The following is a 57671-nucleotide window of genomic DNA, read 5'->3' as shown; positions in this document are numbered from 1 at the left end:
GTGCCCGGCCAGGCTGGAGATCGAGGTCGACGACCAGCACCCCGGCCGGACCATCTCCGGCACCCCGCCCCCCGCCACCGACGAGGACGGGCAGCCGGCCACCTCCGGCCGCGGGCTGGCGCTGGCCCAGCTGCTCGCCGACGCCTGGGGCGTGACGTACACGAGGACGGCCAAGCGCGTCTGGGTGCGGCTGGAGATCGGCGAGCAGCAGGAGATCCCGGCGGGCACGGTCGCCGCCCCGGTCGTGGCGCCGCTGGAGACCCTGCACGTCGGCGTGGTGGTCTGCGACCTCGACGGGGTGGTGGAGTCGTGGAACACCGAGGCGTCCCAGTTGCTCGGCTGGGCGCCTGAGCAGGTGGTCGGCCGATCGCTGAAGGAGCTGGTGGCCTGGCGCGGCGCGGGCCCGTACGCGCTGTCGCTGGCCGACACGCTCGGGCTCGGCCGCTGGCGGGGCGAGACGCGGATGCGGCACCGCGACGGCAGGCTCGTCCCCGTCTACGTCTCCCACCTGCGCATCCGCGGGCACGCCGGGGAGCGCAGGACGATCTGGATGATCGTGCCCGGCGACCACCGCCACGTCCTGACGCCGCCGCCCCAGCCGCTGCGCAGGGAGGCGGGCCGGCGGATCAAGGACCTGATCGACCACGACATGCCGCTCGCCGACCTGCTCACCACGATCGCCCAGATCGTGCAGGTGTCCAGCGCGGGCGACGCCTCCTACGTGCTGCTGGCCGCCGACACCGACGGCCAGTTCGGCGTGGCCGCGGGCGCGGGCGACACGGCCGGGATGGTCGGGGTGCTGGCCAAGGGCGTGTTCTGCGCCGAACGCAAGGCGCCCGCGCTGATCGACGACCTGCTCGCCGCGGACGTGGAGCTGGCCGAGCAGCTGCGCGCCAGGTCGCTGGCGTGCGCGCCGCTGCTGGTGTCCGGCGAGGTGATCGGCTATCTCGTGGTCACGGCCGCGCGGCCGGCGCGCTTCGACCAGGAGCTGACGGTCAGCCTGCAGCACATCGCCGACCAGGTGGCGGTGCCGGTGCAGCGCGAGCGGCTGGCCGAGCGGGACCGGGCGCACCGGGGGCGGCTGTCGTTCCTGGCCGAGGCGGGCGAGCTGCTGGCCGGCGTGCACGACGAGGAGCTGATCGCGGCGCTGACGGCGCAGCTCGTCGTGCCGAAGATCGCGACGTGGGCGGCGGTCTACCTGACCGATCTGGCGGGCATGACCAGGCTCGCCCACGTCTGGCACAGCGAGGAGAGCCGCAACTCCGCGCTGCGCAAGTCGCTGCCCGCCCTGCCCCGCACCACGCTGCACGAGGTGGCCTGGCCGATAGGTCCCGAGACGGTGCTGGCCTTCCCGCTGCTGACGCAGGGCAGGTCGCACGGCGCGCTGGTGATCGGCCGCAAGGAGCCGACGCTGCCGCTTGAGCTGGCCGACCTGCTGGCCGATCTGTGCCGCCTGGTGGCGCTCAACCTGCACACGGCCATGCTGTACGCCAGGCAGGCGACGACTTCCCGCGTGCTGCAGCGCAGCCTGCTGCCGATGCGGGTGGCCCCCATGCCGGGCCTGGAGTCGGCGGTGGTCTACGAGCCGGCCGAGGAGGGCGCCGATGTCGGGGGCGACTTCTACGACCTGTTCACGGTGGCCGACCACTGGTGCTTCGCGCTCGGCGACGTGTGCGGCAGCGGCCCCGAGGCGGCCGCGGTCACCGGCCTGGCCAGGCACGCCGTACGCCTGCTGGCCAAGGAGCACTACACGGTGGCCGACATCTTCGACCGGCTCAACCAGGCGCTGCTCGACGAGGGGGACGAGGGCAGGTTCCTCAGCCTGCTGTGCGGCGAGCTGACCCCGCTGCCGCAGGGCGGGGCGCTGTGCACGATCGCCTCGGCCGGCCACCCGCCGCCCCTGCTGCTGCGGCCCAGCGGCGAGGTCCAGGCCATGGCGACCCCGCAACTGCTGCTCGGCATCGAGTCCGGCGCCAGGTTCTACGTGGAGAGGTTCGAGCTGGCGCCGGAGGAGGTGCTGCTGTGCGTCACCGACGGCGTGACCGAGCGGCGCGACGGCGACCGGCTGCTCGACGACGGCGACGGGCTGGCCGCGCTGCTGTCGGGCTGCACGGGCCTCAGCGCCCACGCCGTGGCCGAACGGGTGCGCCACGCCGTCGAGACCTTCGCCGCCGAGCCGGCCCAGGACGACATGGCGCTGCTGGTGATCAAGGCGTCCGGCGCCCTGCGGCCGGTCAGATGAACCGGTACGTCGTGGTCGAGGTGCGCCGCTCGCCGGGACGCAGCACGGTGGACGGGAACTGCGGCTGGTTGGGCGCGTCGGGGAAGTGCTGCGTCTCCAGGCACAGCCCCGCGAACGGCCCGTACGGCGTCTGCACCCCGTCGAGCATGCCGCCGGCGTAGAACTGCACGCCCGGCTCGGTCGTGGTGACCTCCATGGTCAGCCCGCCGCCCTTGACCTCGATGCCGCCGCCGTCGAGCACGAAGCAGTGGTCGTAGCCGCCGTCGTAGCGCTCGCCCACCGCGTGCGGCTCGGTGAAGTCGAACGGCGTGCCCTTGACCGGCGCCGGCTCCCCCGTCGGGATCTTGTCGTCGTCCACCGGCAGGTAGTGGGCGGCGTCCATCCTGATCACGTGGTCGAGGACGTCGCCCTCGCCCTTGAGGTTGAAGTAGGAGTGGTTGGTCAGGTTGACCACGGTGGGCGCGTCGCTCTCGGCCGCGTAGTCGATCCGCAGCGCGTCGCCGTCCAGCGTGTAGGTCACCGAGGCCGTCAGCGTGCCGGGGAAGCCCTGGTCGCCGTCGGGGCTGGTCAGCGTCAGGGTCACCGACGTGTCGCTCTGGGCGGCGATCGTCCACACCCTGCTGTCGAAGCCCTCGGTGCCGCCGTGCAGGCAGTTGGGGCCGTTGTTGGCGGGCAGCCGGTATTCGGTCCCGTCGAGGGTGAAGCGGGCGTGGGCGATGCGGTTGCCGTAACGGCCGACGACCGCGCCGAAGTAGCGGCTGCGGGTCAGGTAGTCGTCGATCGTGTCCAGCCCGAGCACGACGTTGACCCCGTCGACCTCCAGCCTGCGGATGACGGCGCCGTAGGTCAGCACGTCGGCGCGCAGCCGTCCCGACGCCAGCTCCACCTGCTCGACCTGCCGGCCCGACGGCAGCGTTCCGAAGTTCATGACGGCGCTCATTTATGGGGCCCTTCCCGTGGACTCGCGGACGATGAGGTCGGTGTCGAGGGTCACGGTCGCGCCCTCTCCCCCCGACTGCAGCAGCAGATCGACGGCCATCCTTCCCGCCGCCGCGGCCGGCATGGCCACCGTGGTCAGCTTGGGCCGGTTGAGCCGTCCCGGAAGGATGTCGTCGAACCCGATCACACTTATCTGGTCTGGTACCCCTATCTCCATCGCCGACAGCCCCTCGATGAGTCCGAGTGCGAGGAGGTCGTTGTAGGCCAGCACCGCGCTCGCCCCGCAGGCGGCCACCTCGGGGGCCACCGCCAGGCCGCCGCCCTCCGTGGGCTGGTTGGGGCCGAAGAAGACCAGGTCGAGCCCGACCGCCTCGGCGGCCGCGCCCTGCATCTCGTTGCTGGTCCACGAGCCGATCGGGCCGGACACGAGCGCGATCCTGTGGTGGCCGAGCGCGGCCAGGTGGTCGAGGGCGAGCTTGGTGCCCTGGGCGACGTTCATGAGCACGGCGGGCATGCCCTTGATGCGCCGGTTGACCACCACGAACGGCACGTCCTCGGCCAGCCGCTCGATCATCTTGTTCGACAGCCGGGGGCTGCACAGCAGGACGCCGTCCACCTGCTTGGCGAAGGTCCTGATCAGCTCTTCCTCGACCCGCGGGTCCTCGTCGGTGTCGGCCACGAAGACGTGGTAGTCACGGCCTCTGGCCTGCGCCTGGGCGGCCTTGATGAGCGGCGGGAAGAACGGGTTGGCGATGTCGGCCACGATCAGGCCCATGTTGTACGTGCGCCCCGTGGTGAGCGCCCTGGCGGCGCGGTTGGGCCGGTAGCCGAGGTCGTCGGCGGCGGCCAGCACGCGGGTCCTGGTGGCCGGATTGACCAGGTGCGGCGCGGAGAAGGTCCGGGACACCGTGGAGACGTGGACACCGCAGGCGCGGGCCACGTCCTTGATCGTCGCCGCCATGGCCGTCCTCCCATGCAAACGGTTGCCAGATCAAACCTTGGCGTTCGCAGCTTGCGCCGTCAAGGTTCTTGCAACCGGTTGCCACGGCAGGCGGGTCAGCTCACCACTTCCCGCCGAGCTCGTTCAGCGTGAAGACGCCGCCCGCGCGGTGGTGCAGCGGCTCGGACAGGTCGGGCTCGCCCTGCGCCTCGATGAGGGCGGCGGCGAAGGGCTCGGAGCTGTCCTTCGACTCGAACCCGATGGCCTTGGCCTCCTCCAGCGACCACCAGCGGCGCGGGCTGTCGGAGACGCCCCAGACCACGTGGTAGCCGGTCGCGCCCAGCCCGGCCTCGATCAGGCGGGTCAGGTCGTCGGGCGAGATCCAGGTGGCCAGCCCGCGCGTGTCGGCGGGGGCTTCGCTGCAGGTGCCGAGACGGACCACGGTGACGTTCATGCCGAACCGGTCGTGGTAGAGGCTGCCGAGGGCCTCCATGACGACCTTGCTCACGCCGTAGAAGGTGTCCGGCCTGGGGAAGGCGTAGTCGGGCAGGTCCGCGCCCGACTCGGGACGGGTCTGGTAGCCGGCGGCGTGGTGGCTGCCCATGAGCAGGACGTGCTCGACCCCCTCCTTCCGCGCCGCCTCCAGCAGCACCTGGGTCCCGTTGATGTTGGCCTGCACGATGTCGGCCCAGGGGTGCTCCCTGCTCTGGCCGCCCAGGTGCAGCACGGCGTCCACGCCTTTCATGGCCTCGGCCACGGCGGCCTGGTCGGCCAGGTCGGCCGTCACCCATTCCTCGCCGGGCCCGGGCTCGACCGGCTGGATGTCGGAAAGGCGCAGCGTACGGCCCTCACGCGCGAGTCGCGGCCGGAGCAGCGTCCCGACCTTTCCCGAGGCCCCTGTCATGAGAATGCGCATGCCTCAATGATGTACACGAATCTGACTGAAATTCACATCCTTGAATATTGACCGTGAGCCATGCCACTAGTTACGTTCACAGGCACACATCCAAGTCCACGACTCATGTCCACATATGTGAACAGGAGGCGGTCTGATGTCACATCGTCTGCTGGGAGCCGCGATGACCGCGGCTCTGGCCTTAGGAGTGACAGCCTGCGGGTCCGGGGGATCATCGTCTAGTTCCGACAACGCCTTGGAGATCTGGATCAGGCAACCACCCGATTCCGACTCCGCCAAGACCGCCGTGAAGCTGGCCGACGCTTTTACCAAGACCAGTGGCGTACAGACGAAAGTCGTCGCCCTTTTCGACGACTTCGAGACCAAACTGAACCAGCAGGCGGCGCAGAAAGACCTGCCCGACATCGTCATCAACGACACCGCGCAACTCGGCAACATGGTCACCCAGGGCTGGCTGGCGCCGGTCGACAAGGCCGCGCTCAAGGGCGGAGACCAGATCGCGGAGACCGCATGGACGGCCGCCACCGCGGCCGACGGCAAGTTCTACGCGGCCCCGTTCTCGGCCCAGTCGTTCGCGCTGATCGTGCGCAAGGACTGGCGCGAGAAGGTGGGCATGGAGCCGCCCGAGACCTGGGAGGACCTGGCCAAGCTGGCCGTCGCCTTCACCGAGAAGGACCCCGACGGCAACGGCCAGAAGGACACCGCCGGCTTCGTGGCCCCCGCGGGCACCAAGCGCGGCTACGCCTCCTGGTACGCCTCCTCGCTCATCTACGCCAACGGCGGCGACTTCATCAAGGCCACCGGCGGCGGCAAGTACGCCGCCACGGTGAACGACCCCAAGACCGTGGAGGCCGTGCAGTTCCTCCAGGACCAGTTCTGCAAGACCAAGACCGTCAACCCGGGCGCCGTCAGCAACGACACCACCGTCACGCACGAGGTGTTCGAGAAGGGCCAGGGCGGCATCTACCTGGTCGGGCCGTACGTGCTGGCCAGGTTCGTCAACAGCGTCGGCACCGACAAGATCGAGGTCCTGCCGGTGCCCAAGGGCCCGTCCGGCGGCCCCGGCACGCTCGGCGAGGGCGAGAACGTCTACATGATGGCCGGGTCCCCCAGCCCGGACAACCAGAAGAAGTTCGCCGAATTCGCCATCTCGCCCGAGGGCCAGAAGATCGGCATGAACAAGGACGCCAACGGCGCCATCGTCCGCCTGCCGGTCAACACCACGGTCGACATGGCCGCCGAGCGGCAGGACCCGCGCTGGAAGGTGTTCCAGGAGTCGTACGCGAACGCCGTCTACGCCCCGCCGGTGCCCAACTGGGCGCCGATCCGCCAGACCTCCGCCGACACCATCAACGCGGTCTGGGCCGACTGCTCCGCCAACGTCAAGACGGCGATGGATGAGCTCAACACGAAACTCACCCAGGAACTGCAGAGCCAGAAAGCGTCATGACCTCCACACTCGCCCCGGCGTCCGGCCGGACGGCGACTCCCGGCCACCCGCCGAAATCGGCGCGGTGGCGGGGACCGCTGATCGCCTGGCTGTTCCTGGCGCCCGCGCTGCTGCTCTTCCTGTATTTCAAGTTCATCCCGATGTTCGTGGGCCTGTGGAAGAGCCTGTTCAAGGTCCAGACGTTTCTCGGTGACGAGTGGGTCGGCTTTCAGAACTACCAGACGATCATCACCGACGACGAGTTCGGCGCGGCGATCTGGCACAGCGTCGTGCTGGCCCTCGGCACCACGCTCGGCTCGATCGTGCTGGGCCTCGGGCTGGCGCTGCTCATCGAGGGGCCGGCGCGTTACCTGTGGTTCGTCAGGACCGCGGCCTTCCTGCCGGTCGTCACCACGATGGCGGCCGTGGCCGAGGTGTGGCGCATCATGTTCCACCCGGCCGACAGCGGGATGCTCAACATCGTGATCGGCTGGGTCGGCGTCGATCCGCAGCCGTGGCTGGCCAGCGAGGACTCCTCGCTGATGTCGATCATGCTGATGAGCATCTGGCGCGGCACCCCGTACGACATGATGATCTTCCTGGCCGGTCTGGTCGGCGTGGACCGCAGCCTCTACGAGGCCGCGGCCGTGGACGGCGCCTCCACCTGGCGGCGGCTGCGGCACATCACGCTCCCCGCGCTGCGGCCGGTGTTCTGGATCCTGTTCACCCTGGCGGCCATCCGCGGCCTGCGGGTCTTCGTCGAGGTGTACGTGCTCACGAACGGCGGCCCGAACGGCTCCTCCGAAGTGCTGATGACCTTGATCTACAAGCTCGGGTTCCAGAAGAACGAGTTGGGGGTCGCCTCGGCGGGCGGGATCGTGCTGTTCCTGGCCACGCTGGCGCTCACCGTGATCGTGCAGATGTTGCGCAGGAGGCAGGCGACATGAGGTTCGACAGCGCGCTGGGCCTGGAGTCACGGCGGGGCCCACTGGCCACCACCGGAAAGTTCCTGATTTATGGGGCTATGGTGGTCGTTTTCACCGGGCCGCTGGTCGGGCTGCTCATCAGCGCCTTCAACAAGACCCTCGACCCCACCTCCTTCTCCCTGTGGCCGGACGAGTTCACCCTGGAGAACTTCATCAAGGCCCAGGAGAAGAACGTCTACCTGTACCTGCTCAACTCCTTCATCGTCGTGGGCTTCGGGCTGCTGCTGCAGGTGCTGGTGAGCGTCTTCGCGGCGTACTCGCTGGCCCGCAAGAAGTTTCGCGGCATGACGTTCGTGATGCTGCTCATGCTCGCCACGATGATGCTCCCCGAGGAGATCATCGCGATCCCCCTCTCCCTCGTCCTGGCCGACATGCCGCTGCTGCACGTCAACCTCATCGGCACGTACGCCGGCATGATCCTTCCCGTCGGGGCCTGGGGGTTCTCCATCCTCGTCATGACCGAGTTCATGAAGGAGGTGCCGGTCGAACTGGAGGAGGCCGCGCGCATCGACGGCGCGGGAGAGCTGCGCATCTTCGCCACGATCATCCTGCCGCTGTGCCGCCCGGCGCTCGGCGTCATCGGCGTCTTCGGCTTCACGATGATCTGGGACCAGTACCTGCTCCCCCTGATCGTCGCGCCGGAATCGGACATGTGGACGCTGCCCATCGCGCTGCGCTCCCTGCGCTCCGACGAGGAGGTCGGGATCGGCGTGCTGCTGGCGGCCTCGCTGCTGGCGCTGCTGCCGTCGATCATCGCGTTCCTGGCGTTCCAGCGGCAGTTCATGCGCGGTCTGACAAGCGGCGCGGTCAAGGGCTGAGTGTCCATGTATCTGGACGGCATCCCATATCCTGGATGCCCGAGCCCGCCGATGGATACGAGATGGGATGAGCATGGAGCCCCAGCTGGTCAAGTCCGCCGAGCGGACCGTCCGCATCCTGGAAACTCTCGCAGATTCACACGACCACCTGACGTTGTCCGAGCTCCAGCAGCGCACCGGATTCCCGCGCAGCAGCCTGCACGCTCTCATGCGCACCCTGGTCGAGCTCAACTGGGTCGAGACCGACGCGGCCAGATCGGCGTTCGGGATCGGATCCCACGCGCTGCTGACCGGCACGGCCTACCTCGACAAGGACCCCGCACTGCCGTTCGCCCAGGAGAGCCTGGAGGACCTGCGCGACGAGATCGGGCAGACCGTGCACTTCGCCCGCCGCGACGGAGCCCACGTGCTCTACCTCGCGACCCGCGACTCCCGCGAGGCCGACCACATCATCCCCCGCGTCGGCCGGCGCCTGCCCGCCCACGTCACCGCGCTCGGCCAGGTGCTGCTCGCCCAGCTCACCGATGACGAGGTCGGGGCGCTGCTGCCCCAGCCGCTGACCGGGCTGACCGACCACACGATCACCGACCTGACCAAGCTCACGGGCGAGCTCGACCAGGTCCGCACGCGCGGCTGGTCCTACGAACGCGAGCAGGGCACGCCCGGGGTGGCCTGCGTGGCCGTGGCCGTCGACTACCGCATCCCGGCCACGGACGCGATCAGCTGCTCGATGCCGGCCGGGCTTCCGCCTGCCGACGTGGAGCGGATCATCGAAGCGGTGATCAGACATACGCGGAAGCTGGCGGCCACTCTCCGCAGGGAGGGCATCCGCTAGCAACGTTCTGCTCTTCCTGGCCCCCTCGATCGGAGGCGTTGATGCGGCTCGACGGCGTTCTGTTCTTTCCGGTCACCCCGTTCGGCCCCGACGGCCGCCTCGCCGAACCCGTCCTCGCCCGGCACGTGTCCGACGGGGTCGCGGCCGGGGCCGGCGGCGTGTTCACCGCGTGCGGCACCGGCGAGTTCAACGCCCTCGACCTCGACGAGTACACCCGCGTCGTGGCCACCGCGGTCGACGCCACCGCCGGCCGCGTGCCCGTTCTCGCCGGCGCCGGCGGTCCGCTCCCGTCCGCGCGCGCCCTCGCCCGCGCCGCCGCCGACCAGGGCGCCGACGGCCTGCTGCTCATGCCGCCGTACCTGGTCACCGGCCCCGCCGCCGGCCTCATGCGCTACGTCCGCGACGTGGTGGACGCCGCCGGCCTGCCGTGCGTCATCTACCAGCGCGGCAACGCCCGCTTCACCCCCGCCGCCGTCGCCGAACTGGCCCGCCACCCCGGCGTGATCGGCTTCAAGGACGGCCTGGGCGACTTCGACCTGCTGCAACGCATCATCCTGACCGTCCGCGCGAGCGCCGGCGAGGACTTCACGTTCTTCAACGGCCTCCCGACCGCCGAGCTGACCGTGCCCGCCTATCGGGGGATCGGCGTCAACCTCTACTCCAGCGCCGTCTTCGCCTTCGCCCCCGAGATCGCCCTCGCCTTCAACGAAGCCGTCACCGGAGGCGACGAGGTCATGGTCCGGCGCCTGCTCACCGACTTCTATCTGCCGCTGGTGGAGCTGCGCGATCTCGTGCCCGGGTACGCGGTGTCGCTGGTCAAGGCGGGGGTGCGGCTGCGGGGGCTGGAGGTGGGCGGGGTACGGGCGCCGCTGGCGGACCCGGCTACCGACCACCTGCGCGCCCTGGAGCGCCTCATCGCCACCGGCCTGGGGCTCGTGGACGCCTGAGGGGTGTCGTACGTACGCGCTGGACCCCTCGTGCCCCACGATCAGCCGACAGCACTGACGGCTGAGACAGGACCCCGTGACCACGGGTCATAAGGCCGCGGTCCCCATCACTGCGGATCACGAGCCCTGTCGCCACAGGTCACGGGGCTGTCCGCCACGGGGCTGGTGGCCCCGTCACCACACGCCGCTCAGGGAGGACCCAGGGACGGACGGGAGAACTCAGGCCCGCCCTGGCCCTGCACATGTATGCCTGCCTAGCCCTGCATACGTCCATCCACCCTGCGCGGGACGGACAGCGGGTTGGCCTCCTTGAGCTCGTCCGGCAGCAGCGCCTCCGGCCAGTCCTGGTAGGCCGTGGGCGCGAGCCAGCGCTCGATCGCCGTGGCCCCCACGGACGTGGAGGTGGTCGTCGCGGCGGGCCAGGGCCCACCGTGGTGCATGGCCCAGCACACGGCGACCCCGGTCGGCCAGCCGTTCCAGATGAGCCGCCCGGCCTTGCGGCCCAGCACGCCGGCGACCTCCGCGGCCTCCTCGGCCTCGGTGCCGTGCACGGTCGCGGTCAGCGACCCTTCGAGCCGCTCCAGCACCGGCGGCAGGTCGGAGACGTTCCGGTACGTCACCACGATCGACGCGGGCCCGAAGCACTCCTCGCCGATGTTCGGCAGCTTGCCGGCGAACGTGTCGAGGTCGGCCGTGAAGACCTTGGGCGTGACGGCCAGGCTGCCCTCCCCGGGCTTGCCCTCGGCCAGCAGCCGCAGCTCACCCAGGCGCTCGACGCCGCCGAGGTAGCCGTCCCTGATCCGCTCGGCCAGCATGGGGCCGCCGCTGGTGCCCTCGACGGCCTCGACGATCGCCTGGCGCAGCTCGTCGTTCTCGGGCACGAAGAGCAGCCCGGGGTTCGTGCAGAACTGCCCCACTCCGAGCGTCAGCGACCCGGCGAACCCCGTGGCCACCTCCTTGGCGGGCGCGGAAGGCAGCACGACCACCGGGTTGACGCTGCCGAGCTCGCCGAAGAACGGGATCGGCACCTCCCGGTCGTCGATCAGCTTCTGGATGGCCTTGCCCCCGGCCACGGAACCGGTGAACCCGGCCGCGACCACGCCGGGGTGCTGGACGAGGTCGGCGCCCGCCTGCATGCCCTGGACCAGTCCGAGCAGGTCCGGGTTCGGCAGCGCCTCACGTACGATCTTGGCCACTCGCTCGGAGGTGTTGGGGTGCCCGGGATGCGCCTTGACGACCACGGGGCAGCCGGCGGCCAGGGCGGAGGCGGTGTCGCCACCGGCCACCGAGAACGCGAAGGGGAAGTTGCTGGCCGCGAACACGGCCACGACGCCCTGCAGCGCGTTCTTCATCCGCCGCACGTCCGGCCTGGGCGGCGCGAGCGAAGGGTCGGCGTGATCGATGATGGCCTCCAGATAACCGCCATCCCTGATCACCTGCGCGAAGAGCCTGAACTGCCCCGCCGTCCGCGCCACCTCGCCGCGCAGCCGCGCCTCGCCGAGCGCGGTCTCCTGGTCGGCGAGCTGCCACAGTTCGTCCACGTGGGCGGTGAGCGCGTCGGCGACGGCCTCCAGCGCGACCGCCCGCTCGGCCGCCGGGGTCGCGCGCCAGGCCGCGCCCGCCGCCGCCGCGGCAGAGACGATCAAGTCGACCCCGGCGCTGTCGGTCTCGGGCAGGGCGGCGCCCACGGTCTCGCCGGTCCTGGGGTCGTGTCCGTAGATCATCGAATGGCCCTTCGGAGTCTTGACACTTATTCAGCCCAATTCTTACAGTTGCGACAACTTGTCCACAAATCTGGCTATTGTTCACATATATGGACGGCGTTGCGAATGATCATTAGGCAGATCCACGTCACCCCCGTCGCCTTCCGGGATCCGCCTCTGCTCAACGCCGCAGGAGTCCACGAGCCGTGGGCCCTCCGTACCATTGTCGAGGTCGTCACCGATCAAGGTCTGACCGGGTTGGGCGAGACCTACGGAGACCTCGACCATCTCGGCAAGGTACGCATGTGCGCGCAGGCCCTGATCGGCCTCGACGTCCACGCCACGAACACCATGTACGCCCGCATCTCCGCACTCCTCGGCGCCCCCGAACCCGGCACCACCGCGACCGAAACCGGCACCACCACACCTGGCCCTTTCACTGTCGCCACCAACCCCGAGGAGGAGACCAAAGAGAGGACCGGGGAGAGTCCCGGAGAGAGGACCAAGGAGAGAACCGTCGACCGGGTCTTCTCCCCCTTCGAGGTCGCCTGCCTCGACATTCGCGGCAAAGCAGCCGGCGTCCCGGTCTCGGACCTGCTCGGCGGCAGGGTCAGGGACGCCGTGCCGTACAGCGCGTACCTCTTCTACAAGTGGGCCGGTCACCCGGACGAGCAGCAGCCCGACAGATTCGGCGCCGCACTGGACCCGGCCGGCATCGTCGAGCAGGCAGGGCTCCTCATCGACGAATACGGCTTCGAGTCCATCAAGCTCAAGGGCGGTGTCCATCCTCCCGACGAGGAGATCGCCGCGATTCGCGCCTTGCACGAGGCGTTTCCCGGCGTACCGCTCCGCCTCGACCCGAACGCGGCCTGGACCGTGGAGACCTCGATCCGCGTGGGCCGCGAGCTCGACGGCGTCCTCCAGTACCTGGAGGACCCCACGGCCGGTATCCCCGGCATGGCCGAAGTCGCCGCCGCCGTCCCCATGCCCCTGGCCACCAACATGTGCGTGGTCACCCCGGAACACTTCCCGCCCGCGATGGCCGCCACCCGAGCCATCGGCGTCCTCCTCTTGGACCACCACTATTGGGGCGGACTCGTACGTTCCGCACACATCGCCGCCATGTGCGACGCCTTCGGCCTGTCCATGTCCATGCACTCCAACTCCCACCTCGGCATCAGCCTGGCCGCCATGACCCATCTGGCCGCCGCCACGCCGAACCTCACCTTCGCCTGCGACACGCACACTCCCTGGCAGGACGGCCAGGACGTGATCCAACCCGGCGCCCTCCACTTCACGAACGGCGCCGTCCCCGTACCCACCGCCCCGGGCCTGGGCGTGGACCTCGACCGGGACGCGTTGGCGGTCATGAACGAGCAGTACGAGAAGTGCGGCATCGTCGCCCGCGACGACACCTCGTACATGCAACGCTTCACCCCCACCTTCACCGCAAAGCGCCCCCGCTGGTGACCACCCCCACCCAGCCGTCAACCACCCACACCCTTGCCCACCACCGCCCTGCCGTCAGCAAACGGCAGCACCACCTTGCCCTCGGCCACCCACACCACAGCCCCACCAGCCCTCGCCCCCACCCAGCCGCATTCACCAGTCCCGCCCAACCCTCAACCCCCGCCCCACCCGATCACGCTCACTGGACCCCAACCCGCCGTCAATCCCTCCAAACCCAGCCGCCAACCGCCACGCCACCGCACCCCACCTAACCTCAGCTCTAGGCACTACCCAACTGCCTGAAGCTCCGACCACCCACACCCACCACCACCGACAAGAAGACCCGCCGATCATCGGCGGCAAGGAGATGCCCTGATGAACCTCGCCTACCTCTACCCATGGGACGTGGTCGGGGACCCGTCGGCTCCAGGCCGCCTGGCGGACCTCGGCGTACAAGCGGTCGCCCTGGCGGCCAGCTATCACTCGACGAGGGCGGCCACGCCGTACCACCCCGCCCACCGGGTGCTCGACGTACCGCACTCCGCCTTCTACCTCCCGATCCGCCCGTCGTCCTGGGCTCGCCTCGTCCCTGCCGCCCCGACGTGGACCCCCGCCGACGCCTACCTCCAGGCCAGAGACGCCTTGAAGGCCGCCGGCCTCCAGGTGCACGCCTGGACCGTCCTCACCCACAACTCACACCTGGGCACGGCCAACCCCGACCTCGTCGTACGCAACGCCTTCGGCGACCCGTACCCCTATGCCCTGTGCCCGGCCCACGAGGACGTCATCGAGTACTGCGAGCGGATGGTCCAGGAGATTCTCGAGGTAGGCGAGCCCGACGGCCTGATCCTGGAGGCCTGCGGCCCGATGGGTTTCGGCCATCAGAGCGTCCACGAGAAAACGTCCGGCGCGGACTGGACCCCAGTAGACGCCGACCTCCTTTCGCTCTGTTTCTGCACGAGTTGCGCCCCCCGCTACCCCGAACCCACCGCGGCAGCCGTACGCGCCGCCATAGACCGCACCCCGCAGGCGAACCCCACCACAGAAGGCGTCACAGCCTCTTCACCCACCCCCGGAACCATCGAGTCGGCCCTCGGCAACCTGACCGACGAAGTACGCGAGATCCGCGTCGCCCTCTCCACCACCCTCCGCCAGCGCCTGGTCACCCTCACCCGCACGATCGCCCAAAACATCCCCATAACCCTGCACGCCAACCCAGACCCCTGGGCCACCGGCGCCTTCGCCCCTCTCCCCACAGGCGAACCGAACGCCGACGTCCTCGTCGCCAACTGCTGGGGCGACCCCGCCACCGACGCCGTCCGCCTGGCCCGCCTGAAGGAACTCACCACCCCAGGCCAGCGAGTAGGCGCCTACGTCCTGGCCCTCCCACCCCGCCCCGCCGACCCGAACGTCCTGCTCGACCAGCTCAGGACGTACGCCAAAGCAGGAGCCTCGGAGTTCCACCTGTACCACGCGGGCCTGGCCTCCCCCCAACGCCTGACCACCCTCGCCCAAGCCCTACGCCTCCACACCTAGCCCCATCACAAAGCACACGAGGGAGCACTTCACCGCTGCCGACCAACACCGCACTGCCAATCACCGCAGCCAGCCACACCCAGCGGCATGCGCCCCCTCATTCGCGTCCGCTCACACACCAGTCATCGGAACGACCCGCTCAGCAAAGCTCAGGCCGGGAAACCACCCCCCTCCGACCCGCCCGCCGCAACCGTGTCGCCGGCGGGCGGACGTACGATCTCGTCGCACATCACCAACCAGGGCGAGTGGGGGGTTACCGGCGAGTGAGGCGGAGCGGGTGGAAAAGCGCACCGCTCCACAGGGCATAACCCACTTCCTCGTTGAGATCACCCGCAGCATCGCTGACCGCAGCAACCAACCCTTTACTCCTCAACGAACGGCTCGTCGCTCCAACGGAACCACGCCTCACCGTCCCGAACGTGAAGCAGGAACTCCGCCACCGGCCCATGAGGCGCCACCAGCCGCACCGCCCGCGCGATCTCGCCATAGATCGCTTCCCACCGCTCATAGTCCTCGTCAAGGGTGTCGAGCAGCTCCAGCTCCTGTCGAAACAACGGCTCCAGGTCCGGGTACGCAGGCCCGGCAACCAACCGACCACTGAACCACGGCATATCCACGTCCGCGATCGTGATCTCACCGACCAGATCGTCCCCACGCATCAACCGCCACACTTCACCACACGAACTCACCAAAACTCCCGCCCTTCCCTGCTGCGAAATCCTGCAATTCCACACCTATTGGCCCGGGCCCCACCACAGGCCGAAAACCCCGCCCCATCACGTGCCCGGGGAAGGTGCCGACCAGCCCAGCACCGTCGATCACGCCACTGGCCGCGGCCGTGGACGCGCCGGCCAACGCCGGAAAGCGCCAACCCCCACCGCGGACGCGCTGGCCTCCGCGACGAACGCTCTGGCATTGGATGTGCTGGCCTCCGCCGAAGACTCCCCAGCCGATGTAGGTGACACGTCGGCCTCCGCGAGGATGCGCCAGCCTCCGCCGAGCATGAACCAGCCTCCGCGAGGATGCGCCAGCCTCCGCCGAGCATGAACCAGCCTCCGCGAGGATGCACCGGCCTCCGCCGGGAACGCAGCCGATCAGCTCCGACCGCCTCGCCCAACCCGCGCGCCTACAAGCACTAACCTCGGCGCAGCGATGCCTCCGCCCCCACCTCGACATCGAACGCAGCTGAACTCACCAAGACCCCCAACTCATCGCCGGCTGGCTCGGCACCCGCCCCAAAACACCCCGCCGGCTCGCTGCCCAGCTGCATCAGCCATTCCACCCACGGGTCGCCGGACGGCCTCCGCACCGCCCTGAACCACTTTCGCCTCCTTCCTCATCGACAAGCGACAGCACCAACGCCAACGGCAACGGCAACGGCAACGAGGACAACGAGCACCTCTTCAAACCGCCCAGGCCAGAATGAAGCCCATGAGCTTCACGACAGCCCGGACCGGGCAGATTCTCCTCCTCAACGGGACGTCCAGCTCAGGCAAGTCGAGCATCGCCGAGCAACTCCTGCTAGTCCTGGATCGCCCCTTCTTCCACATGCCCGTCGACGCCATCAACGCAATGCGCGCCCGCCGACGCACATTGGAACTGGACCGCGACGAACAGGCCGCCGCACTGGCCCGAACCCGGGCCGGCTTCCACCGCGCAGTCGCAGGCATGGCCCAAGCAGGCAACGACCTCGTCGTCGATTACGTCCTCAGCGAGCAGTGGCGCCTGCTGGACTGCCTCACCGTCTTCAGCGGCCTGGACGTCGTCTTCATCGGCGTCCGCTGCTCGGAACAGGAACTGGCACGCCGGGAAAAGGCACGCGGCGACCGGCACCCCGGACAGGCAGCCGCCCAACTCCAGCAGGTCCACTCCTACGGCGCTTATGACATCGAATGCGACACGACCACAACCAACCCCCGCGACTGTGCCTTGACCATCGAGAAGTCCCTTGACCAACTCCCGACCCCTCGCGCCTTCGACCGCCTAAGAACCGAACTCCTGCGCTCCAGGAATTGAAGCGTCGGGATAGCTCCCGAGCTGCTCGTCTACCTGCAGAAACATGACCCAAAGGCGTACCCCGTGCCTTTGATCCTCTGCAGCGTCTACTACGCCCCGAAGCCCTGAACCCACCGGACCCAAGAACCCGGTCAACTCCCGCGCACCCGAGACCTCACCCGCCATACGCGCTCAACACACACGAGCAACTGCGGCCAGCTCTCAGGAACGAAGCCACTCCACCACGCGGCCTGACCCACTCCCCCCGGAACCTGACCCCACACACCAGCGGAACATCGACCTCCACCTCCGCTCCGGAGGACACGAACCCGCGCGCCACAAGAACCGCGCGTCAGCGGAACATCACTTTCACCCTCACCAGGTCCAGAGCCCTGTCTGACCTGGCCGTAGTCGCACGGCGTGGTAACAGCGATCTCGAGGTATTCAACATCCATCACTGATCACCAAGCCGCCCAACGTCTCGTGATGAGTTGTCGCGCCCACAACCGTCACACCTATGACAGGACACACGAGGCGGAAGGACGACGTGATGAGCGCGGACACACGACCGAGGAAGCCGAACGTAAGCGGTCTGAGCTCGAAAGGTGCGAGCGAAAGCAGCCTGGGCGCAAGGAGCCTGGCCGAGGTCGACGAACCGACGTTCTCCGGGCTGGCGAAGCGACACCGGCGAGAGCTCCACGTCCACTGCTACCGGATGCTCGGGTCGTTCGAGGACGCCGAGGACACCGTACAGGAGACGTTCCTGCGTGCCTGGCGGCGCCGGGAGACCTTCGAGGGGCGGTCGACGTTCCGGGCCTGGCTGTACCGGATCGCCACCAACGCCTGCCTGGACCTGCTCGCCAAGTGCCGTCCTGAGCCTGCGACCGGCGGCGAGGTGCTGTGGCTGCAGCCCTACCCGGACCGGCTGCTCGACGAGCTGCCCGCCGGCGACGCGGACGAACCGGAAACCGTCGCCCTCGCGCGGGAGACGATCGAGCTGGCGTACCTGGTCGCGGTCCAGCACCTCGCACCGCGCCCGCGGGCCGTGCTGATCCTGCGGGACGTACTCGGCTGGCCGGCGAAGGACGTAGCCGAACTCCTCGGGGACTCCGTCAACTCGGTCAACAGCGCGCTGCAACGAGCCCGCGCCGGCATGCGCGAGCACCTGCCCGCCGAACGACAGGACTGGACCGGCGGCGAGGACGACGCCGGAACACGCGAACTGGTGCGTCGCTACACGGACGCCAGCGTGGCAACAGACATCGACAAGCTCGCCGCGCTGCTGCGCGACGACGTCCGCTGCTCGATGCCACCCACTCCGGGCCTGTACGTCGGCCGCGACGCGGTGGTGAACGACTGGATCGAGAGCGGCTTCGAGCACCTGACCCACCTGCGCACCATCCCTACCTCTGTGAACCGCCAGCCCGCCATCGCCTTCTACGAATGGCGCCAGGGAGAAAGCGCCTACCTGCCCCTGACCATCGACGTCCTGCGCATCACCGGCGGAGCCATCACCGAGATCATCACGTTCCACGACGACCAGTTTCCGCACCTCGGACTGCCACAGCGCCTCCCAGCGAACGACCCGAAGTAGTGGATCAGTCCGGGTTTCGTGGAGGCCCTGGTGTGCCCCGACAAAGGACCGGGGTGGGGAGCAAGGGCCAGTTATAACCATCACGAACCGCGCCTGAGCAGCAGTCATGAGACTCGGTCGGCTATCAGTGACCACGCCGGTAGCCGTGGCCGATAGCCGTGGCCGGTAGCCGGTCAGAGTTCCGAAGGACGGCCGCGAAAGATGCGGGCGGCCGTATCCGTCGCCCGAGCGCCCGGCACCACGCTCATCGAGCCACCACCCAGCAGAACCACATCTGCCGGGTGGTCGGCGGTCCAGGGAGCACGGCTTGTGACGCGGAGGTCGGAACGGCTCCCCCGGCACGGCACCCACCCTGATCTCGCGGCGGGGCACCGTGTGTGAGCCCATGCGGCTGGATAAATTCTCCCTATGACTGATGTGCGAATCGTCTTTCGAAAGTACGGCGGCGCATTGCACTGGAACCACCCCGGTCGTGTGCTCGGCGAGGATGAGTACGGCATCTGGGTGGCAGTCCCAGGTGGAACGGTCGCCCGCAAAGGCGACGGCCCACCTGTCACCTGGGAGACAACCGCGATCATGCTGTTCCCCCGAGACGCCTGGTGGACGGCCTCCTTCAACACCCCGCCCCACAAGTCGGAGGTCTACGTCGACGTCACCACCATCCCCGAGTGGAGAGACGACGAAGTCACCATGCTGGACTTGGACCTGGATGTGATCCGTCTGCGAGACGGCCGGCTGATCCTCGACGACGAAGACGAATTCGCCGAACATCAGCTCTTGCTGAACTACCCGACCGATCTGATCACCCAGGCCGAATCAACTGCTCAGTGGCTGCTCGACGCGGTAGGTGAGCGAAGAGGCCCGTTCGGCGGCGCCCATGTGAACTGGCTGTCAAAAGCTGAATAAATCCAAGAAATCACACTTGTTCGGCGCTCATCCCCATAAACATGTTGCTCTTCGAGAGAACGTCCCTTTTCGCAGTCACCCAGCAGCGGAGACCAGACCGCTTTCGTAGGCTGCGATGACAAGCTGGGCCCGATCTCGGGCCTCCACCTTGGCCAGCAGCCGGGTGATGTGGGTCTTCACCGTGGCCAGACTCACCTGCAGATGAGCAGCGATCTCATTGTTCGACAACCCTCGCGCGATCAGCGTCAGCACTTCACGTTCCCGCTCGGTGACCCCGTCCAAGCCCTTGACCCGAGGCACCGCAGGAGTGCGGGTGAACTCCTCGATCAGCCGCCTCGTCACCTTCGGAGCCAGCAACGCCTCTCCGCTCGCCACCACCCGGATAGCCGCAAGCAGATCCACCGGCGGCGTATCCTTCAACAAAAATCCGCTCGCGCCCGCCCGCAGTGCATCATAAACATAAGAGTCAAGATCGAACATCGTCACTACCAGCACCCGGCAGATATCTCGAATTCGACGAGTGGCCTCGATCCCATCCATTTCTGGCATTCGTACGTCCATAAGGACCACATCCGGACGCTCCTCCATCGCGAGAGCCACGGCCTCACTTCCCGTCGCCGCCTCCCCCACGACCTCCAGGTCAGGCTCCGAATCGACCAGCACCCTGAAACTGCCCCTGAGCAGTGCCTGGTCGTCCGCCACGACCACGCGAATCATGCGACCTCCCGGTAGGGCAGTCTCGCGAACACCCGAAATCCCCGTCCGGCAACCGTTCCGGCCTCGAACGCGCCACCGTACAGCGTGACCCGTTCCCGCATCCCGATCAGGCCGTGACCGGCACCGTCAGAGGGCGGGGTGCGCCTCCCCGGGCCGTCATCCACGACCTCGATCCGGATATCCTCGCCGTCCGCGACCACCGACACACGGCAATGCGTGGGCGCGGCGTGCTTGACGACATTGGTGAGCGCCTCCTGCACGATGCGGTAGACCGACAGCCCCACGCCGTCAGGCAGCCGCTCCCACTCCTCTGCTCCCTGCTGCTGGCCGTCGTTCTCCGACAGGCCCAGCTCGAGATCCACCTCGACCCCGGCCAGCCGCGCCTGCCCCACCAACCCGCGAATGCCTGCCGGACCAGGCGCGGGCACCCGCTCGGGCGCCTCCGTCGATCTCAGCACGCCAAGCAGGTGGCGCATCTCGACCAGCGCGCTCCTGCTGGCAGTCTCGATCACCCGCAGCGCGTCGTGCGCCTCCTCCGGCTTGGTCGCCATGACATGGTTGGCGACTCCCGCCTTGACCGCGATCAGCCCCACGCTGTGCGTGACCACGTCGTGCAGCTCGCGAGCGATCCTCAACCGTTCGTCGGCCACCGCCTGCGCCGCCAGCCGCTCCGCGTCGCGGGCCGCGAAGGACCTGCGCTCCTGCACGGCCCGGCCGACGGTCCACGCCGCTCCAAGGGATCCGATGCCGAGCAGCGGCTGGTCAAGGTGCAGCAGCCAGCCGGGCGCCTGATCGCGCGGCGCGCCGGCCATCACCAAGCCCAGCACCGTGACCAGGCTTATCACCCCGATGGCCGTCGTCGGAATCACCGTGCCACGTCTGTCGGACAGGGCGACGACGTAGAGAGCATACGCCGGCGCCAGGTACGCGAAAGCCATGGCGTCGGCCAGCACGGCGAAGACCGCGAGAGCGAGTGTGAGGCAGAAGACGGTCAGCGGCCACAGCCTGCGCAGGGCCAGAGGCAGCCCCAGAGCGAAAGGAAGGGCGATCCGCATCCACGGGGGAATCGCCGTGGCGTGAACCGTCACCGTCAGGGCAACGAACGCGAAGCACAGCGCCGCCACCGCGTCGAGCGTGATCAGCTCGCGACGGCTCCTGCGTCGGGCGAAGAAGGGATGCGTGTCGTCCACGCGTTGAAACGTAGCCGGTGAAGCGGGGCGCGCACGTCAACCCAGGGTTTGACCTTGAGATTCGAACCGTGGTCCGACGCGCCGGCGACCCGCCGTCCCGCATCCTTTACGGCGTGATCGAACTCCAGCACCTCACCAAGCGCTACGGCGCCACACTCGCCGTGGACGATCTGTCCTTCGCGGTCGAGCCCGGCCATGTGACCGGGTTCCTGGGTCCCAACGGCGCAGGCAAATCCACCACGATGCGTCTGATCCTCGGGCTGGACGCGCCGACCTCCGGCCAGGCCCTGGTCAACGGGCACCGATACACCTCTCTCAGCAAGCCGATGCGCGAGGTCGGCGCCCTCCTCGACGCCGGCGCCGTCCATGGCGGGCGCAGCGCCTACAACCATCTGCTGTGCCTGGCGCGCACCAACGACATCGGTCCGAAGCGGGTGACGGAGGTGCTGGAGCAGGTCGGGCTCGCGGACGTGGCCCGTAAACGGGTGGGTGGGTTCTCCCTCGGCATGAAACAGCGCCTCGGCATCGCGGTCGCGTTACTCGGCGATCCAGGGACGTTGATGTTCGACGAACCGGTCAACGGCCTCGATCCCGACGGCGTGCGCTGGATCCGCGACCTGATGCGCGCGCTGGCCGCCGAGGGCAGGACGATCCTGCTCTCCAGCCATCTCATGAGCGAGATGGCACTCACCGCGGAGCGCATCGTCATCGTCGGCCGCGGCAAACTCATCGTCGAGGCCACGGTCGCCGACCTGACGACGCGCTACCCCTCGCTCGAAGACGCCTACATGGCTTTGACCTCCGGCAGCGTTCAATTCGGGGCGGCCCGATGAAGGCAGTTCTCTCGTCCGAATGGGTCAAGCTCCGCTCGGTGACCTCGACCTTCCACACGGTCGGCGCCGCCGCCGCGATGGTGGTCCTCGGCATCGCCTGGACCGTCTATGTGAGCGCCCTCGCCGACGAAAGGGGAATGCTCCGTGCCGCCGCTCCGGAGGAGGGCTTCCTGCCGCTCGTCCAGCTGAGCCTCGCGGTGCTCGGCGTGCTCACGATCACTTCCGAACACGCCACCGGCATGATCCGCACCAGTCTCGTCACCGTCCCGCGACGCAGCACCCTGTTCCTGGCCAAGACCGGCATCGTCGCTCTGGCCACGTTCGCGACCGCCACATCGATTCTCCTGCTGACCTACGTGACGAGCCGCCTCATCGCCGGCGAACGCCAACTCGGCTTCAACGAGTCCGCCTTCACCGACGACCTGCCCGCCCTCTTCGCCTCCGCCCTGTCGGTGACCGCACTGGCGCTGGTAGGGCTCGGCCTCGGCGCCGCCATGCGATCCACGGCGGGGGCGCTCGTGTCGGTCGTCTCCTTACTGTTCGTGCTGCCCGGAGCGGTCAACTACCTGCCAGCACCGTGGAACACGCGCATCGCCACACTTCTCCTACCGAATCTCGTCCCGCAGATAGCAAGCGAGCGCATGTCGTCCCGTCTCGGCGACGGTTTCCTACCGCCTTGGGCCGCACTGGCTCTGCTCTTCGCCTATCCCCTCGTCACCCTCACCATCGGCTATTACGCACTCAAGCGGAAAGACGCATGACCATCCGCACACTTGCCACCGAACACGGCCGCGAACGCCACGAGCCATCGTTCGCCCACCCCGGCAGCCCTACCGCATCGGCCAGCAGCTCTCGCCTGCTGCGAACAGTCGTCCCCACAGCCTGTACGCAACTCGGACGCGTGCTTCCACCCCGCCTGACGAGTCCGCCAAGCGCCAACTCGGCCAACGACGCAGTCTCCGATACGGGAGCCGTCACACGCCCGTTCACGCCCCGACCGAGCACCGACGCCCAACCGCTCTCCTCAGTCCACCTGAACATCATCCGCAGCGGCACCAACACCTACAGCAACAGCACCGACCGAAGCCCTCACACCGACGCAAGCACCTCCGCCGGCACCGACACCGACACCGACACCGACATTGCCACCGACACCGACATTGCCACCCGAATCGGGATAGCCACCCGAACCGGCACTGGCAATAGCAGCGGCAGCGGCAGCGGCAGCGGCAGCGGCAGCGGCAGCGGCAGCGGCAGCGGCAAATCTAACTTCGACCGGCCCGAGAACACCCCCACCACCAACACGAAGAACCATCACGATTGCCGACGGAGGAGCGTATGAGCGTTCTCGCTTCCGAGTGGGTGAAGATCCGCTCGCTCCGCTCGACCTACCTGGTTCTGGGGCTCGCGCTCAGCGGCATTCTCATAGGTCTGGCACTCGCCGTGATGGCCGCCGGCATGTACGACACGGCGTCCGCCGCCCAGCGATCCCGCGCCAGGATCGCGGACCTGGAAGAGGTGCTCGTCATGGTGCCCCAGCTCTGCATGGGCATCCTGGGCGCACTCACCATCACCTCCGAATACACGACCGGCTTGATCAGGACCAGCCTGACCCTGGTCCCGCGCCGATGGCCGGTCCTCGCCGCCAAGTCCGTCATCGTCGGCGCGCTGGGTCTGATCGTCGGCACTCTGACGGTCTTCGGCACCTACTTCCTGGCTCGGGAGGTGCTGGGCGACCGTTTCGCGGGCGCGTACACCGCTCCCTTCCAAGACCGCCTGCCGCTTCTGCTCGCGCTCAGCCTCACGGTGCCGGTGCTCGCGCTGCTCGGGACGGCCTTCGGTGCCCTGCTTCGCTCAGCCGCAGGTGCGATAGCCCTCTTGGTGGGGCTCGTCTACGTAATCCCCATGATCATCGGCAAGATCCCCGAGCCGTGGAGTGAGCGCCTCGGATCACTGATGATCGGCGCGCTGCCCCGGGAGATCACCGGTGACACCATCACCACCTCGGTGTACGGCTCTCTCCTGTCCCCCATCGCCGCCGCCCTGGTCATGGTCGCGTACGCGATCCTCCCCTTGATCGCCGCCACGTGGCTGGTGCGCCGAAGGGACGCCTGACCATGCAACTCTCCGGGCTCCTGCCCCGCTCCGATCACTCCGGCACGGCGGATCGAGCCCTCACACGCCACAAGCCCGAAGAGTCGGCTTTCATCCGGAAGTGGCACCTCGCCGGACGACGGGGCGACGAGCTCGCCGCACATCGCCGGCCTGGGCGAACCAGGCCGAGCGGGTGGAGAAAGTACGCCGCCCTGTGGAACCTCATCATCCGGACGCCGCCGCATCGCCTGCTCCAGGCACGACCCACAACGGCCGCGGGCCCGCCCGAGCCGGATGACGACCTCGTACGCCCGCAGGTACGGCAGGCAGGGACACCTGCCGTACCCTCACCCGGCTCAGACTTCGAGCACCACGGGGATGATCATGGGCCTGCGGCGATAGGTGTCGCTGACCCAGCGGCCCACCGTGCGACGTACGACCCGGCGGATCTCCTGCATGTCGACCACACCATCCGCGGCCTTCTCCTCGAGGGCCCTTTGGATCTGCGGAATGAACTCGTCGAACTGCATCGGATCGATGCCCGACCCTCGCGCGTGGATCTCAGGGCCGGCGGTGAGCTTGCCCGTGTTGGAGTCCACGACCACGACGACGGAGATGAATCCTTCGTCGCCCAGGATCCGGCGGTCCTTCAGCGAGGTGTCGGTGATCTCACCCACGGACGAGCCGTCCACGTAGACGTATCCGGCGTGAACCGCGCCCACGATCTTGGCGCGTCCGTCGACCAGGTCGACCACGACGCCGTCCTCGGCGATGACGATGTGATCCTCGGGCACGCCGGTGAGGGCCGCCAGCTTGGCGTGGGCGCGCAGATGGCGCCACTCACCGTGCACCGGCATGAAGTTCGACGGACGGGTCAGGTTGAGCACGTACAGGAGCTCGCCCGCGGCCGCGTGGCCGGAGACGTGCACCTTGGCGTTGCCCTTGTGCACCACCCGGGCGCCCCACCTGGTCAGCCCATTGATGACCTTGTTGACCGCCGTCTCGTTCCCGGGCACCAGCGACGACGCCAGCAGCACGGTGTCGCCTTCGGCGATGCGGATCGGATGGTCGCGGTTGGCCATCCTGGACAGCGCTGCCATCGGCTCGCCCTGGGATCCGGTGCAGATGAGCACCACGTCCTTGGGCGGCCACTCCTCGATGTCGCGCGAGTCGACGATCAGGTCCGGCGGCACCTTGAGATAGCCGAGGTCGCGGGCCACGCCCATGTTGCGCACCATCGACCGGCCGACCAGGGCCACCTTGCGGCGGTGCTTGGCGGCGGCGTCCATCACCTGCTGGATGCGGTGTACGTGCGACGCGAAGCTGGCCACGATGACCCGCTGCTCGGACGTCCGGATCACCTCGTCGATGACCGGCCCGATCTCACGCTCGCTGGTGACGAATCCCGGCACCTCGGCGTTGGTGGAGTCGGACATCAACAGGTCGACGCCCTCGGTGCCGAGCCTGGCGAAACCGCCGAGGTCGGTGAGGCGGCCGTCGCTGGGCAACTGGTCCATGCGGAAGTCGCCGGTGTGCAGGACGATGCCTGCGGGGGTCCTGATGGCGACGGCCAGCGCGTCGGGGATCGAATGGTTGACCGCGAGGAACTCGCAGTCGAACGGCCCGAACGTGTGCCGCTCGCCCTCGACGACCTCGACCTTGGTCGGCTGGATCCTGTGTTCGGTCAGCTTGGCCTCGATCAGGGCAAGCGTGAGTCTGGAGCCGATGAGCGGGATATTGCGTCGCTCTCGCAGGAGGTACGGCACCGCCCCGATATGGTCCTCGTGAGCGTGCGTCAGCACCACGGCTTCGACGTCGTCGAGCCGATCCCTGATGTACTCGAAGTCGGGCAGGATCAGATCGACACCCGGCTGGTCGGGCTCGGGGAACAGCACCCCGCAGTCAACGACCAGCAGGCGACCGTCATATTCGAAGACGGCCATGTTTCTGCCGATTTCCCCCAACCCACCGAGCGCAACGATGCGCAAGCCGCCTTCGGGCAGCATCGGCGGGGGGCCAAGCTCAGGATGCGGATGGCTCATGCCTGGCCCCCACGGTCAGATCTTGTTCTCAAAACTCCCGGTTCCTCCCCGTTCCTATGCGTCTGTCAACTTCACCCCGCCGGCTACCAGGCAAGCACGCAGCTCGGCGATTTGCTTCTCTGTCGCGTCCACGAGCGGCAGGCGTACCGGACCGGCCGGTACCCCCACCATGCTCAGTGCCGCCTTTGCCATGATCGCGCCGCCGGCGCGCAGCATGATCCCGTCCACCACGGGCGCCACCTGGCCGTGTATGGCCATCGCCTGCTCGACGTCCCCGTTCTTGTGCAGGTGGATCATGCGCGCCAGTTCGGCGCCCACCACGTGCCCGACGACGCTGACGAACCCGGCCGCGCCGAGGGACAGCCAGGCCAGGTTGAGCAGGTCGTCGCCGGAGTAGAAGGCGAGATCGGTCGAGCTCATCACCTGGCTCGCGGCGAAGAGGTCGCCCTTGGCGTCCTTCACGGCCACGATACGGTCGTGCTGCGCCAGCCGGATCAAGGTCTCGGTCTTGATCGGTACGCCGCTACGACCGGGAATGTCGTACAGCATCGCCGGCAGGTCGGTCGCGTCGGCGACGGCGGTGAAATGCCGGTACAGCCCTTCTTGTGGAGGCTTGTTGTAGTAAGGCGTCACCACCAGCAGACCGTGCGCGCCGGCGCGGGCTGCCTGCTTCGCGAGTTCGACGCTGTGGCGAGTGTCGTTGGTGCCGGCTCCCGCCACCACGGTCGCGCGATCACCTACCGCCTCGAGGACGGCGCCGACGATGCGCTGCTTTTCCTCATCCGAGGTGGTGGGCGACTCACCGGTCGTCCCGTTGACGATCAAGCCGTCGTTGCGCTGCTCATCCACCAGATAAGCGGCAAGACGTCGCACAGCCACATAATCGACCTCGCCGTCGGAGGTGAACGGCGTGACCATCGCGGTCAGCATACGGCCGAAGGGCGCGTCAGTGGTTCCAGTTGGCGATGCCATAGTGCGAACGCTACCTGGATTCAGAAAACCATTGGACGTCGCCACCCCGCTTTGCCTGCCTGGAGCCGCCTTTTGCCCCCTTTCGCCGGACGTTGCCGCCCAGCACCTCAACGGTAAGCGATGAAACCGACTCCCCCGACCGTCGCCGATGAGCCAGGCGACGCGGATTCGGCAGCGTATCGGAGGCGATCGTGAGTCCGGAGAAGAGTGTGCTCGAGGACCAGGGTCGCTTGATCGTCCGCCCACCGTGGCCATCCCCGTCTCGGGGACGCATTCTCGCCGTTCAAGGACAGGGTGCCCTGGAGGCGCGGCACGGATGGCAGCACGCGGGAATCGTCGATCCAGCAGCGGGCCGAGACGCCGTCGACGTTGCCGCCCGAAAGCCATTGACGTCCGCCACCGGCCAAAGTGCCCCCATCTACGAAGTCTCGGCGTCACGAACCGGCACGCCCACCGGGCCGACCGCACCGCTGAAGCACCGACATCTCAGCCCATTACGACCGTGGCATCGCGCTTCGCAAGATCCCAGGCCCGACAACTCATGAGCCGGTAAGTGCCTCGAACCCCCGGCCGGGCACGACGCTCAGCTACGAAAGTGTCACCGCTAGAGGCACGTACCGGAGCCACATCTTGACCGGCCAGGACAGTTTCACGGAGCTCGATGGCCCATGAGCGATTTCCTCCGACAGCCACCGCTTGGCCGCCTACGACGACAGTTCGATCTGATAGCGGATGAAACCCCGGTTCTCGGCGACCTTGTCGTACAAGTGCCGTGCCGTGCTGTTCGACTCGTGCGTGTTCCAGTACACCCGCGAGCAGCCGCGGCCCCGAGCCCAATCCGCCACGGCCTCGATCAGGGCGCGGCCCACACCCTTGCCGCGGGCATCTGGAGCGGTGAACAGGTCTTGCAGGTAGCAGACTTCCGTACCGGGTGCCGAGGTGTTCCCATGGGTCAGGAAGTGTGTGATGCCGACCAACCGCCCGTCGATCCTCGCCCCGAGCGCGTGCAGCGTGGCATCGGCCCGGAACTCATGCCACGCCCGGTCGTACATCTCATCCGGCTCGACCCGCCCGTAGAAGGCGATGTACGAACGGAACAAGCCTTCCCACACGTTCCGGTCAGACGGGAGAAGCCTGCCGATGTCGAGCATGATGCACCTCTCGGGTGTTTGACGTCGTTGGAGCACGGTCGCACGCGAACCCTGCGGGAGGGAGCTTCACAGGTAGGCCGGAAACGCCTTCGAGCTCGCAACTTAGGAGGAATGCCGCCTCTCGTGTACGGCCACTCAACGGCGGTACCCGAGGACCACTTGTGCTCCATGCCCAGCGACCCACCTCAGACGGCAGGCGGCTCAGCGCACCCGGCCTTTCACGAGCTCACGAGACGCAGACCGAGCGCTCCGCGTTCACGAAGCGTGAGGACCGCGACTGAAGATGGCAGCGATCTGCCCGAGCGACAACCAATTGCGCAGACTGGACGGGATCCGGTCCGCGGGGGCCTGGACCGGCATGGGGTGGCGAGGCCGCCGAACCGGCGTTCGCGCGCCTCGTTCCCGAGCCTCGAAAAGCTGGACCGACCAGGGGTTCTGCACCCGGCAGGTAGAACCACGTCCCGAGGCGGACATGGAAGAGGTCGCCGATATGTGCTCGGGGGTACACACATCGACGACCTCTATCGGAGAATCGGCACCCCTTACATCGGCGTTACAGGGTTTCTCCGATAATTTTCCACCATCGCAAAGTTGGGGCTCCAGCAGTCATCGATGACGGTCGGTTACCTGTCGAATACGGCAACATGGGGCAACGCCTCACACGAACCCCCAGGGATGCACTAGTGGCCACCTCAGATCCGGTCTACCTGCGTGTCGTCGAAGACATCCGGCGACAGATCACCGACGGCACCCTTCCCCCCGGCGCGCCTATTCCTTCGCGGGCGCAGCTGACCCGTAAATACCAGGTCGGCGAGACCGCCGCCCGTCACGCGCTACGTGTGCTCGCGGGCGAAGGCCTCATCATCGGCCGAGTGGGATCGGGCCATTACGTCAGAGAACGCCCCGATCTCACCCCGCTCTACCGATGGCGTTTTCTTGATCATCCCGCCCCGTTCGCCGCCGACCTGCAGTCCCAGGGCCGGCGCGTGACCTGGGACTGGCACAGCGAGCCGGCCGAAGCGGGCCCCGACATCGCCAGGCGGCTCCGCCTGCCCGAGTCGGCCACGCTGACCAGAACGCACTACGTCTTCCGCGGGGACGGCAAACCACTCCAACTGGCCACGTCCTACGAGCTGCGGGAGTTCGCCGCCCATTCGGACGAGGAGCGGCGGAGCCTGGTCGCGCGGATGTACGGGCACGGGATAAAGATCACCGAGATCGTCGAAAGCGTGCATACCCGCATTCCTCGCCCGGCGGAGAGCGATGCGCTCGATCTGGCGGCGGGCGTGCATGTCTTGCATGTCGAACGTACGCACTGGGCGGGTGACCGTCCGGTGGAGACCAGCGACATCGTGATTCCCGGCGATCGCTTCCGGGTGATGTACAGCATGCCTGTTTAGGGCGGGAAGCTCCGGGCGAGTGGCCCCGTCTCGCCCGGAGCTTCCGTACTGGCGAGGTGTCTGAGCCGGCGGCGGGCCGTACGCTGAACGCCGGGGCGATTCGGCGGGGCTTGCACCGCCTTGGACCTGTGTACGTGTGCGGAGATGTGCGGCCTGGGCGCGACTCGACTGAGGATCAAGAGTTCTGTCGACCGGACCCGATCACGGCAGGGCGGTGGATCAGGCTCGGGACGTGTCACCCGAAGACCGGCCGTACGCCGCTCACTACGAAATTCGTGCGACTGGATCGTCCCTGGGCCAGGCCCGGGCCGGGTGTCCACTCGGTGATCCGGCGGAACCGGTCCTCGGAGCGGCGTCGACACCGTGGCCGGTACGAGCGTCGACCGACGGCCACCACGTCGCGCAGAACGGCTTCCCTCTGACGCTTTCGCTCCCGCGTCTACTCCGTCGGCTGCCCGGGCGCGGAAGTCGGCAGGTGACTTCCCACCGAAAAGAACAATTTCCTGCGTACGTTTCTGTTCAGCCAGGTTACACACGCGAATAACCTTCATTCGCAACTCGGCTGGGCGTCTTCAAATCCGCATTTCCCGTACATTGCGCGAATCAATGATACATGGGACACCAGCCACCTCCGCCCAGCACTCGGAGAAGCGAAAAGCAGTACCCCGCCGCCGGTTACGGATTACTCTTCTTTCGGGCAGGGGCGCCATGCAGAGATCCACCCCCTTCAATTGGCCGCTCCTGCCTCCATTCGTTCACGTGTCCTGAATTCGCTGCCGCCTCTGGTCCTTCAGAGCGGCTATCCGACCACGAGCGTCTGGGCGTTTCCCGCGAACAGCAACCCCGCCACCCACCCGCTTGTCTGGATACTTCCGATATCCACGAGTCGGATGTCGTCCCTCTGAAGCGCGACTCGCTCGAAGCCGTGCAGTGCCCCGACTCAGCCTCGTTCACCCAGGTAAACGGCGCTCAGGAAGATCGTTGACTTCCACTCGGCGAGACGCGGCCACCACTGCCGCCTCCGCCCACTTCATCAGGGGCCGACCACCGCAGGCCGGACCGCGGCCACGTAGCCGCAGGCCGAGGCCACGGCCGCGCCGACGCACGCCGGGCCATGACATGCGGCCACGCGCCGGACCGTGACCTTGTCGCCACCTACCGGCCCCCACCGCGCCGCCATACACCCGGCCATGACCGTATCGACGCCGGACAGCACCACCGGGCCGCCTGTCGGTCGCGCGGCGCATACCGCCCAGCTAGTTCCGCACCTAGATGAGAGCCGCGACCCACGCACCCACCCCCTCCCAACAGATGGGGACGTTACGCGCATATCGTGCGATCGATCTCGGCGAATGCGCAGGTCAGAGATTGTCGGTGCGGGTTGATACAACGGTTGCGGAGGTTGCCGATGCGAGTCAAAGACCTGTCCGAGCGCGACCGACCGCGCGAACGTCTGATGGCTTCGGGTGCCGCCGCACTGGCGGACCGAGAGCTGCTGGCCGTCCTGCTCGGCTCCGGGTTCCGCGGGGCGAGCGCCCTCGACCTGGCCAGCCAAGTGATCGAGCACTGTGGAGATCTCGATGGGCTCGGCCGTTCCGACCCGCACCGGTTACTGGCGCTGCACGGCATCGGGCCGGCCAAGGCCGCGCGGGTGACGGCGGCGTTCCATCTGGCGCGCCGGGCCGGAGCCTGTCCTGAGCGTACGCGGATCACCAGCACGTCCGATCTGGCGTACGCATGCGAGCCGCTGTTGCGCGGCTGCACCCATGAGCGGCTGGTCCTGGTCGTCTGCGACACCGGTGGGCGGGTGCTGAAGCGCGCGGTGCTGACGGAGGGCGGGAGCGATCAGACCGTGATGCCGGTACGGGAGGTCATCACAGAAGTGCTCACGGCCGGCGGGGCGATGTTCGGGCTTGCCCACAATCATCCCGGCGGGTCACTGGAGCCGAGTTCGGCCGATCTGGAGGCGACGGCCAGGCTCATCGAAGCCGCAGAGACCGTCGGGCTGCGGTTCCTCGACCATCTGATCATCACGGACGGAGCCTGGAGGCGGATTCCCACCTAAATCGATTGCAGCGCACATCAGGAGGTCGGCACGCTGCAAACGGAATGATCCTGGATATAGCGTCGAACGGTGGTTTTCCAAGGGGCACCCATGAGAATCTAATGGCGCGGGTAGGCCGTTATGGACGTCAGCCGGCCACAACTCGCCATGGCGTGGCACCATGCCCCTGGTAAGCACGGGGCCACGTACATGGTCTTGCCCGATCCTGTCGAAGCCCATTCTCGCCATATTGGAGGATATGGCGGGTTCGGGTGGACACATTAGCTGGATCAGGCAAGACGCACGGTACGTCAGCGATGGCGTCCCAAAGCGGGTCATTGCCAACGGTGTCCGGTTCGCAATTTGCGATGGCAATGGCGCAAATTGGGCGTCCGCTCGTACCTGCGCCACCGAGCGGGGACGTGTTTCCCGTTCGGTGGCGCGTGGGGGCAACAGCTTGTGTTCGCCAGGTGCGACCCATGGCCTTCACCGGGGATCGCAACAGAAAGTCGGAGCCACCGGTTAGGAACCCCTTCACTAAACGGTGGCTCAGGCGGCACACTGTTGTCTGCGGCCATCGCGATGACATCCCTTGAACTGCGTCTTCAAGGGACCGCGATGGCCGTCACCATTTCCCGGCCCGGCCCCAGCACCGCATCTCTGCGAAGAGGGGCGATCGGATCGCCTGCGGGTCCTGCGGTCCACGGGCTCGCGTCCCGCGGTTCGTGGCCGACGTCCCCACGTGCATCCCAGATGCAGTGCCACTTCCGCTCCGGTGGCCCACTGAGATCAACCGCCGCAGGTGCTCGGGGTGCTGCAAGTACTCCAGGCGCCGTCGACATATGCTGCCGGCGCCCCGGTGTGGACAACACACACAGGGTCATCGGTGCCGCCTGCGCAGAGGGTCCACAGGACCGCCCCGGAGGCCGCATAGGGGCTGCCTGCGCGGACGGCATGCCGGTGCCGCTGGCGCTGGGGTGCTGCCGATGCGGACGATGCAGAAGGCCGCCGCGGCTGCCCGCTCGGACGGCACGCAGGGCTGCCGGTGCTGCCTGCACGGCCGGCACGCAGGGCTGCCGGTGCTACCTGCTGCTAGTGCCGGTGCGAACGGCGTGCCGGGCTGGTAGTGCCGCTGGCGCCGAACGCGCCTTTGACGCCTCGCCATCTCGCGGCTCATCGTTCGCGCTCGGCAGGGCTCCCCTCCCTTCGTGACGCTGAGTCCCGAGCAGGGGTGTCTTTGAGCCGGTGACGATCCAGAGGAGTAGCACCCGTGGCGACGCCCCGCGGAGCCGCCGGTGCCGCCGGTGCTCTCGGCGCTGCTGGTGCGGACGGCACGCAGGGCTGCCGGCGCGGACTGCGCACAGGGGCTCGGGGGCTGCCCGCTGCCGACGCACAAGGCGTTACAGGCCCGACGTGGCTGCCTGCGCGGACGGCATACGGAGCTACCGGTGCCACTGACGCGTCAGCGGGGACGGGGCACAGGGTCGCCGGTGCTGCCGATGCGGCCGACACGGACAGCACACAGGGCCGCCGCTGCCGTCGCCGGTGCAGACGGTGGGGCAAGGGCCGCTGGTGCTGCTGGTGCCAGGCGGGCACTCGACGCCTTCCCATCCCCGCCCCGCCGTCCGCGCCCTGTAAGGCTCGCCTTCGCGATGCTGAGTGCGGACGGGGGCGTCTTGGGTCGGTGAGGCGCTAAAGGAGTAGCACCCAGGGTGACGTCCCGCAGGGGGTGTGATTTCTTGTCCGCCCAGCTTCGCCGTGATTCGTGACACGCGCCGAGATCGTCGATCCAGCGCTCAGCGGGGAGGTACCACAAAGATCCTTCGTCACCCACTGATCGCCGGTTGTGACGGTTCGGGGTTGGATGCACCGGGACGGCTCCTGGTGGCCTCGTCCCGGCTGGAGTCTTGGTCGTGCCGGCCGCGGCTGGTGGCGGTCGTGATCTCATCCCTTCTTTGCCGGTGTAGGTCGACTGGTGTGGTCGGGGTGAAGGGGGTGGCCGTGGGCGATGAAACAGGACAGTTGAAATGTTTATAATCCGGGCGTGCTCGATCGTACGGGTCCCGTGCCGCTCTATCAGCAGGTCGCCGGCCTGATCCGCGAACAGATCGACCGTGGGGTGCTTCGACCTGGCGATGTTCTTCCGAGTGAGGCCGCGCTCGAAGAGCACTATGGCATCGCTCGGACGACCGCGCGTCGCGTCGCCAGGGAACTGCGGGAGCGGGGGCTGGCGTACACGGTTCCGGGGGAGGGGACGTACGTCGGCCAGCCGGGCATTCCTCGCACGCCACGGAAGGTGCCTATATATCGGAGAATCGCTGGAGAAGTTGTCGAACGTATCCGGCGAGGTGAGATCGCGCCAAACAGTGCCATTCCCGGTGAGAAAGTGATGATACGGCAATATGGTGTGGCGAAGGTGACGGTGCGGCAGGCCGTCGCGCATCTGCGGGAGCAGGGGTGGGTCTTCACCGTGCCGTATAGAGGTACGTTTGTGGCCGATCCCGAAAAGTGGCCGGGGAATCGGGGCGTTTGATTGCCCTGTGTTTGACGGGGTCGTTGGATAACCTTGTAGCGTGCCGAATCGCGAGGGCGGGACGTACCTGTATCTCCAGATCAGCGAGGTCATCAAAGCGCGCATCATCGCCGATCTTTCGCCTGGGGATCTTGTGATCAGCGAGGCGGGGATCCAGCGGGAGTTCAAGGTCGCGCGGACGACCGCGCGCAGGGCGATTCGCGTGCTACGCAACCAAGGGCTGGTTCATACGCGGCAAGGAGAGGGGACATTTGTCAACGCTCCCGGCCAGACCGGGCCATCGGGCAGGCAGACGCCGTTCTATCGACACATCGCCGATGAGGTCAGAAAGCGGATCAGAAGTGGTGCCTTGGTGCCGGGTAAGCCGCTGCCGAGTGAGGTCGATCTGGTGCGTGAATTCCGTGCGGCGCGGGAGACCGTACGGCGGGCTCTTACGTTGCTGCGGGAGGAGGGATGGGCGTACAGCATTCCGCATCGTGGCAGTTTCGTCGCCCCTGTGGAGCAGTGGCCGGTGTCGGAGTGATGCGGCGGATATGGGGATGCGGCGGCTGCAGGGGACCGGGGGCTACAGGGGATGCGGCAAATGGGGCGTGTTGGGGTCGAGGGTTACGGCTCAGCCGCATGGGATGTCAGGCGCCCCGACAGGTGTCCGTCTGTCCTCCCGTCTGTCCTACTGTTCGCCGTCTGTCCTACTCTCCCCGCCGGCCGGTACAGACGCCTTGGCCTGATGTAGGTGCCGCTGGCCGGATGTTGATGCCGCCGGAGATGGTGGTGGTGGTCGCGGCGAGAAGGTGGATCGACGGTGTCGGGGCGCATCGCCGATCTGGGCAGGGCGGATAAGGCTGTGCGGGTCAGAAACTCACTCGGCTCTGTCGACGTCATTCCGGGCATGTGGGCCGTCATTCCGAGCGATGGGGGCAAGCAGGCCGGCGAGTGGCAGGGTACGCGGAGTTGGCGTGCCGGTGGACAGGGACGACGGGATGGCTCCGGCAGGCAGACGAAGTGGTGTCACCCGTGGTCGGTAGCGGACGTCTCCGACGAGTAGAGGGGTCGGGTTACGCCTGTTCGATGGTGATACGTCTCTTGCGAACCCGGTAAGAGGGTGCCGTGCCGTCCGGCGGCCAAGCCGCGGACGAGCCGAGCAACGGGTACGCCCGCTTCCATGGCGCGGGACGTCTCACGCGAACGTGCGAGACAGTGCCGCACCTGCACGGTGGGGGGGCCTCGCCGACGAACGTGAGGGGCGGTGTCTCAGTGCCGTGAGCGAGACGACATCACGCGGCTGGGGCTGGATTTCCGCTCGGCGGCTGGCCTACGCGTGACACGACCCGGTACCACAGGCACACCACCGTGGTGTCGTGGTTCACCTCGTACCCCTGCTCCGCCCAATAGCGGCGGTGCGTCTCCCGCCAGTCCTCCGTCGAGCTGTACCCCTCCCCCTCCGCCTGGGCGAACTCCCAGCTCACCTCGGCGAACGGTGTCCGTTCGACTCGCGTGATCTCGATCTCCGCGGCGCGTTCCCCGGAGGAGTTCACCAGGACGAGTCTCTCTCCGACCTGCTCCAGCTCCTCGCCCTCGGCCTCGTAGTCGAGGGGCAGGAGGCCGGCTGTGGCCGTCTTGGCGCCCGACAAGGTGAGGTCGGTGAGCCGGGTGCGGAGTTTGCCGGGAGTGCCCAGTTCGAGGACCCTGAGTCCGTCTATGCGCGGCCACATGAGGTCATCCTAGAAGTCGCCGGCCATACGACGGCGTCGTGTGGCCGTTACATGACATGACGGCACCCGGGTGACCGCCGTACGACAGCTTCGGGAAACGCCGCTCCATGGCGTTCCGAAGTCCTCGGCCGCCGCCTTCGGAACGAGGCGTCAGAAGACCGGGATGATGTCCTCCGGGTCGATGAAGTCCACGGGGACTCCTTCCAGGTCCAGCTCGGGAATGGCGGGAAAGGCGATCCCCCACCGTTCGACGATGGCTCGGACGCGTGCCATCGCCACCCGCCAGTTCTCCGCCTGCTCCTCGTACGACAGCACCCCCAGCCCCGCCTCCCGCGCATGGTCCATGAGGACGCGATGGTTGGGCAGGAAGTAAGGGGGAAGCTCCCAGAAGCCTTCCGGCGGCTCCCAGAGAATCATGCTGAGAAAGACGAAACCGGCCCTCAATTGCCGGGTGATCAATGTACGGGTCTCGTCGGTCAGGCCGGGCCATTCGGTTTCGAGAATGGTCATGCAGATCTGCAGATGGCGTGACTCGTCGCGGCCGATCCGCTGGAACATCTCGCCGAAGACGGGATGACTCGTGCCCGAGGCCATGCCTCTGAACAGGGTGGAGGCGGCCATCTCGCCCATCATGAAACTGGTGAAGAGAACGGGCAGCGAATACTTTCCCACGGCCGAGGTGTAGCCGGTCCAGTAGCGGCCGCCGTTGTGGTAGAGCCAGCCGATGTTGTTGTGGGCGGCCGATTCGAGGTCGTCCGCCGGTGTCCAGTCGAGCGGGCCGCCCGGCCAGAGTCTGGCGATCGTACGCTGGCAGCATTCCTCGTGGTTCATCTCGTCACGGGTGATCGAGAAGAAACACTTTCTGACCGGGTCCTCTTCGTGCTTCTCGAAGGCCTGGATGGTGGCGCGGGCGAACACCGCAGGCCCCGAGGCGTCGAAGTTCGCCAGGACCGCGAACCAGTACATGATGCCCAGGCGCTGCTCCCGCGTGAAGTCGTCGGGATCGAGGCCGTCCCAGGGCAGGTCGGCCGGGTTCCAGACCACACGCTTGGATTTCTCGTATATGGCGGCGAGCTTCTCGGTCTCCACTCGCCATTCCATGGGATAGATATTGGGCTGCGGGATTTCCGGCGCCGGCCAGAATCCGCCTTCCGGGATCGTGAGGTCAGCCATTGGTGTGACACCTCCTCTCCCATCCTGCGGCGCGGCGTCACGGCTTTCAAGTACGGGCGCGCTGGGTGACGGCCACGCAGACGAGCACGGCCACGGCCGCGAGCACGGTCGCCGGGCCGAAGCGCTCGCCCATCAGGAACCAGGCCCACACCAGGGTCAGCAGCGGCTGGGTGAGCTGGGTCTGGCCCGCTCTGGCGATGCCGCCTCTGGCCAGGCCCGCGTACCAGGGGATGAAACCGAGGAACATCGAGATCGCCGCCACGTACGCGAGCCCGGCGACGGCCTCGGGGGTGATGGTGATCGGAGTGGTGAGGGCCAGGACCGCCGACACGGGGAGCGTCACCGGAAGGGAGAGCACGAGGACGTGCGAGATGACCTGCCAGCCAGGGGTCTGCCTGGTCAGGCGGGCGCCTTCGGTGTAGCCGGCCGCCGCCGACAGCAGGGCGGCGACGAGGAGCAGGTCGGGCCAGGACGCGCTGCCCTGGTGCTGGATGAGGGTGAAGGCCGTGATGGCGGCGGCGCCGGCCGCGCAGGCGACCCAGAACAGCGGGCGGGGTCGTTCTGAGGCTCTCAGGACGGCGCAGGCGGCCGTGGCGGCCGGGAGCAGGCCGATGACGACGGCGGAGTGTGCGGTGCCGGCTCCGAGGGCCAGGGCCAGGCCGCTGAAGACGGGGAAGCCGAAGACGACGCCGCCGGAGATCAGCGCGTACGAGGGCCACTCGGCTCTGCGTGGAAGAAGTGGGCGACCGCTGGCCCCCAGGCAGATCAGGGCCAGTACGCCTGCCAGGGCGGCCCTGCCCACCGCGACGAGCCAGGGGTCGAAGCCCTGCATCGCGTAGACGGTGGCGGGGAAGGATCCGGAGAAGGCCAGCACCCCCAGGAAGGCCAGGGCTGTCCCGCGGCGACGATCACGTCCACGGTCGTGATCTCGCTCCCGGCCATGGTCGCGGGAGTGGGAGTGGGAGTGGAAGTGGGCCTGCGGCTGAGGCTGGGACGGAGATTGGTGCTGGGGCTGGTGATCGGCTCGCGACTCGCTCCCGGCCTCGTGCTGAGGCTGGGAGCGAACCCCTGGCTGGGGTTCGGGTCGGGCTTGGGGCGGGGTCTCGGGCCGGGGTGCGGGTGGGGAGTCAGGGTGAAGGTGGGAATCGGGTTGGGGGAGCGCTACTGCGCCGGTGACGATAGCGCTATCATCCGATCTCATGAACAACGATAGCAGTATCGCCCAGATCGCCGCGATACTGCGCGAAGATGCCGAACGCCTCGGGCCAGGCGCGCGGTTGCCGTCCAGCCGGGAGATCATGCGGCGGCACAACGTGAGCCCCGTCACCGTCTCCAGGGCGATCGGGCAGCTGGCCGCGGAAGGGCGGGTGGTGACGCGGCCGGGCAGCGGCGCCTTCGTGGCCCCACCTGTGCGGCCGGCGCGGGACGCGGCCGATCTGTCCTGGCAGACCGTCGCGCTCGGGGATCGGGTGGTGGACGACGGGCCGATCACGGCCCTGCTGGGGGCGGCACCCGAGGGGGTGGTGCCGCTGACCGGTGGATATCTGCGGCCTGGGCTGCGGCCGGACAAGCAGCTGGCCGCCGCGGCGGCGCGGGCCGTACGCGGGCCGGGCGCCTGGGCCAGGCCGCCTCTCACCGGGCTGCCTGAGCTGCGGCGCTGGTTCGCCACGCAGGCCGGCGGCGACGTCACGGGGGCCGACGCGTTGATCGTGAGCGGCGGGCAGGCGGCGCTCACGAACGCGTTCAGGGCGCTGGCTGCTCCCGGCACGCCCATCCTCGTCGAAACGCCCACCTATCCGGGAGCGCTGGCCGCGGCCAGGGCGGCGGGGCTGCGGGCCACGGCGGTACCGATGGACCGGGACGGCGTGCGGCCCGAGCTGCTGGCCGAGGCGTTCGCCATGACGGGGGCGCGGGTGTTCTTCTGCCAGCCCACCCTGCACAACCCCACCGGTGCCACACTGCCCGTCGAACGCCGCGAGCAGGTGCTGCAGGTGGCGCGGGCGGCGGGCGCGTTCGTGGTGGAGGACGACTACGCCCGCTACCTGACCGGGCAGGCGCCCCCGTCGCTGGCGTCGATGGACCGGGACGGCACGGTGGTGCACATCGGCTCGCTGACCAAGATCCTCGCGCCGAGCCTGCGGGTGGCGGCCGTGATCGCACGGGGGCCCGCCGCCCACCGGCTGCGGGCCGCCCAGCTCGTGGAGTCGTTCTTCGTGGCGCGGCCGTTGCAGGAGACGGCGCTGGAGTTCGTGGGGTCGCCGGCCTGGCGGCGGCACCTCACGGCCGTGCACGCCGAGATCGTGATCCGCCGCGACGCGCTCGCGGCGGCGCTCGCCCAGCACATGCCCGCCGCCGAGCCGCACCTGCTGCCGATCGGCGGCATGCATCTCTGGGTGCGGCTGCCCGCCGACGTCGACGAGGGCGCCTTGGTGGAGACGGCCAGGCAGAACGGGGTGCTGGTGAGCCCGGGCCGGATGTACTACCCGTCGGAGCCGCCGGGGCCGCGCATCCGGGTCACGCACATGGCCGCCGCCAACCTCGCCGAGCTGCGTGAAGGGGTCAGGCGGCTGGCTGAGGCCCTGGCGATCACAGGAGTGCGGGCCGCCCAGTAGATGGGCTCAGACCCGGTGAAATGGTCTCGGTCCAGGCAGGCCCGAGGTTCGGGCGCCGAGGTCCGGGGCCAAGGTCCGGGTAGGTCCCGAGGTTCGGGTGGAGGTCCGAGATCCGGGTTCGGGGCCGAGGGCCAGAGGGCCGGGTCCAGTAGATCAACCCGGGAGATCGGCCCAGTAGAGTGACGGCATGCCGTTGCCCACGGAGCTCGCACGAGACTTCGTGAACACCTTCGACGTCGAAGCCCAGGCGGACGAGCTGTCCTCCCCCGCCGACCTGGCCCTGTGGCTGCGCGAGCGCGGCCTGGCGGGCCCGCGCGACCGTGCCTCCGACGACGACCTGCACGCCGCCCACGCCCTGCGTGAGGGCCTCAGAGCGACACTCAGGCGGCGAGCGGCCGAGCGACCGGCCGAGCGACCGGCCGAGCGACCGGCGCAACAATGGCGCCCGGCGGAGCTTCCCCCGTTGCCCCTCCTCGTCACCCTCGACGCCGGCGGCCGCCCCCGGCTGACCCCTGCGGCCACCGGCGTGGCGGGCGGCCTGGCGCGCATCGCCGCGGCGACCGTGGCCGCGTCGTGGGACCGGCTCAAGGTGTGCGCGGAGGAAACCTGTCAGTGGGCGTTCATCGACTCGTCGAAGAACCGTTCCCGCTCGTGGTGTTCCATGCGTGTATGCGGCAACCGCACCAAGACGCGGGCTTACCGGGCGAGGAAGCGGGGTTCGCGTCGTCTCCAAGGCTCAAACACCGATACGGTGTAACTCGTGCCTTGTGGCATGGACGGCAGGCGAAGGAGCGGGCCGAGATGGCAGACGTAGGCGTCCGGGCGGCCCGGCGCGAGGATGTTCTCCAGGTTGCGAACACTCAGATCCGCGCCTGGCGCTACGGCTATCGGGACTTCCTCCCCGAGGGCCCACTCGAGCAGATGACCGGCGCGGCGGCGGAGAAGATGTGGCTGCGCCAGTGGGACGAGGCGATCGTCGCCCCGCCCTCCCCCATGCATCGGGTGCTGGTGGCGGTGGAGACGATCCTCGACACCGAGGGCTTTCCCGCGCTGGGCGCGGGCGGCGCCGGAGCCGCCCTCGTGACCCCGCGCGGCGGTGAGCGCGTGGTGGGGCTGGCCTCCCACGCCCCCGCGGAGGACCCCGACCTCGACCCCGGGGTGGCGGCCGAGATGCTGACGTTGCTGGTCGACCCGGACTTCGTCCGCAGGGGCCATGGCAGCCGGCTGCTCAACGCCACGGTCGACTATCTTCGTGACGACGGGTTCCGGCAGATCGTCACCTGGGTGTTCGCCGACAACTACGCGGTGCTCGGCTTCCTGGAGTCGGCGGGCTGGGGTGAGGACATGGCCGAACGCGTCCTCGACATGGGCCGTCCGATCCGGATGGTCAGACTCACCACCGACATCAGCTAGAGGTTCAAGCAGGACATGGCAACCCCTTCCCAGTGGATCGCCGGCGCTCGCCCCCGCACCTTTCCCAACGCCGTCGTGCCCGTCATGGTCGGCACCGGCGTGGCGATCGGCGAAGGCGGCTTCGTGTGGTGGCGGGCGGTGCTGGCCCTGTTCGTGGCGCTGTCGCTGCAGATCGGCGTCAACTACGCCAACGACTACAGCGACGGCGTGCGCGGCACCGACGACCAGCGGGTCGGGCCGATGCGGCTGGTGGGCTCGCGGGCGGCCACGCCGCGCGAGGTGCTGACGGCCGCGCTCGGCTCGTTCGCGCTCGCGGCGGTCCTGGGGCTCGTGCTGGTCGTCGTCACGCGAGCCTGGTGGGTGCTGCTGGTGGGCGCGGCGGCGATCGCGGCCGCCTGGTTCTACACCGGCGGCAAGCACCCGTACGGCTACCGCGGGCTCGGCGAGGTGGCCGTGTTCGTGTTCTTCGGCATCGTCCCCGTGATGGGCACGGCCTACGTGCAGACGGAGCATCTGAGCTGGGCGGCGCTGATCGCCTCGATCCCGGTGGGGCTGCTGTCGTGCTCGATGCTGGTGGTCAACAACCTGCGCGACGTCGGCACCGACGGGCAGGCGGGCAAGCGCACGCTGGCGGTGCTGCTGGGCGCCGAACGCACCCGTACGCTCTACGTGGCCTGCCAGGTCGTGCCGTTCGTGGTGGCGCTGGCGATGATCCCCATCACGCCCTGGGCGGCTCTGGTACTGCTCGCGGCGCCGCTGGCGGTCTCCCCCATCAGGGCGGTGCTGAGCAAGGCGGTGGGTCCCGCCTTGATCGCGGTGCTGCAGCAGACGGGCAAGCTCCAACTGGCGTACGGGTTCCTCTTCGCCGTGGGTCTGGCGATCATCTTCTAGCCGTCTTCTACAGTGGGACGGTGAAGGAATTCATCGCCGGTCTGCCCAAGTGCGAGCTGCACCTGCACATCGAGGGCACGCTGGAGCCCGAGCTCAAGTTCGAGCTGGCCGCCCGCAACGGGCTGGAGCTGCCGTACGCGACCGTCGAGGAGATGCGGGCCGCCTACACCTTCGACAGCCTCTCGTCCTTCCTGACGATCTACTACGAGGGCATGCGGGTGCTGCGCACCGAGCCCGACTTCTACGACCTGGCGATGGCCTACCTGCGTAAGGCCGCCGAGCAGAACGTCCGTTACGCCGAGATCTTCTTCGACCCCCAGGCGCACACCTCGCGCGGCGTGCCGTTCGACGTGGTGATCAGGGGGCTGCGGCGGGCGCTGATGGACGCGCACGCCCAGCTCGGCGTGCGGGCCCAGCTCATCATGTGCTTCCTGCGCGACTTCCAGGCCGAGTACGCGATGGCGACGTTGCTGGAGTCGCTGCCGTACAAGGAGTGGATCGTCGGCGTCGGGCTCGACTCCGACGAGAAGGGCAACCCGCCCGCCAAGTTCGCGGCGGTCTACGAGCGGGCCAAGCAGGAGGGCTACCTGCTGACCATGCACTGCGACGTGGACCAGGACGACGCGATCGAGCACATCCGCCAGGCCGTCGAGGAGATCGGCGTCGACCGGATCGACCACGGCGTCAACATTCTTGAGGACCAGCGGCTGGTGGAGGTGGTGCTGGCTCGCGGCACGGGGCTGACCTGCTGCCCGGTGTCCAACGGCTACGTCACCGACTCGATGAAGGCCGAGGGCATCCGCAAGCTGATGGACCTGGGCGTGCGGGTGACGGTCAACTCCGACGATCCGGCCTACTTCGCCGCCTACGTACAGGAGAACATCGAGGCCCTGCAGGACTCCCTCCAGCTCAGCCGCGAGGAGCTGGCGCAACTGCAGCGCAACGCCTTCGAGATCACCTGGCTGCCGCGCCACGTCAAGGACGCCTACCTGACAGAGATCGACGCCTACCTCTCGTGAGCGTCCCGCCGAACCGCTAGCCTGGAGGTCCCCAAGGCAAGGCCCCAGTGACCCCCGACGCAGCGATCGCGAGGGATCGTGGCAGATCGGCCCAGGGTGTCCACGGACATCGAGGAGTTCGAGCGGGCACTCGCTGAGTGCGTCGCCATCGCCGGACGGGCGATGCCCGGCCCCACCGCGCCCGCCTCACCCCTGACCGGGCCGGCCTCGCCCGTCTCATCCCCGGCCGGGCCCGCATCATCCCCGGCCGCGCCCGACGCGACGATCAACGCCTCGGCGATGCCCTGCTCGCCGATGCTGAGCGTCGTGCTGTGCTCCGCTGACGGTCTGCGCACCGCGGCCGTGTCCCACGCTCGGGCCAGGCTCTTCGACGACCTGCAGACGGCCGTCGGGCAGGGGCCCGTGCTCGACACGATCGACAGCGGGAGGTCCGTGACCACCCGCGACCTGGCCGCCGACTCCCGCTGGCCGAAGTTCGCCCAGCAGGCGCCGGAGATCCGCACGGTGCACTGTGAGCCGCTGGAGTCGGAGGGGGCGCTGCTCGGCGCGTTCACGCTCTACTCAGGGGACGACGGCTCGCCCGGCGCCACCGATCTCGCGGCCACGGAGCCGGACGCCACGAAACCGAACTCCTCAGAACCGAACGCCGCCGAGCCGAACGCCGGAGGACTCGCCGTCACCCAGCTCGCCATGCGGGTCAGCGCCGCCCACGTCGGCGTCCTCTACCGTACGGCGCTGGACGCGGCCAGGACGCGTGAGGTGGCGGCCCAGCTCAAGGAGGCGCTCACCACGCGCGCGATCATCGACCAGGCCCTCGGCATCGTCATGGCGCAGCGCCGGTGCACCGCGCAGCACGCGTTCGAGCTGCTGCGGCACGTCTCCCAGGACCGGAACGTCAAGCTGCACCAGCTCGCCGCCTCCATCGTGGAGCAGGTGAGCGGCGAGCCGGCCCAGCGCTCCCGCTTCGAGGAGCCGCCACCGCACGTCACCGGCCGCACCGTCCGCGGCAGCTAGTTCTCATAGCCACAGCGCACACTAGGGGCGGCGGCGCATCACCACGCGCGGCGCGATCTCGATGCCGAGCTCCCGTTCGTGCTCGACCAGCGCCCGCAGCTGCGGCCCCCACTCGGCCTCGGGCATCGGGGTGAAGCCGTGGCGCGCGTACCAGGGCGCGTTCCACGGCACGTCGCGGTACGTCGTCAGCGTCACGCCCGGCGCGCCGGTCGCCCGCGCGTGGTCGATGACGGCCGTGACCAGCCGCCCGCCGATGCCCTGGCGCATGCTCTCGGGACGGACGGCGAGCTGATCGAGGTGGAGGCCGCCGTCGACCCAGCCGACCAGCGCGAACCCGTCGGGCGGCTCACCCTCGACCAGCACGGCCCCGGGGTCGGCCGCCTCTTCGATCATGGTGGTCCCGGGCGGGAAGACGATGCCCACCTGCTCGAACAGCCGGTCGGCGGCCAGCTCTATCGAGACCAGCCCGGGAAGTTCGTCCGCTCGCGCCCATCGCACCATGGCGACACGATCTCATTTTTCCGGACGAGCTCGCCGCTCATATTAGGGTTGAAGATCGTAGGCCTGGCTGTGCGGAGCCGGGACCCTCTCCTCACCACGTGCCCACGGCCGAATACGGACGTGGGCACGTCGTGTTGGCAGGCGAAAAAGGCCGCGTCAGAGGTCGAGCAGCGGCTCAAGGCCGAGGGTCAGGCCGGGCAGCTCGCGCACCCTGCGCACGCCGAGCAGCACGCCAGGCGTGAACGCCGACCTGCTCATCGTGTCGTGCCTGATGGTGAGGATCTCGCCGTCGCCGCCGAGCAGCACCTCCTGGTGCGCGATCAGCCCGGACAGGCGCACCGCGTGGACGTGCACGCCGCCGACGTCGGCCCCGCGCGCGCCGTCAAGCGCGGTGCTGGTCGCGTCGGGCATCGCCCCGGCCCCGGCCTTGGCGCGGGCCTCGGAGATCAGCTCGGCGGTGCGCCGGGCCGTGCCGGAGGGCGCGTCGGCCTTGTTGGGGTGGTGCAGCTCGACGATCTCGGCCGACTCGAAGTAGCGGGCCGCCTGCTGGGCGAAGTGCATCATGAGCACGGCGGCGATGCCGAAGTTGGGGGCGATCAGGCAGTTGGTGCCGGGCCTCGCGGCCAGCCAGCCGCGCACGGTCTCCAGGCGGCCCTCGTCGAACCCGGTCGTGCCCACCACGGGATGCACGCCGTGGCCGATCGCCCATTCGAGGTTGCCCATGACCACGTCGGGATGGGTGAAGTCGACCACCACCTCGGCGCCCTGGAGCCCCTCGACGGAGTCGTCCTTGTCGAGCGCGGCCACCAACTCCATGTCGGTGGCCGCCTCGACCGCCTTGCACACCTCGACGCCCACGCGCCCCTGGGCTCCGAGCACACCTACCCTGATCACAGGGCGAGCCTATCCCAACCGGCGCGGGCCGCCGTTCACGCGATGGCGTCGGAGAAGTCCTTGTCGCCGTACGGGCCGATCACGGCCAGCGTGAGCGGCCGGTTGAGCACGTCGCGGGCGACCTCGGAGATCTCGTCAGGAGTGACGGCCTCGATGCGGGACAGCACCTCGTCGACCGACATCAGCTCGTCGTAGACCAGCTCGTTCTTGCCGATGCGCGACATGCGCGAGCCGGTGTCCTCAAGACCGAGCACGAGCCCGCCGCGCATCTGACCCTTGCCGCGCATGATCTCGTCGGCGGTGATGCCCTCGGTGACCACCCTGGCCACCTCGTCCCGGCAGATCTTGAGCACGTCGTCGATCTTGGACGGCAGGCAGCCCACGTAGATGCCGAACTGGCCGGTGTCGGCGTAGGCCGAGGTGTAGCTGTAGGCGGAGTAGGCCAGGCCGCGCTTCTCCCTGATCTCCTGGAAGAGCCGGGACGACATGCCGCCGCCGAGCGCCGCGTTGAGCACGCCCAGTGCGAAGCGGCGGTCGTCGGTGCGGGCCAGGCCGGTCGTGCCGAGCACCAGGTTGGCCTGCTCGGTGGGCCGGTCGAGCACCGCCAGGCGGGAGCCCGACGTGGCGCCGGGGCCGCTGGTGCGCGGCGGCGCGAACTCGGCGGGGCCGGTCAGCGCCCCCGCCCGTTCGTAGGCCCTGGTCACCAGCTCGACGACCTCTTCGTGCCGGATGTTGCCCGCGACCGACACCACCGTGCAGCGGGGCCGGTAGTAGCGGTGGTAGTACTCGGCGATCCGCTCGCGCCCGAGGGCGTTGATCGAGTCGACCGTGCCCAGGATGGGCCGGCCGATCGGCGAGTCGCCGTAGAGCGCGGCGGCGAACTGCTCGTGCACCACGTCGGAGGGATCGTCGTCGTGCATGGCGATCTCTTCGAGGATCACGCCCCGCTCGGACTCGACGTCCTCGGCGGTCACCAGCGAGCTGGTCACCACGTCGGCGAGCACGTCGACCGCGACCGGCAGGTCCTCGTCGAGGACCCGCGCGTAGTAGCAGGTGTACTCCTTCGCGGTGAAGGCGTTGATCTCACCGCCGATGCCCTCGATGCTGGCGGAGATCTCCATCGCGTCGCGCGTCGGGGTGCCCTTGAACAGCAGGTGTTCGAGGAAGTGCGTGGCCCCCATGTGCTCGGGGGCCTCGTCACGCGAGCCGATGCCGACCCACATGCCGACCGCGACGCTGCGCACGGTCGGCATGGTCTCGGTCACCACGCGCAGCCCACCCGGGAGGACGGTGCGCCTCACCACCCCGGCTCCGTCCTTGCCGGGGTGGAGCGTGGTCGTCGTCACGAGTTCCGGTCGTCCCCATCGGAGCGGGTGTTACGCACGCGCGTACGGGTGCGCCGGGGCCGCTCGGACCGCTCCTCGGCGGCCGGAGCCGCCTCGGACGGGGCCGGAGCGTCGGAGGCGTCGCCGTCGCCGGCCTTGGCCTCCTTCTCGGCGGCCTCCTTCTCGATGACCTCGACCGGCACCAGGGAGAGCTTGCCCCGGCCGTCGATCTCGGCGATCTCGACCTGGATCTTCTCGCCGACGCCCATGACGTCCTCGACGTTCTCGATCCGCTTGCCGCCGTGCAGCTTGCGGATCTGCGAGACGTGCAGCAGACCGTCCTTGCCGGGCATGAGCGAGATGAACGCGCCGAACGCGGCGATCTTCACGACCGTGCCCAGGTAGCGCTCGCCGACCTCCGGCATGTGCGGGTTGGCGATCGCGTTGATCGCCGAACGGGCGGCCTCGGCGGCGGGCCCGTCGGTGGCGCCGATGTAGATCGTGCCGTCGTCCTCGATGGTGATCTCGGCGCCCGTGTCGTCCTGGATCTGGTTGATCATCTTGCCCTTCGGGCCGATGACCTCGCCGATCTTGTCGACCGGGACCTTGATGGTGATGATGCGCGGCGCGGTCGGGTTCATCTCCGCCGGGGAGTCGATCGCCTCCTGCATCACGTCGAGGATCGCCAGGCGGGCGCCCTTGGCCTGCTTGAGCGCGGCGGCCAGCACGCTGGCGGGGATGCCGTCGAGCTTGGTGTCGAGCTGCAGGGCGGTGATGACGTCCTTGGTGCCGGCGACCTTGAAGTCCATGTCGCCCATGGCGTCCTCGGCGCCGAGGATGTCGGTCAGCGTGACGTAGTTGTCACCCTCGCCGATCAGGCCCATCGCGATGCCCGCGACCATCTCCTTGAGCGGCACACCGGCGTCGAGCAGCGCCATGGTGGAGGCGCAGACCGAGCCCATCGAGGTGGAGCCGTTGGAGCCGAGTGCCTCGGAGACCTGCCGGATCGCGTAGGGGAACTCCTCACGCGTGGGCAGCACCGGGATCAGCGCCCGCTCGGCCAGCGCGCCGTGACCGATCTCGCGGCGCTTGGGCGAGCCCACCCGGCCGGTCTCACCGGTGGAGTAGGGCGGGAAGTTGTAGTTGTGCATGTAGCGCTTGGTCCGCTCGGGGTTGAGCGTGTCGATGACCTGCTCCATGCGCAGCATGTTGAGGGTGGTGATGCCCATGATCTGGGTCTCACCGCGCTCGAACAGGGCCGAGCCGTGCACGCGGGGCACCACGTGGACCTCCGCCGACAGGGCGCGGATGTCCTTGGTGCCGCGGCCGTCGATGCGGATGCCCTCCTTGACGACCCGCTCGCGCATGAGCTTCTTCATCACCGAGCGGAAGGCGCCGGAGATCTCCTTCTCGCGGCCCTCGAACTCGGGCAGGAGCTTCTCGGCGGCCAGCGCCTTGACCTTCTCCAGCTCGGTCTCGCGCTCCTGCTTGCCGGCGATGGTCAGCGCGGCGGCCAGCTCGTTCTTGACCGCGGCCTCGACGGCGTTGAGCACGTCGTCCTGGTATTCCAGGAAGACCGGGTATTCGGCCGTCTCCTTGGCCGCGACCTGCGCGATGCGCGACTGCGCCTCGCACAGCACCTTGATGAAGGGCTTGGCGGCGTCGAGGCCCTGCGCGACGGTCTCCTCGGTGGGCGCGACCGCGCCCTCGGCGACCAGCTTGAGCGTGTCCTTGGTGGACTCGGCCTCGACCATCATGATCGCGACGTCGCCGTCGTCGAGCACGCGGCCCGCCACGACCATGTCGAACGTGGCCCGCTCCAGCTCGTGGTGCGTCGGGAAGGCCACCCACTGGCCGTCGATCAGCGCGACGCGCACGCCGCCGATCGGGCCGGAGAAGGGCAGGCCGGCCAGCTGCGTCGACAGGGACGCGGCGTTGATGGCGACCACGTCGTAGAGGTGGTCGGGGTTGAGCGCCATGACCGTGGCGACGACCTGGACCTCGTTGCGCAGGCCCTTGACGAACGACGGGCGCAGCGGCCGGTCGATCAGCCGGCAGGTGAGGATGGCGTCCTCGGACGGACGGCCCTCACGGCGGAAGAACGAGCCGGGGATGCGGCCCGCGGCGTACATGCGCTCTTCGACGTCGACCGTGAGCGGGAAGAAGTCGAACTGTTCCTTCGGGGACTTCGACGCGGTGGTGGCGGAGAGCACCATCGTGTCGCTGTCGAGATAGGCGACGGCGGAGCCCGCCGCCTGGCGCGCGAGGCGACCGGTCTCGAACCGGATCGTGCGCGTGCCGAATGAGCCGTTGTCTATGACGGCTTCAGCAGTGTGGACACCCTCCACGGGGGACCTCCTTGTGGTCGGTCTCCCGCGCCCTTTTCTCACCGGCACCCTCGTTAGGTGCAGCGCCGGTCTTCGATCGAAGCGCCCGGTCAAGTGTGTTTGTTACCGGAAGCCACTACCGAGGACCGGCCCGCAGGCGTCGCGGGTCGCATGGTGCTGAGCGGACGCGGGGGCTGTGTGTCTCGGATCTTCAGTTGTACGTCAAACGCGGGGCGGTTTCAGCTCGCCACGCGTCCTGACCGTATGGGGTCCTACCCCGATATGAGAAGGGAGCGGCGCGAGCGCCGCTCCCTTTCAGACTATCGGCGCAGGCCGAGCCGCTCGATGAGCGTACGGTAGCGCTGGATGTCGACCTTCTGCAGGTACTTCAGCAGGCGGCGCCGGCGCCCGACGAGCAGCAGCAGACCACGACGGCTGTGGTGGTCGTGCTTGTGCGTCTTCAGGTGCTCGGTCAGCTCGCTGATGCGCTTGCTGAGCAGCGCGATCTGCACCTCGGGCGACCCGGTGTCGCCGTCAGCCGTCGCGTACTCCTCGATGATGGTCTTCTTGGCAGCGGTGTCGAGGGACACGGCTCTCCTTCGATCTACGGACACGCGCGAATGTGATGGAAGCGCGAACGACCGTGCGTGCCTACAGTCGCCGCGTGAAGGCCGTCATGGGCAGCGCGCAGCACCGCCGCTACAGAGCCGACATGCAAGGTTACCACCAAGCGTCCAGTGCTCGGGCGGGGTCGCGACGCGCCCGCGTACAGAGGGCTTACGCGTGCCAGGGCGGGGTCAGCTCGTCAGGCGGCGGGTGGCCTCCACGTCGGCGTGGATCTGGTCGATCAGCGCCTCGATCGAGTCGAAGCGGGTGTTGCCGCGCAGCCGCGCGGCGAACTCCACGGCCACGTGCACGCCGTAGAGCTCCAGGTCGTCGCGGTCGAGCGCGTACGCCTCCACCGTGCGCGGCACGCCCTCGAACGTCGGGTTGGTGCCGACCGAGATCGCCGCCGGCCAGCGCTCCCCCTCGTAGAGGGCGGGCAGGTTGGCCATCGGGACGCACTCCATCCACCCGGCGTAGACCCCGTCGGCGGGGATGGCGGTGTGCTGCGGCGTCTCGACGTTGGCGGTGGGGAAGCCGAGCTGGCGCCCGCGCTGGTAGCCGCGGACGACGACGCCCTCCACCCGGTGCGGCCGGCCGAGCTGCCGCGCGGCGCCCTCCACGTCTCCGGTGGCGATCCGCTCGCGGATCGAGGTGGCGGAGACGTCGTCGAGGCGGGGCACGGTCTCGACCTCGAAGTCGTATTTTTCGCCCAGCGTCCTCAATATCTCCACCCCGCTGCCTTCGTCATGGCCGAACCTGAATTGCTCCCCCACCACGACGACCGCCGCCCGCAGCCGCTCGGCCAGGACGTTCCGTACGAACTCACCAGGATCCGCCGCGCCCGGCAGATCCGGCACCGCGTCGGCCTCGTCGACGCCGAGCCCGGTCAGCAGCTCGGCCCTGCGTCGCGGGCCGGTCAGCACCTGCGGCCGCGCCCCTCGCCGCCCAGCCTCGTCGGGCCGCTCGAACACGACCGCCACGGCACGCAGCCCACGCTCACGAGCGACGGCGACGGCCCGCTCGGCCACCCGACGGTGCCCGCGGTGAACCCCGTCGAACACACCGATGGTGACGACAGACCTCTCCGAACCCTGCACGCCTCGGCCCCATTCGCTCGTTCCCGGATCAACGCGTACAAGCCTGCCATGCGCTCCGGCATTCCCTCCAACCGAGGGGTTGTCAGCTGCTGGCGAAGTCATCGGGCTTCTCCAGCGTCATTGACGACTATTGGTGAGTGAAGATCTCGGAGGAGGCCCGGCGGAATGGGGTCGCCGCGTCTCCGGCACCAGCCGATCGTCAGGGTTACCGAGTGGAGCTGGCTCCGACGGGCGAGCAGCGCGCCCGGCTCGCCCAGCACGCTGGTCTTTCGCGGGTGGTCGAGAAACTTCTGCCTGGAGAAGGTGAAGGCCGCGCTGGAGCAGCGTGAGGCGGAGAGGACCTATGGCATCGGTGATCCGGACCTGACGCCGGTGCCGTGGTCGGCTCCCGCGTGCGGGATCGACCTCGGTGCGAAGACCTTCGCACCATCTCGGACGACGACGGCGCCGTCACCGAACTGCACGCGCCCAAGCCGCTCAAGGCAGCCCTGCGCAGGCTGCGCGAAGCGAACAAGGCGGTGGCGAGAAAGGAACCGGGTTCGGGGAGTTCTCACCTACAAGGCGGGCTGGTACGGATCGAACGTGTGGCCGGCTGATCGCTGGTTCCCGTCCTCGAGACTGTGCGGCGGATGCGGAGCGGTCAACCGGGATCTCACCCTCGCCGACCGGGTGTGGGCGTGCGGGTGCGGTCTCCAGCACGACCGCGATGTCAACGCCGCCCGCAGTTCGCTCAACACCGTGCTGCTCGAACAGAACGCGGCCTGGTTTCATCTGGTTTCACGTCCCCGGGCAGTTCCCCGGAGACGCTGAACGCCTGTGGAGGCGACGTAAGACCCCGAGCGATCGGGGCGGCTGCCGGCGAAGCAGGCAGGAGAATCACTGGGATTTTCTGAACGGACTATCATCGGGCATCATGCCTCGTTACGCGCTACTGATCCTGCCTGCCTTCAACCGGGTCTACGGAGAGAGCTCCGTCCGGCTGACCCGTAACGAGCTGGCCGTCTTCAGCGCGCGGGCCCTCGGCGCCGAGGTGCTGAGCAGCGACGAGACGCGGATCGGCGGCGTCCCCTACGTGACGTTCGAGACCGCGGACCCGCTGAGCGAGGGGGACGTCGCGCTGCTGTCCGACCTCTCCTCCGTCTACGCCGTCTTCGGGATGGAGGGCGAGCTGCTCAGGCCGCTGGCCATGAGTCCGCGCGACCGGCTCAGCAGCGACCTGATCACGATCCAGAAATACGCCGGCAAGACCAACGAGCACTTCACCAAGCTGCTGCTCAACGTCACGGCGCTGGCCCGCGACGAGGGGATGAGCGGGCGGTTGTCGGTGTTCGACCCGATGTGCGGGCGCGGCACCACCCTCAACCAGGCCCTCATGTACGGCTACGACGCCTACGGCATCGACGTGGACGGCAAGGACTTCGAGGCCTACACCGGCTTCCTCAAGACGTGGCTGCGCAACAAGCGGCTCAAGCACACGGCGGAGATCGTGCCGGTGCGCCGCGAGCGGGCCCTGGTCGGCCGGCGGTTCAACGTCACCTTCGGCCTGTCGAAGGAGGCGGTCAAGGCGGGCGACACCCAGCGCCTGACCGTGGTCAACGCCGACACCCTCAAGAGCCGCGACTTCTTCAGGCCGCGCTCGTTCGACATCGTGGCGACCGACGCGCCGTACGGCGTCCAGCACGGCAGCAAGGGCGGCGGTGGGCTGTCGCGCAGCCCGCTGGAGCTGCTCGGCCGGGCCGTGCCGGTCTGGGCCGAGCTGCTACGCCCCGGCGGCGCGATGGGCATCGCCTGGAACACCTACGGCGGCAAGAGCTCCGAGCTGGGCAGGATCCTCACGGACGCGGGCCTTGAGGTGATGGACTATCCCGACTTCGAGCACTGGGTGGATCAGGCGATCGTGCGCGACATCATCGTGGCCCGCAAGCCCCGCTGACCGGCAGCCGACGATCAGCGATCGGCGGAACGTCTGACAGTGGGCGCTAACCGACGAACACGGCGAGCGGCCGCGCCGTCCTGCCCTGCTCCTCCACCAGCGCCAGCAGCTCCCCCTCCGGCCCGAACACCCCGATCGGCCCCGGACCCAGCCCGGCCGCGGGCAGCCGCCCGCCGTGCCCGATGACACGCGCCTCCTCGGCGGTGACGTCCCTGCGCGGGAACGCCGCCGCCACCGCCTCGCCGATCGGCAGGATCACGCACTCCTCGGTCAGCTGCTCGATGCTCCTGGCCAGGGACAGGTCGTACGGCCCGACGCGGGTGCGCCGCAGCCGCGTCAGGTGACCGCCGACCCCGAGCCCGGCGCCCAGGTCGCGGGCCAGGGCGCGGATGTAGGTGCCGCTGGAGCAGGTCACGACGGCGTCCACGTCCACCACGTCGCCTTCGGCCCTGATGTCGAGCACGGCGAACTCCCGTACGGTGACGGGCCTGGCGGCCAGCTCGACCTCCTCGCCCGCCCGCGCCTTCTTGTAGGCCCGCTGACCGTTCACCTTGATCGCGCTGACCTGCGGCGGGATCTGCATGATCTCCCCGGTCAGCGCGGCGACGCCCTTGTGGATCTCGCCGGGCGTGACCGCGGACGCCGAGGCCGTGGCGGTGACCTCGCCCTCGGCGTCGTCGGTGTTGGTGGTGACGCCGAGCCTGATCGTGGCCTCGTAGACCTTCTCGGTCAGCGTCAGGTGCCCGAGCAGCCTGGTCGCCTTCTCCACGCCGATGACGAGCACGCCCGTCGCCATGGGGTCGAGCGTGCCGGCGTGGCCCACCCTGCGGGTGCCCGCGAGGCGCCGCATCTTGGCCACCACGTCGTGGGAGGTCCACTCGCCCGGCTTGTCGACGATGATCAGACCGCTCTCGGCCATCAGGAGACCTTCCTCAGCTCGTGCCGGAACTTCGCCATGGTCTCCTCCGCGGTGTCGTGGGAGGTGTAGCCGGCGGCATTGTGGTGGCCGCCGCCGCCGAGCGCCGTGCACACGGCCGCCACGTCGACGCTGCCCTTGGACCTGGTGGACACCTGCCAGTCGCCCTGGTCGTCCTCCTTGAGGACGACCGCGACCTCGGCCTCGTCGGTGCGGCGCACGATGTCGATGAGCCCTTCCAGCTCGGAGTACGGCAGCCCGTGCTCCGCCCGGTCGACCCGGGTCACGTACGTCCACACCAGGCCGCCCGCGGGCCCGTTCTCCAGCGTCACCCGATCGAGGGCCCCGGCCAGCACCTTGAGATAACCGAACGGCGAGCGGTCCCACAGCTCGCGGGCGATCTCGTCGGTACGCAGCCCGGTCGCGACGAGCCTGGCCGCCATCTGGTGCACGGCGGGCGTGGTCGAGGAGTAGCGGAAAGACCCGGTGTCGGTCACCAGGCCCGCGTACAGGCAGGTGGCGATGTCGCGGTCGAGGCGTCCGCCGAGCCGGTAGACGAGCTGCTCGGCCAGCATGGCCGTGGCCGCGGCCTGGGCGTCGATGAGGCTGAGCGTGCCGAAGCCGGCGTTGGACGGATGGTGGTCCACCACGACGAGCTCGCGCGCCATGGCGGCGTTGGTGCCGAGCACCCCGAGCCGCTCGAACGTCGAGGAGTCGAAGACGATCATCAACTCGGGCGCGGCGGGATAGGCATCCGGCGGCACGAGCATGTCCTGGCCGGGCAGGAAGCGCAGCAGCCGCGGCACCGCGAACTGGCGGTCGCCGAAGGAGGCCACCACGCGCTTGCCCATCGAGCGCAGCACGAACGCGACGGCCAGCATCGAGCCGAGCGCGTCGCCGTCGGGGGTGACGTGGCAGGCCAGCGCGACCTCGTCGGCCTGCCCGATCAGGTGCAGCGCCCGGTCCCACGACGTGGCGGGGATCGGGCAGTCGTCCGTCTGCCCCGCCTCGACCCGGGCCGGGCGGCCGGCCCGGTCCCGAACGTCGGGCGTCACGCCCGCTCTTCCCTGGCGACGTCGGCGCGCTCCTCCGCTTCCTCTTCCTCGTCCGGCTTCCTGTAGGGGTCTGCCTCGCCGGCGTAGGAAGCGGTCTCGGCCTGCCGCGCCACCTCGGCGTCACGCGCCCTGGCGGCGTTGATCAGGTCGTCCAGGTGACGCGCGCTGTCGGGCAGCGGGTCGTGCTTGAACGTCAGCGTCGGGGCGAAGCGCACCCCGGTCTGGCGGCCCACCTCGGAACGGAGGATCCCCTTGGCGCTTTCGAGGGCGGCGGCGCTGTCGGCCCGCTCGGCGTCGGAGCCGAACACTGTGTAGAACACCGTCGCGTCGCGCAGGTCAGCGGTGACACGCGTGTCGGTCACGGTCACGAAACCCAGACGCGGATCCTTGATCCGGCGCTCCAGCATCTCGGCGACGATCTGCTGGATGCGGTCCGCGAGCTTGCGCGCTCGTGCGGCATCCACCATGTTCGCTCCCCCTCACGCACGACCTGGCCGTGCAGTCGTTCAATCTTCGTCGTTGTAGAGCCGGTGCCGGGCCGACAGCAGCTCGATCTCGGGGCGGAAAGCCACCATCCGCTCGCAGGCGTCCAGCACCTCTCTGCAGTTACCCGCGGACGCGGAGACCACCGCGACGCCGACCTCCGCTCTGCGGTGGAGGTCGAGATGGCCGGTTTCAGCCACCGCGATGCTGGGATAACGGCGCTGCAGCTCGGCGATCAGAGGCCGGATGGCAGAGCGCTTCTGCTTCAGCGATCTGACGTCGCCGAGCAGGATGTCCAGGGTGAGAGAACCCACATACATCGTTGGCAACCACCGCTTGACCTGGTGAGGTGGACGCACGCCCGGCCTGCTGCGGTGGGGACCAGGCCAGGGCGTGCGAGAGGCGCCCGGCGGGACATCCGCCGGGCGCCCGGCCGCGTGTCACACGCGCGGCTTCTCCCGCATTTCGAACGTCTCGATCACGTCGTCGAGCCTGATGTCGTTGTAGCCGACACCGATACCGCACTCGAAGCCCTCGCGGACCTCGGTCGCGTCATCCTTGAAGCGACGCAGGGACGAGACGGTCAGGTTGTCCGCGATGACGACGCCGTCGCGGATGACCCTGGCCTTGCTGTTGCGGACGATCACGCCGGAGCGGACCAGCGAACCGGCGACGTTGCCGATCTTCGGCACCTTGAAGACCTCGCGGACTTCGGCGGTGCCCATCTGGACCTCTTCGAACTCGGGCTTGAGCATGCCCTTGAGCGCCGCTTCGATCTCCTCGATCGCCTGGTAGATGACCGAGTAGTAGCGGATGTCGACGCCCTCGCGCTCGGCCAGGTCGCGCGCCCGAGGCTCGGGGCGGACGTTGAAGCCGATGATGACCGCGTTGTCGTCGGCGACGGCCAGGTTGACGTCGTACTCGGTGATCGCGCCGACCGCGCGGTGCAGGACTCGGAGCCTGACCTCGTCGCCGACGTCGATCTTGAGCAGGGCGTCTTCCAGGGCCTCCACCGAACCGGACACGTCACCCTTGATGATGAGCTTGAGCTCGTCGACGCGGCCCTTCTCAAGGTCGCTGAACAGCTCTTCGAGGGTGCGGCGACGGCTCGACTTCGCCATGTCGGCGCTGCGCTTGCGCGCCGCGCGCTGCTGGGCGATCTGCCGGGCCATCCGGTCGTCGGTGACCACGATGAAGTTGTCACCGGCGCTCGGCACGGCCGTCAGACCCATCACCAGGACCGGACGCGACGGCGTGGCCTCCTCGACCGCGTCGCCGTTGTCGTCGAGCATCGCCCGGACGCGGCCGAAGGCCTCGCCACAGACGATGGAGTCGCCGACGCGCAGCGTGCCGCGCTGGACCAGGACGGTCGCGACGGGGCCGCGGCCCTTGTCGAGGTGTGCCTCGATCGCGATGCCCTGAGCGTCCATCGTCGGGTTGGCGCGCAGGTCGAGCTCGGCGTCCGCGGTCAGCAGGATGGCCTCGAGGAGCTGGTCGATGCCCGTGCCGTTCTTCGCCGAGATGTCGACGAACAGCGTCGAGCCGCCGTATTCCTCCGCCACCAGGCCGTATTCGGTGAGCTGGGCCCTGACCTTGTTGGGGTCGGCGCCCTCCTTGTCGACCTTGTTGACCGCGACCACGACCGGCACCTCCGCCGCCTGGGCGTGGTTGAGTGCCTCGATCGTCTGCGGCTTCACACCGTCGTCGGCCGCGACCACCAGCACCGCGATGTCGGTGGACTTGGCGCCTCGGGCACGCATGGCGGTGAACGCCTCGTGACCCGGGGTGTCGATGAAGGTGATCCGGCGCTCTTCGCCCTCGTGCTCGGCCGAGACCTGGTAAGCGCCGATGTGCTGGGTGATGCCACCCGCCTCGCGCGCCACCACGTTGGTCTTGCGGATGGCGTCGAGCAGCTTGGTCTTACCGTGGTCGACGTGACCCATGACGGTCACGACCGGCGGACGCGCGGCCAGGTCGGCCTCGTCGCCCTCGTCCTCGCCGAACTCGATGTCGAAGGCCTCGAGAAGCTCGCGGTCCTCCTCCTCCGGGCTGACGACCTGGATGTTGTAGTCGAGCTCGGCGCCGAGCAGCTGCAGCGTCTCCTCGTTGACCGACTGCGTCGCGGTCACCATCTCGCCCAGGTGCAGCATGATCTGCACCAGAGAGGCGGGGTTGGCGCCGATGCGGTCGGCGAAGTCGGAGAGCGAGGCGCCGCGGGGCAGCCGGATCGTCGCGCCGTTGCCGCGAGCGACCTGCACGCCGCCGATCGCCGGCGCCGACATGTTGTCGAACTCCTGGCGCCGCTGACGCTTCGACTTACGGCCACGCGCGGGACGGCCGCCGGGACGCCCGAAGGCTCCCGCGGTGCCGCCGCCACGACCGCGCCCACCCCCGCCGGGACGACCGCCGAAGCCGCCGCCACCACCGGGACCACCGGTGCCGGTGCGCTGGCCGGTGCCGCCGCCACCCGGGCGACCGGCGAAACCGCC

Annotated in this window: 51 protein-coding genes and 1 pseudogene (1 of these 52 running past the window's edge); 28 read left to right on the top strand and 24 right to left on the bottom strand. The window is 68.8% G+C overall.

Annotated features, from left to right (window positions below; genetic code table 11):
- Nucleotides 1-2242, top strand: the 3' portion of a protein-coding gene (locus tag ABFX54_RS31375) for a SpoIIE family protein phosphatase (RefSeq protein WP_346110179.1). The gene continues 209 nt to the left of window position 1, outside the view; the window shows 2242 of its 2451 coding nt (coding positions 210-2451); its start codon lies beyond the left edge, outside the window; it ends in the stop codon at nt 2240-2242.
- Here the strand turns inward: ABFX54_RS31375 and ABFX54_RS31370 are convergent.
- The 3 genes from ABFX54_RS31370 to ABFX54_RS31360 all read right to left on the bottom strand — a co-directional run bounded on the left by ABFX54_RS31370 (nt 2235) and on the right by ABFX54_RS31360 (nt 5037).
- On the bottom strand, nt 2235-3170 hold the full coding sequence (locus tag ABFX54_RS31370) for an aldose epimerase family protein (protein WP_346110178.1): 936 nt from the start codon (nt 3168-3170) through the stop codon (nt 2235-2237). The two genes, ABFX54_RS31375 and ABFX54_RS31370, sit on opposite strands and share 8 nt — an antisense overlap.
- A 12-nt stretch (nt 3171-3182) precedes the next feature.
- A complete protein-coding gene (locus ABFX54_RS31365) occupies nt 3183-4142 on the bottom strand; it encodes a LacI family DNA-binding transcriptional regulator (RefSeq protein WP_346110177.1) in 960 nt (319 codons plus the stop codon).
- A 100-nt stretch (nt 4143-4242) separates the two neighbouring features.
- On the bottom strand, nt 4243-5037 hold the full coding sequence (locus tag ABFX54_RS31360; protein WP_346110176.1) for an NAD-dependent epimerase/dehydratase family protein: 795 nt from the start codon (nt 5035-5037) through the stop codon (nt 4243-4245).
- Nucleotides 5038-5272: 235 nt separating this feature from the next.
- Here ABFX54_RS31360 and ABFX54_RS31355 point away from each other — a divergent pair, with 235 nt between their 5' ends.
- The 5 genes from ABFX54_RS31355 to ABFX54_RS31335 all read left to right on the top strand — a co-directional run bounded on the left by ABFX54_RS31355 (nt 5273) and on the right by ABFX54_RS31335 (nt 10052).
- Nucleotides 5273-6487 (top strand): ABC transporter substrate-binding protein, encoded by a 1215-nt coding sequence (locus ABFX54_RS31355; RefSeq protein WP_346110175.1) that lies wholly within the window; start codon nt 5273-5275, stop codon nt 6485-6487.
- On the top strand, nt 6484-7413 hold the full coding sequence (locus ABFX54_RS31350; RefSeq protein ID WP_346110174.1) for a carbohydrate ABC transporter permease: 930 nt from the start codon (nt 6484-6486) through the stop codon (nt 7411-7413). Before ABFX54_RS31355 ends, ABFX54_RS31350 begins: the two co-directional genes overlap by 4 nt.
- Nucleotides 7410-8270, top strand: coding sequence for a carbohydrate ABC transporter permease (locus tag ABFX54_RS31345; RefSeq protein ID WP_346110173.1), 861 nt, complete (start codon nt 7410-7412; stop codon nt 8268-8270). Before ABFX54_RS31350 ends, ABFX54_RS31345 begins: the two co-directional genes overlap by 4 nt.
- A 67-nt stretch (nt 8271-8337) precedes the next feature.
- Nucleotides 8338-9105: an IclR family transcriptional regulator gene (locus tag ABFX54_RS31340; protein WP_346110172.1), complete on the top strand. Its 768-nt coding sequence runs from the start codon at nt 8338-8340 to the stop codon at nt 9103-9105.
- 41 nt (nt 9106-9146) lie between these two features.
- A complete protein-coding gene (locus ABFX54_RS31335; RefSeq protein WP_346110171.1) occupies nt 9147-10052 on the top strand; it encodes a 5-dehydro-4-deoxyglucarate dehydratase in 906 nt (301 codons plus the stop codon).
- A 254-nt stretch (nt 10053-10306) separates the two neighbouring features.
- Here the strand turns inward: ABFX54_RS31335 and ABFX54_RS31330 are convergent, their stop codons facing one another.
- The gene (locus ABFX54_RS31330) at nt 10307-11776 is read right to left on the bottom strand and encodes an aldehyde dehydrogenase (NADP(+)) (RefSeq protein WP_346110170.1); all 1470 of its coding nucleotides are present in this window, start codon (nt 11774-11776) and stop codon (nt 10307-10309) included.
- Between the two features lie 105 nt (nt 11777-11881).
- On the opposite strand from ABFX54_RS31330, the gene ABFX54_RS31325 reads away from it, so the two are divergent.
- Together ABFX54_RS31325 and ABFX54_RS31320 are read left to right on the top strand one after the other, a co-directional pair.
- Entirely contained in the window at nt 11882-13225 is a 1344-nt protein-coding gene (locus tag ABFX54_RS31325) for a glucarate dehydratase family protein (protein WP_346110169.1), read from the top strand.
- Nucleotides 13226-13579: 354 nt separating this feature from the next.
- A complete protein-coding gene (locus ABFX54_RS31320) occupies nt 13580-14740 on the top strand; it encodes a hypothetical protein (protein ID WP_346110168.1) in 1161 nt (386 codons plus the stop codon).
- 362 nt (nt 14741-15102) lie between these two features.
- Here ABFX54_RS31320 and ABFX54_RS31315 read toward each other — a convergent pair whose 3' ends face one another.
- Complete coding sequence (locus ABFX54_RS31315) at nt 15103-15399, bottom strand: hypothetical protein (RefSeq protein WP_346110167.1); 297 nt, start codon at nt 15397-15399, stop codon at nt 15103-15105.
- Between the two features lie 772 nt (nt 15400-16171).
- On the opposite strand from ABFX54_RS31315, the gene ABFX54_RS31310 reads away from it, so the two are divergent.
- The 3 genes from ABFX54_RS31310 (at nt 16172) to ABFX54_RS31300 (ending at nt 19235) form a co-directional block, all read left to right on the top strand.
- Complete coding sequence (locus ABFX54_RS31310; RefSeq protein ID WP_346110166.1) at nt 16172-16756, top strand: chloramphenicol phosphotransferase CPT family protein; 585 nt, start codon at nt 16172-16174, stop codon at nt 16754-16756.
- Nucleotides 16757-17252: 496 nt separating this feature from the next.
- Nucleotides 17253-18329 carry an RNA polymerase subunit sigma-70 gene (locus tag ABFX54_RS31305; protein ID WP_346110165.1) on the top strand — a complete coding sequence of 359 codons (1077 nt, stop codon included), beginning with the start codon at nt 17253-17255 and terminating at the stop codon, nt 18327-18329.
- A 408-nt stretch (nt 18330-18737) separates the two neighbouring features.
- Nucleotides 18738-19235 (top strand): DUF402 domain-containing protein, encoded by a 498-nt coding sequence (locus ABFX54_RS31300; protein ID WP_346110164.1) that lies wholly within the window; start codon nt 18738-18740, stop codon nt 19233-19235.
- Between the two features lie 75 nt (nt 19236-19310).
- Here ABFX54_RS31300 and ABFX54_RS31295 read toward each other — a convergent pair whose 3' ends face one another.
- Both ABFX54_RS31295 and ABFX54_RS31290 read right to left on the bottom strand, forming a co-directional pair.
- Entirely contained in the window at nt 19311-19952 is a 642-nt protein-coding gene (locus ABFX54_RS31295; RefSeq protein ID WP_346110163.1) for a response regulator, read from the bottom strand.
- Nucleotides 19949-21142, bottom strand: a complete 1194-nt coding sequence (locus ABFX54_RS31290; protein ID WP_346110162.1) for a sensor histidine kinase — start codon at nt 21140-21142, stop codon at nt 19949-19951. Before ABFX54_RS31290 ends, ABFX54_RS31295 begins: the two co-directional genes overlap by 4 nt.
- 113 nt (nt 21143-21255) lie before the next feature.
- On the opposite strand from ABFX54_RS31290, the pseudogene ABFX54_RS31285 reads away from it, so the two are divergent.
- From ABFX54_RS31285 to ABFX54_RS31270, 4 genes and pseudogenes are all read left to right on the top strand, one after another.
- Nucleotides 21256-21909: pseudogene (locus ABFX54_RS31285) on the top strand (ABC transporter ATP-binding protein); the annotation flags it as partial.
- Nucleotides 21910-21971: 62 nt separating this feature from the next.
- Nucleotides 21972-22736, top strand: a complete 765-nt coding sequence (locus ABFX54_RS31280) for an ABC transporter permease (RefSeq protein WP_346110161.1) — start codon at nt 21972-21974, stop codon at nt 22734-22736.
- Nucleotides 22733-23317, top strand: coding sequence for a hypothetical protein (locus tag ABFX54_RS31275; RefSeq protein WP_346110160.1), 585 nt, complete (start codon nt 22733-22735; stop codon nt 23315-23317). Before ABFX54_RS31280 ends, ABFX54_RS31275 begins: the two co-directional genes overlap by 4 nt.
- Complete coding sequence (locus ABFX54_RS31270) at nt 23314-24090, top strand: ABC-2 transporter permease (protein ID WP_346110159.1); 777 nt, start codon at nt 23314-23316, stop codon at nt 24088-24090. Before ABFX54_RS31275 ends, ABFX54_RS31270 begins: the two co-directional genes overlap by 4 nt.
- A gap of 335 nt (nt 24091-24425) precedes the next feature.
- Here the strand turns inward: ABFX54_RS31270 and ABFX54_RS31265 are convergent, their stop codons facing one another.
- From ABFX54_RS31265 to ABFX54_RS31255, 3 genes are all read right to left on the bottom strand, one after another.
- A complete protein-coding gene (locus tag ABFX54_RS31265; RefSeq protein ID WP_346110158.1) occupies nt 24426-26111 on the bottom strand; it encodes a ribonuclease J in 1686 nt (561 codons plus the stop codon).
- 54 nt (nt 26112-26165) lie between these two features.
- The gene (dapA, locus tag ABFX54_RS31260) at nt 26166-27083 is read right to left on the bottom strand and encodes a 4-hydroxy-tetrahydrodipicolinate synthase (protein ID WP_346110157.1); all 918 of its coding nucleotides are present in this window, start codon (nt 27081-27083) and stop codon (nt 26166-26168) included.
- Between the two features lie 704 nt (nt 27084-27787).
- Nucleotides 27788-28234 (bottom strand): GNAT family N-acetyltransferase, encoded by a 447-nt coding sequence (locus tag ABFX54_RS31255; RefSeq protein WP_346110156.1) that lies wholly within the window; start codon nt 28232-28234, stop codon nt 27788-27790.
- A gap of 683 nt (nt 28235-28917) precedes the next feature.
- Here ABFX54_RS31255 and ABFX54_RS31250 point away from each other — a divergent pair.
- The 4 genes from ABFX54_RS31250 to ABFX54_RS31235 all read left to right on the top strand — a co-directional run bounded on the left by ABFX54_RS31250 (nt 28918) and on the right by ABFX54_RS31235 (nt 34734).
- Complete coding sequence (locus ABFX54_RS31250) at nt 28918-29634, top strand: GntR family transcriptional regulator (RefSeq protein WP_346110155.1); 717 nt, start codon at nt 28918-28920, stop codon at nt 29632-29634.
- A 1408-nt stretch (nt 29635-31042) separates the two neighbouring features.
- Nucleotides 31043-31699, top strand: coding sequence for a JAB domain-containing protein (locus ABFX54_RS31245; protein ID WP_346110154.1), 657 nt, complete (start codon nt 31043-31045; stop codon nt 31697-31699).
- Between the two features lie 2023 nt (nt 31700-33722).
- A complete protein-coding gene (locus tag ABFX54_RS31240) occupies nt 33723-34211 on the top strand; it encodes a GntR family transcriptional regulator (RefSeq protein ID WP_346110153.1) in 489 nt (162 codons plus the stop codon).
- 40 nt (nt 34212-34251) lie between these two features.
- Entirely contained in the window at nt 34252-34734 is a 483-nt protein-coding gene (locus tag ABFX54_RS31235; protein ID WP_346110152.1) for a GntR family transcriptional regulator, read from the top strand.
- Nucleotides 34735-35485: 751 nt separating this feature from the next.
- Here the strand turns inward: ABFX54_RS31235 and ABFX54_RS31230 are convergent.
- From ABFX54_RS31230 to ABFX54_RS31220, 3 genes are all read right to left on the bottom strand, one after another.
- Nucleotides 35486-35923 carry an ASCH domain-containing protein gene (locus ABFX54_RS31230; protein ID WP_346110151.1) on the bottom strand — a complete coding sequence of 146 codons (438 nt, stop codon included), beginning with the start codon at nt 35921-35923 and terminating at the stop codon, nt 35486-35488.
- Nucleotides 35924-36073: 150 nt separating this feature from the next.
- Nucleotides 36074-37024 (bottom strand): hypothetical protein, encoded by a 951-nt coding sequence (locus ABFX54_RS31225; RefSeq protein ID WP_346110150.1) that lies wholly within the window; start codon nt 37022-37024, stop codon nt 36074-36076.
- A 118-nt stretch (nt 37025-37142) separates the two neighbouring features.
- Entirely contained in the window at nt 37143-37970 is an 828-nt protein-coding gene (locus ABFX54_RS31220; protein WP_487047325.1) for a DMT family transporter, read from the bottom strand.
- Between the two features lie 325 nt (nt 37971-38295).
- Here ABFX54_RS31220 and ABFX54_RS31215 point away from each other — a divergent pair, with 325 nt between their 5' ends.
- From ABFX54_RS31215 to ABFX54_RS31190, 6 genes are all read left to right on the top strand, one after another.
- Nucleotides 38296-39708, top strand: coding sequence for an aminotransferase-like domain-containing protein (locus ABFX54_RS31215; protein WP_346110149.1), 1413 nt, complete (start codon nt 38296-38298; stop codon nt 39706-39708).
- A gap of 187 nt (nt 39709-39895) precedes the next feature.
- Entirely contained in the window at nt 39896-40465 is a 570-nt protein-coding gene (locus ABFX54_RS31210) for a CGNR zinc finger domain-containing protein (protein WP_346110148.1), read from the top strand.
- A gap of 44 nt (nt 40466-40509) precedes the next feature.
- Nucleotides 40510-41121, top strand: a complete 612-nt coding sequence (locus tag ABFX54_RS31205; RefSeq protein ID WP_346110147.1) for a GNAT family N-acetyltransferase — start codon at nt 40510-40512, stop codon at nt 41119-41121.
- A gap of 15 nt (nt 41122-41136) precedes the next feature.
- The gene (locus ABFX54_RS31200; RefSeq protein WP_346110146.1) at nt 41137-42012 is read left to right on the top strand and encodes a 1,4-dihydroxy-2-naphthoate polyprenyltransferase; all 876 of its coding nucleotides are present in this window, start codon (nt 41137-41139) and stop codon (nt 42010-42012) included.
- Nucleotides 42013-42032: 20 nt separating this feature from the next.
- The gene (locus ABFX54_RS31195; RefSeq protein ID WP_346110145.1) at nt 42033-43031 is read left to right on the top strand and encodes an adenosine deaminase; all 999 of its coding nucleotides are present in this window, start codon (nt 42033-42035) and stop codon (nt 43029-43031) included.
- A 96-nt stretch (nt 43032-43127) separates the two neighbouring features.
- A complete protein-coding gene (locus ABFX54_RS31190) occupies nt 43128-44045 on the top strand; it encodes a GAF and ANTAR domain-containing protein (protein WP_346110144.1) in 918 nt (305 codons plus the stop codon).
- Between the two features lie 21 nt (nt 44046-44066).
- Here the strand turns inward: ABFX54_RS31190 and ABFX54_RS31185 are convergent, their stop codons facing one another.
- From ABFX54_RS31185 to ABFX54_RS31160, 6 genes are all read right to left on the bottom strand, one after another.
- The gene (locus ABFX54_RS31185) at nt 44067-44546 is read right to left on the bottom strand and encodes a GNAT family N-acetyltransferase (protein WP_346110143.1); all 480 of its coding nucleotides are present in this window, start codon (nt 44544-44546) and stop codon (nt 44067-44069) included.
- Between the two features lie 156 nt (nt 44547-44702).
- Entirely contained in the window at nt 44703-45440 is a 738-nt protein-coding gene (gene dapB, locus ABFX54_RS31180) for a 4-hydroxy-tetrahydrodipicolinate reductase (protein ID WP_346110142.1), read from the bottom strand.
- Between the two features lie 35 nt (nt 45441-45475).
- On the bottom strand, nt 45476-46786 hold the full coding sequence (locus tag ABFX54_RS31175) for a M16 family metallopeptidase (protein ID WP_346110141.1): 1311 nt from the start codon (nt 46784-46786) through the stop codon (nt 45476-45478).
- Nucleotides 46783-49113: a polyribonucleotide nucleotidyltransferase gene (locus ABFX54_RS31170; RefSeq protein ID WP_346110140.1), complete on the bottom strand. Its 2331-nt coding sequence runs from the start codon at nt 49111-49113 to the stop codon at nt 46783-46785. The genes ABFX54_RS31175 and ABFX54_RS31170 overlap by 4 nt, the downstream gene beginning before the upstream one ends.
- A 299-nt stretch (nt 49114-49412) precedes the next feature.
- Complete coding sequence (gene rpsO / locus ABFX54_RS31165; RefSeq protein WP_106235181.1) at nt 49413-49682, bottom strand: 30S ribosomal protein S15; 270 nt, start codon at nt 49680-49682, stop codon at nt 49413-49415.
- Nucleotides 49683-49889: 207 nt separating this feature from the next.
- Entirely contained in the window at nt 49890-50897 is a 1008-nt protein-coding gene (locus tag ABFX54_RS31160; protein WP_428834596.1) for a bifunctional riboflavin kinase/FAD synthetase, read from the bottom strand.
- Between the two features lie 35 nt (nt 50898-50932).
- Between ABFX54_RS31160 and ABFX54_RS57110 the strand changes: the two genes are divergently transcribed.
- From ABFX54_RS57110 to ABFX54_RS31150, 3 genes are all read left to right on the top strand, one after another.
- Complete coding sequence (locus tag ABFX54_RS57110) at nt 50933-51124, top strand: helix-turn-helix domain-containing protein (RefSeq protein ID WP_428834595.1); 192 nt, start codon at nt 50933-50935, stop codon at nt 51122-51124.
- A complete protein-coding gene (locus tag ABFX54_RS31155) occupies nt 51099-51605 on the top strand; it encodes a zinc ribbon domain-containing protein (protein WP_428834594.1) in 507 nt (168 codons plus the stop codon). Before ABFX54_RS57110 ends, ABFX54_RS31155 begins: the two co-directional genes overlap by 26 nt.
- Before the next feature lie 103 nt (nt 51606-51708).
- A complete protein-coding gene (locus tag ABFX54_RS31150) occupies nt 51709-52728 on the top strand; it encodes a TRM11 family SAM-dependent methyltransferase (protein ID WP_346110137.1) in 1020 nt (339 codons plus the stop codon).
- 46 nt (nt 52729-52774) lie between these two features.
- On the opposite strand, the gene truB is transcribed toward ABFX54_RS31150, so the two are convergent.
- From truB to infB, 5 genes are all read right to left on the bottom strand, one after another.
- Complete coding sequence (truB, locus tag ABFX54_RS31145; RefSeq protein WP_346110136.1) at nt 52775-53647, bottom strand: tRNA pseudouridine(55) synthase TruB; 873 nt, start codon at nt 53645-53647, stop codon at nt 52775-52777.
- Nucleotides 53647-54699, bottom strand: coding sequence for a DHH family phosphoesterase (locus tag ABFX54_RS31140; protein ID WP_346110135.1), 1053 nt, complete (start codon nt 54697-54699; stop codon nt 53647-53649). Before ABFX54_RS31140 ends, truB begins: the two co-directional genes overlap by 1 nt.
- Nucleotides 54696-55166, bottom strand: coding sequence for a 30S ribosome-binding factor RbfA (gene rbfA, locus ABFX54_RS31135; protein ID WP_346110134.1), 471 nt, complete (start codon nt 55164-55166; stop codon nt 54696-54698). The genes ABFX54_RS31140 and rbfA overlap by 4 nt, the downstream gene beginning before the upstream one ends.
- Nucleotides 55167-55205: 39 nt before the next feature.
- The gene (locus tag ABFX54_RS31130; protein WP_346110133.1) at nt 55206-55502 is read right to left on the bottom strand and encodes a DUF503 domain-containing protein; all 297 of its coding nucleotides are present in this window, start codon (nt 55500-55502) and stop codon (nt 55206-55208) included.
- Between the two features lie 120 nt (nt 55503-55622).
- Nucleotides 55623-57671: translation initiation factor IF-2 (gene infB, locus ABFX54_RS31125; protein WP_346110132.1), on the bottom strand; the 2049-nt coding region annotated here is incomplete at its 5' end.

Source organism: Nonomuraea maheshkhaliensis (genome assembly GCF_039529435.1).
Lineage (GTDB): Bacteria > Actinomycetota > Actinomycetes > Streptosporangiales > Streptosporangiaceae > Nonomuraea > Nonomuraea maheshkhaliensis.
The sequence above is the reverse complement of the archived record's forward strand: the minus strand, read 5'-3'. Positions and strand labels throughout refer to the sequence as shown.

What these genes read in the sequence shown, in the direction of transcription:
- ABFX54_RS31370 (WP_346110178.1), bottom strand. Translation starts at nt 3,170, where the DNA reads ATGAACTTCGGAACGCTGCCGTCGGGCCGGCAGGTCGAGCAGGTGGAG.
- ABFX54_RS31365 (WP_346110177.1), bottom strand. Translation starts at nt 4,142, where the DNA reads ATGGCGGCGACGATCAAGGACGTGGCCCGCGCCTGCGGTGTCCACGTC.
- ABFX54_RS31360 (WP_346110176.1), bottom strand. Translation starts at nt 5,037, where the DNA reads ATGCGCATTCTCATGACAGGGGCCTCGGGAAAGGTCGGGACGCTGCTC.
- ABFX54_RS31350 (WP_346110174.1), top strand. Translation starts at nt 6,484, where the DNA reads ATGACCTCCACACTCGCCCCGGCGTCCGGCCGGACGGCGACTCCCGGC.
- ABFX54_RS31345 (WP_346110173.1), top strand. Translation starts at nt 7,410, where the DNA reads ATGAGGTTCGACAGCGCGCTGGGCCTGGAGTCACGGCGGGGCCCACTG.
- ABFX54_RS31340 (WP_346110172.1), top strand. Translation starts at nt 8,338, where the DNA reads ATGAGCATGGAGCCCCAGCTGGTCAAGTCCGCCGAGCGGACCGTCCGC.
- ABFX54_RS31335 (WP_346110171.1), top strand. Translation starts at nt 9,147, where the DNA reads ATGCGGCTCGACGGCGTTCTGTTCTTTCCGGTCACCCCGTTCGGCCCC.
- ABFX54_RS31330 (WP_346110170.1), bottom strand. Translation starts at nt 11,776, where the DNA reads ATGATCTACGGACACGACCCCAGGACCGGCGAGACCGTGGGCGCCGCC.
- ABFX54_RS31325 (WP_346110169.1), top strand. Translation starts at nt 11,882, where the DNA reads ATGATCATTAGGCAGATCCACGTCACCCCCGTCGCCTTCCGGGATCCG.
- ABFX54_RS31320 (WP_346110168.1), top strand. Translation starts at nt 13,580, where the DNA reads ATGAACCTCGCCTACCTCTACCCATGGGACGTGGTCGGGGACCCGTCG.
- ABFX54_RS31315 (WP_346110167.1), bottom strand. Translation starts at nt 15,399, where the DNA reads ATGCGTGGGGACGATCTGGTCGGTGAGATCACGATCGCGGACGTGGAT.
- ABFX54_RS31310 (WP_346110166.1), top strand. Translation starts at nt 16,172, where the DNA reads ATGAGCTTCACGACAGCCCGGACCGGGCAGATTCTCCTCCTCAACGGG.
- ABFX54_RS31305 (WP_346110165.1), top strand. Translation starts at nt 17,253, where the DNA reads ATGACAGGACACACGAGGCGGAAGGACGACGTGATGAGCGCGGACACA.
- ABFX54_RS31300 (WP_346110164.1), top strand. Translation starts at nt 18,738, where the DNA reads ATGACTGATGTGCGAATCGTCTTTCGAAAGTACGGCGGCGCATTGCAC.
- ABFX54_RS31295 (WP_346110163.1), bottom strand. Translation starts at nt 19,952, where the DNA reads ATGATTCGCGTGGTCGTGGCGGACGACCAGGCACTGCTCAGGGGCAGT.
- ABFX54_RS31280 (WP_346110161.1), top strand. Translation starts at nt 21,972, where the DNA reads ATGAAGGCAGTTCTCTCGTCCGAATGGGTCAAGCTCCGCTCGGTGACC.
- ABFX54_RS31275 (WP_346110160.1), top strand. Translation starts at nt 22,733, where the DNA reads ATGACCATCCGCACACTTGCCACCGAACACGGCCGCGAACGCCACGAG.
- ABFX54_RS31270 (WP_346110159.1), top strand. Translation starts at nt 23,314, where the DNA reads ATGAGCGTTCTCGCTTCCGAGTGGGTGAAGATCCGCTCGCTCCGCTCG.
- ABFX54_RS31265 (WP_346110158.1), bottom strand. Translation starts at nt 26,111, where the DNA reads ATGAGCCATCCGCATCCTGAGCTTGGCCCCCCGCCGATGCTGCCCGAA.
- dapA (WP_346110157.1), bottom strand. Translation starts at nt 27,083, where the DNA reads ATGGCATCGCCAACTGGAACCACTGACGCGCCCTTCGGCCGTATGCTG.
- ABFX54_RS31255 (WP_346110156.1), bottom strand. Translation starts at nt 28,234, where the DNA reads ATGCTCGACATCGGCAGGCTTCTCCCGTCTGACCGGAACGTGTGGGAA.
- ABFX54_RS31245 (WP_346110154.1), top strand. Translation starts at nt 31,043, where the DNA reads ATGCGAGTCAAAGACCTGTCCGAGCGCGACCGACCGCGCGAACGTCTG.
- ABFX54_RS31230 (WP_346110151.1), bottom strand. Translation starts at nt 35,923, where the DNA reads ATGTGGCCGCGCATAGACGGACTCAGGGTCCTCGAACTGGGCACTCCC.
- ABFX54_RS31225 (WP_346110150.1), bottom strand. Translation starts at nt 37,024, where the DNA reads ATGGAATGGCGAGTGGAGACCGAGAAGCTCGCCGCCATATACGAGAAA.
- ABFX54_RS31215 (WP_346110149.1), top strand. Translation starts at nt 38,296, where the DNA reads ATGAACAACGATAGCAGTATCGCCCAGATCGCCGCGATACTGCGCGAA.
- ABFX54_RS31210 (WP_346110148.1), top strand. Translation starts at nt 39,896, where the DNA reads ATGCCGTTGCCCACGGAGCTCGCACGAGACTTCGTGAACACCTTCGAC.
- ABFX54_RS31205 (WP_346110147.1), top strand. Translation starts at nt 40,510, where the DNA reads ATGGCAGACGTAGGCGTCCGGGCGGCCCGGCGCGAGGATGTTCTCCAG.
- ABFX54_RS31200 (WP_346110146.1), top strand. Translation starts at nt 41,137, where the DNA reads ATGGCAACCCCTTCCCAGTGGATCGCCGGCGCTCGCCCCCGCACCTTT.
- ABFX54_RS31185 (WP_346110143.1), bottom strand. Translation starts at nt 44,546, where the DNA reads ATGGTGCGATGGGCGCGAGCGGACGAACTTCCCGGGCTGGTCTCGATA.
- ABFX54_RS31160 (WP_428834596.1), bottom strand. Translation starts at nt 50,897, where the DNA reads ATGACTTCGCCAGCAGCTGACAACCCCTCGGTTGGAGGGAATGCCGGA.
- ABFX54_RS31150 (WP_346110137.1), top strand. Translation starts at nt 51,709, where the DNA reads ATGCCTCGTTACGCGCTACTGATCCTGCCTGCCTTCAACCGGGTCTAC.
- truB (WP_346110136.1), bottom strand. Translation starts at nt 53,647, where the DNA reads ATGGCCGAGAGCGGTCTGATCATCGTCGACAAGCCGGGCGAGTGGACC.
- rbfA (WP_346110134.1), bottom strand. Translation starts at nt 55,166, where the DNA reads ATGGTGGATGCCGCACGAGCGCGCAAGCTCGCGGACCGCATCCAGCAG.
- ABFX54_RS31130 (WP_346110133.1), bottom strand. Translation starts at nt 55,502, where the DNA reads ATGTATGTGGGTTCTCTCACCCTGGACATCCTGCTCGGCGACGTCAGA.